Annotated in this window: 53 protein-coding genes, 2 pseudogenes and 2 riboswitches (1 of these 57 cut by a window edge); of the genes and pseudogenes, 31 read left to right on the forward strand and 24 right to left on the reverse strand. The window is 69.6% G+C overall.

The features are described 5' to 3' along the window. A protein-coding gene (locus BLR05_RS03250) for an acetolactate synthase 3 catalytic subunit (protein WP_092832298.1) crosses the window boundary here: on the reverse strand, positions 1 to 1,304 show its 5' portion. Its footprint begins 502 nt before the window's first position; the window shows 1,304 of its 1,806 coding nt (coding positions 1–1,304); it begins with the start codon at positions 1,302 to 1,304; its stop codon lies beyond the left edge, outside the window. Positions 1,305 to 1,373: 69 nt separating this feature from the next. Here BLR05_RS03250 and BLR05_RS26450 point away from each other — a divergent pair, with 69 nt between their 5' ends. From BLR05_RS26450 to BLR05_RS03280, 7 genes are all read left to right on the forward strand, one after another. Continuing rightward, positions 1,374 to 1,520, forward strand: a complete 147-nt coding sequence (locus BLR05_RS26450; protein WP_167361183.1) for a hypothetical protein — start codon at positions 1,374 to 1,376, stop codon at positions 1,518 to 1,520. A 76-nt stretch (positions 1,521 to 1,596) separates the two neighbouring features. Then, positions 1,597 to 2,166, forward strand: a complete 570-nt coding sequence (locus tag BLR05_RS03255; RefSeq protein WP_092832299.1) for an RNA polymerase sigma factor — start codon at positions 1,597 to 1,599, stop codon at positions 2,164 to 2,166. Further along, complete coding sequence (locus BLR05_RS03260; protein ID WP_092832300.1) at positions 2,163 to 2,627, forward strand: DUF3619 family protein; 465 nt, start codon at positions 2,163 to 2,165, stop codon at positions 2,625 to 2,627. Before BLR05_RS03255 ends, BLR05_RS03260 begins: the two co-directional genes overlap by 4 nt. A gap of 12 nt (positions 2,628 to 2,639) precedes the next feature. After that, positions 2,640 to 3,512 (forward strand): DUF3106 domain-containing protein, encoded by an 873-nt coding sequence (locus BLR05_RS03265; protein WP_092832302.1) that lies wholly within the window; start codon positions 2,640 to 2,642, stop codon positions 3,510 to 3,512. Between the two features lie 7 nt (positions 3,513 to 3,519). Continuing rightward, positions 3,520 to 4,068, forward strand: coding sequence for an RDD family protein (locus BLR05_RS03270; RefSeq protein WP_167361184.1), 549 nt, complete (start codon positions 3,520 to 3,522; stop codon positions 4,066 to 4,068). Between the two features lie 99 nt (positions 4,069 to 4,167). Further along, a complete protein-coding gene (locus tag BLR05_RS03275) occupies positions 4,168 to 4,560 on the forward strand; it encodes a diacylglycerol kinase (RefSeq protein WP_092832305.1) in 393 nt (130 codons plus the stop codon). After that, on the forward strand, positions 4,557 to 5,150 hold the full coding sequence (locus BLR05_RS03280; RefSeq protein WP_092832306.1) for an LOG family protein: 594 nt from the start codon (positions 4,557 to 4,559) through the stop codon (positions 5,148 to 5,150). Before BLR05_RS03275 ends, BLR05_RS03280 begins: the two co-directional genes overlap by 4 nt. Positions 5,151 to 5,199: 49 nt before the next feature. Here the strand turns inward: BLR05_RS03280 and BLR05_RS03285 are convergent, their stop codons facing one another. Then, positions 5,200 to 5,538 (reverse strand): P-II family nitrogen regulator, encoded by a 339-nt coding sequence (locus BLR05_RS03285; protein ID WP_092832308.1) that lies wholly within the window; start codon positions 5,536 to 5,538, stop codon positions 5,200 to 5,202. A gap of 86 nt (positions 5,539 to 5,624) precedes the next feature. Beyond that, positions 5,625 to 7,277, reverse strand: a complete 1,653-nt coding sequence (locus BLR05_RS03290) for an NAD+ synthase (protein ID WP_092832309.1) — start codon at positions 7,275 to 7,277, stop codon at positions 5,625 to 5,627. Positions 7,278 to 7,571: 294 nt separating this feature from the next. Here BLR05_RS03290 and BLR05_RS03295 point away from each other — a divergent pair, with 294 nt between their 5' ends. Beyond that, positions 7,572 to 8,801 (forward strand): GNAT family N-acetyltransferase, encoded by a 1,230-nt coding sequence (locus BLR05_RS03295; protein ID WP_192883905.1) that lies wholly within the window; start codon positions 7,572 to 7,574, stop codon positions 8,799 to 8,801. A gap of 118 nt (positions 8,802 to 8,919) precedes the next feature. Here BLR05_RS03295 and BLR05_RS03300 read toward each other — a convergent pair whose 3' ends face one another. The 3 genes from BLR05_RS03300 to BLR05_RS03310 all read right to left on the reverse strand — a co-directional run bounded on the left by BLR05_RS03300 (position 8,920) and on the right by BLR05_RS03310 (position 11,120). Further along, positions 8,920 to 9,429 carry a chemotaxis protein CheW gene (locus BLR05_RS03300; RefSeq protein WP_092832311.1) on the reverse strand — a complete coding sequence of 170 codons (510 nt, stop codon included), beginning with the start codon at positions 9,427 to 9,429 and terminating at the stop codon, positions 8,920 to 8,922. Between the two features lie 232 nt (positions 9,430 to 9,661). Continuing rightward, positions 9,662 to 10,303 carry a 3-oxoacid CoA-transferase subunit B gene (locus BLR05_RS03305; RefSeq protein WP_092832313.1) on the reverse strand — a complete coding sequence of 214 codons (642 nt, stop codon included), beginning with the start codon at positions 10,301 to 10,303 and terminating at the stop codon, positions 9,662 to 9,664. Between the two features lies 1 nt (position 10,304). Further along, the gene (locus BLR05_RS03310) at positions 10,305 to 11,120 is read right to left on the reverse strand and encodes a CoA transferase subunit A (RefSeq protein ID WP_092832314.1); all 816 of its coding nucleotides are present in this window, start codon (positions 11,118 to 11,120) and stop codon (positions 10,305 to 10,307) included. A 79-nt stretch (positions 11,121 to 11,199) separates the two neighbouring features. On the opposite strand from BLR05_RS03310, the gene BLR05_RS03315 reads away from it, so the two are divergent. Further along, entirely contained in the window at positions 11,200 to 11,745 is a 546-nt protein-coding gene (locus BLR05_RS03315; RefSeq protein ID WP_092832316.1) for a PAS and helix-turn-helix domain-containing protein, read from the forward strand. A gap of 117 nt (positions 11,746 to 11,862) precedes the next feature. Continuing rightward, on the forward strand, positions 11,863 to 12,720 hold the full coding sequence (locus tag BLR05_RS03320) for a hypothetical protein (RefSeq protein ID WP_225979299.1): 858 nt from the start codon (positions 11,863 to 11,865) through the stop codon (positions 12,718 to 12,720). 36 nt (positions 12,721 to 12,756) lie between these two features. Here the strand turns inward: BLR05_RS03320 and BLR05_RS03325 are convergent, their stop codons facing one another. From BLR05_RS03325 to BLR05_RS27585, 4 genes are all read right to left on the reverse strand, one after another. Then, positions 12,757 to 14,037, reverse strand: a complete 1,281-nt coding sequence (locus tag BLR05_RS03325) for an NAD(P)/FAD-dependent oxidoreductase (protein ID WP_092832318.1) — start codon at positions 14,035 to 14,037, stop codon at positions 12,757 to 12,759. A gap of 155 nt (positions 14,038 to 14,192) precedes the next feature. Next, positions 14,193 to 16,424, reverse strand: coding sequence for a catalase/peroxidase HPI (gene katG / locus BLR05_RS03330; protein ID WP_092832319.1), 2,232 nt, complete (start codon positions 16,422 to 16,424; stop codon positions 14,193 to 14,195). Between the two features lie 142 nt (positions 16,425 to 16,566). Then, on the reverse strand, positions 16,567 to 17,019 hold the full coding sequence (locus tag BLR05_RS03335) for a lactonase family protein (protein ID WP_092832320.1): 453 nt from the start codon (positions 17,017 to 17,019) through the stop codon (positions 16,567 to 16,569). Next, positions 16,932 to 17,120, reverse strand: a complete 189-nt coding sequence (locus tag BLR05_RS27585; protein ID WP_167361185.1) for a hypothetical protein — start codon at positions 17,118 to 17,120, stop codon at positions 16,932 to 16,934. Before BLR05_RS27585 ends, BLR05_RS03335 begins: the two co-directional genes overlap by 88 nt. Positions 17,121 to 17,226: 106 nt before the next feature. Between BLR05_RS27585 and BLR05_RS03340 the strand changes: the two genes are divergently transcribed. Both BLR05_RS03340 and BLR05_RS03345 read left to right on the forward strand, forming a co-directional pair. Beyond that, positions 17,227 to 18,360 carry an alpha-hydroxy acid oxidase gene (locus BLR05_RS03340; protein WP_092832322.1) on the forward strand — a complete coding sequence of 378 codons (1,134 nt, stop codon included), beginning with the start codon at positions 17,227 to 17,229 and terminating at the stop codon, positions 18,358 to 18,360. 154 nt (positions 18,361 to 18,514) lie between these two features. Then, positions 18,515 to 18,733, forward strand: coding sequence for a tripartite tricarboxylate transporter substrate-binding protein (locus BLR05_RS03345; protein ID WP_092832323.1), 219 nt, complete (start codon positions 18,515 to 18,517; stop codon positions 18,731 to 18,733). 3 nt (positions 18,734 to 18,736) lie between these two features. On the opposite strand, the gene BLR05_RS03350 is transcribed toward BLR05_RS03345, so the two are convergent. From BLR05_RS03350 to BLR05_RS03385, 8 genes and pseudogenes are all read right to left on the reverse strand, one after another. Then, positions 18,737 to 19,657, reverse strand: a complete 921-nt coding sequence (locus tag BLR05_RS03350; protein WP_092832325.1) for an SMP-30/gluconolactonase/LRE family protein — start codon at positions 19,655 to 19,657, stop codon at positions 18,737 to 18,739. A 65-nt stretch (positions 19,658 to 19,722) separates the two neighbouring features. Beyond that, positions 19,723 to 20,625 carry an amidohydrolase family protein gene (locus BLR05_RS03355; RefSeq protein WP_092832326.1) on the reverse strand — a complete coding sequence of 301 codons (903 nt, stop codon included), beginning with the start codon at positions 20,623 to 20,625 and terminating at the stop codon, positions 19,723 to 19,725. Between the two features lie 185 nt (positions 20,626 to 20,810). Continuing rightward, on the reverse strand, positions 20,811 to 21,767 hold the full coding sequence (locus BLR05_RS03360) for a tripartite tricarboxylate transporter substrate binding protein (protein ID WP_092832328.1): 957 nt from the start codon (positions 21,765 to 21,767) through the stop codon (positions 20,811 to 20,813). 37 nt (positions 21,768 to 21,804) lie between these two features. Next, positions 21,805 to 22,824, reverse strand: coding sequence for a tripartite tricarboxylate transporter substrate binding protein (locus BLR05_RS03365; RefSeq protein WP_225979297.1), 1,020 nt, complete (start codon positions 22,822 to 22,824; stop codon positions 21,805 to 21,807). Between the two features lie 102 nt (positions 22,825 to 22,926). Further along, on the reverse strand, positions 22,927 to 23,859 hold the full coding sequence (locus tag BLR05_RS03370) for an NAD(P)-dependent oxidoreductase (protein ID WP_092832329.1): 933 nt from the start codon (positions 23,857 to 23,859) through the stop codon (positions 22,927 to 22,929). Further along, positions 23,856 to 24,542 carry an RraA family protein gene (locus BLR05_RS03375; protein ID WP_092832331.1) on the reverse strand — a complete coding sequence of 229 codons (687 nt, stop codon included), beginning with the start codon at positions 24,540 to 24,542 and terminating at the stop codon, positions 23,856 to 23,858. The genes BLR05_RS03370 and BLR05_RS03375 overlap by 4 nt, the downstream gene beginning before the upstream one ends. Positions 24,543 to 24,586: 44 nt before the next feature. Further along, positions 24,587 to 25,638: pseudogene (locus tag BLR05_RS03380) on the reverse strand (tripartite tricarboxylate transporter substrate-binding protein). Positions 25,639 to 25,679: 41 nt separating this feature from the next. Then, positions 25,680 to 26,687, reverse strand: coding sequence for a Bug family tripartite tricarboxylate transporter substrate binding protein (locus tag BLR05_RS03385; RefSeq protein ID WP_092832332.1), 1,008 nt, complete (start codon positions 26,685 to 26,687; stop codon positions 25,680 to 25,682). Positions 26,688 to 26,885: 198 nt separating this feature from the next. On the opposite strand from BLR05_RS03385, the gene BLR05_RS03390 reads away from it, so the two are divergent. Beyond that, positions 26,886 to 27,719 (forward strand): IclR family transcriptional regulator, encoded by an 834-nt coding sequence (locus BLR05_RS03390; protein WP_092832334.1) that lies wholly within the window; start codon positions 26,886 to 26,888, stop codon positions 27,717 to 27,719. Positions 27,720 to 27,769: 50 nt separating this feature from the next. Beyond that, positions 27,770 to 28,342 (forward strand): peroxidase-related enzyme, encoded by a 573-nt coding sequence (locus BLR05_RS03395; RefSeq protein WP_092832336.1) that lies wholly within the window; start codon positions 27,770 to 27,772, stop codon positions 28,340 to 28,342. 17 nt (positions 28,343 to 28,359) lie between these two features. Here the strand turns inward: BLR05_RS03395 and BLR05_RS03400 are convergent, their stop codons facing one another. Further along, positions 28,360 to 29,022: a TetR/AcrR family transcriptional regulator gene (locus tag BLR05_RS03400; protein ID WP_092832338.1), complete on the reverse strand. Its 663-nt coding sequence runs from the start codon at positions 29,020 to 29,022 to the stop codon at positions 28,360 to 28,362. A gap of 137 nt (positions 29,023 to 29,159) precedes the next feature. On the opposite strand from BLR05_RS03400, the gene BLR05_RS03405 reads away from it, so the two are divergent. Continuing rightward, entirely contained in the window at positions 29,160 to 30,062 is a 903-nt protein-coding gene (locus BLR05_RS03405; RefSeq protein WP_092832339.1) for a metal-dependent hydrolase, read from the forward strand. Positions 30,063 to 30,067: 5 nt separating this feature from the next. On the opposite strand, the gene BLR05_RS03410 is transcribed toward BLR05_RS03405, so the two are convergent. From BLR05_RS03410 to BLR05_RS03425, 4 genes are all read right to left on the reverse strand, one after another. After that, complete coding sequence (locus tag BLR05_RS03410) at positions 30,068 to 30,664, reverse strand: ankyrin repeat domain-containing protein (protein ID WP_092832341.1); 597 nt, start codon at positions 30,662 to 30,664, stop codon at positions 30,068 to 30,070. Between the two features lie 69 nt (positions 30,665 to 30,733). Further along, positions 30,734 to 32,227, reverse strand: coding sequence for a catalase KatB (gene katB, locus BLR05_RS03415; RefSeq protein ID WP_167361190.1), 1,494 nt, complete (start codon positions 32,225 to 32,227; stop codon positions 30,734 to 30,736). A 277-nt stretch (positions 32,228 to 32,504) separates the two neighbouring features. Next, positions 32,505 to 33,425, reverse strand: coding sequence for a DMT family transporter (locus BLR05_RS03420; protein ID WP_092832345.1), 921 nt, complete (start codon positions 33,423 to 33,425; stop codon positions 32,505 to 32,507). Continuing rightward, a complete protein-coding gene (locus BLR05_RS03425; protein ID WP_013594558.1) occupies positions 33,425 to 34,207 on the reverse strand; it encodes an SDR family oxidoreductase in 783 nt (260 codons plus the stop codon). Before BLR05_RS03425 ends, BLR05_RS03420 begins: the two co-directional genes overlap by 1 nt. Before the next feature lie 145 nt (positions 34,208 to 34,352). On the opposite strand from BLR05_RS03425, the gene BLR05_RS03430 reads away from it, so the two are divergent. From BLR05_RS03430 to BLR05_RS03450, 5 genes are all read left to right on the forward strand, one after another. Beyond that, complete coding sequence (locus tag BLR05_RS03430; protein WP_092832346.1) at positions 34,353 to 36,059, forward strand: electron transfer flavoprotein-ubiquinone oxidoreductase; 1,707 nt, start codon at positions 34,353 to 34,355, stop codon at positions 36,057 to 36,059. A gap of 161 nt (positions 36,060 to 36,220) precedes the next feature. Next, a complete protein-coding gene (locus BLR05_RS03435; RefSeq protein WP_092832348.1) occupies positions 36,221 to 36,835 on the forward strand; it encodes a lipocalin family protein in 615 nt (204 codons plus the stop codon). Positions 36,836 to 37,048: 213 nt separating this feature from the next. Beyond that, a complete protein-coding gene (locus tag BLR05_RS03440) occupies positions 37,049 to 38,032 on the forward strand; it encodes an ABC transporter substrate-binding protein (protein WP_092832349.1) in 984 nt (327 codons plus the stop codon). 89 nt (positions 38,033 to 38,121) lie between these two features. Further along, entirely contained in the window at positions 38,122 to 39,012 is an 891-nt protein-coding gene (locus BLR05_RS03445; RefSeq protein WP_092832350.1) for an ABC transporter permease, read from the forward strand. Between the two features lie 11 nt (positions 39,013 to 39,023). After that, positions 39,024 to 39,818, forward strand: coding sequence for an ABC transporter ATP-binding protein (locus BLR05_RS03450; RefSeq protein WP_092832351.1), 795 nt, complete (start codon positions 39,024 to 39,026; stop codon positions 39,816 to 39,818). Positions 39,819 to 39,872: 54 nt separating this feature from the next. Here the strand turns inward: BLR05_RS03450 and BLR05_RS03455 are convergent, their stop codons facing one another. Further along, on the reverse strand, positions 39,873 to 40,331 hold the full coding sequence (locus BLR05_RS03455; protein WP_092832352.1) for an Lrp/AsnC family transcriptional regulator: 459 nt from the start codon (positions 40,329 to 40,331) through the stop codon (positions 39,873 to 39,875). A 295-nt stretch (positions 40,332 to 40,626) separates the two neighbouring features. Then, positions 40,627 to 40,728, forward strand: a riboswitch (glycine riboswitch). 15 nt (positions 40,729 to 40,743) lie between these two features. Continuing rightward, positions 40,744 to 40,876: riboswitch (glycine riboswitch) on the forward strand. 65 nt (positions 40,877 to 40,941) lie between these two features. Here BLR05_RS03455 and gcvT point away from each other — a divergent pair. The 11 genes and pseudogenes from gcvT to BLR05_RS03510 all read left to right on the forward strand — a co-directional run bounded on the left by gcvT (position 40,942) and on the right by BLR05_RS03510 (position 55,549). Then, positions 40,942 to 42,072 carry a glycine cleavage system aminomethyltransferase GcvT gene (gene gcvT / locus BLR05_RS03460; protein ID WP_092832353.1) on the forward strand — a complete coding sequence of 377 codons (1,131 nt, stop codon included), beginning with the start codon at positions 40,942 to 40,944 and terminating at the stop codon, positions 42,070 to 42,072. A gap of 140 nt (positions 42,073 to 42,212) precedes the next feature. Beyond that, positions 42,213 to 42,587, forward strand: coding sequence for a glycine cleavage system protein GcvH (gcvH, locus tag BLR05_RS03465; RefSeq protein ID WP_092832355.1), 375 nt, complete (start codon positions 42,213 to 42,215; stop codon positions 42,585 to 42,587). A 111-nt stretch (positions 42,588 to 42,698) separates the two neighbouring features. Next, positions 42,699 to 45,590: an aminomethyl-transferring glycine dehydrogenase gene (gene gcvP, locus BLR05_RS03470; RefSeq protein ID WP_092832357.1), complete on the forward strand. Its 2,892-nt coding sequence runs from the start codon at positions 42,699 to 42,701 to the stop codon at positions 45,588 to 45,590. A 48-nt stretch (positions 45,591 to 45,638) separates the two neighbouring features. Next, positions 45,639 to 46,100, forward strand: a complete 462-nt coding sequence (locus BLR05_RS03475) for an FKBP-type peptidyl-prolyl cis-trans isomerase (RefSeq protein ID WP_377777612.1) — start codon at positions 45,639 to 45,641, stop codon at positions 46,098 to 46,100. Positions 46,101 to 46,113: 13 nt separating this feature from the next. Continuing rightward, complete coding sequence (locus tag BLR05_RS03480) at positions 46,114 to 47,139, forward strand: MerR family transcriptional regulator (RefSeq protein WP_092832484.1); 1,026 nt, start codon at positions 46,114 to 46,116, stop codon at positions 47,137 to 47,139. Positions 47,140 to 47,173: 34 nt separating this feature from the next. Then, a complete protein-coding gene (locus BLR05_RS03485; RefSeq protein WP_092832359.1) occupies positions 47,174 to 48,493 on the forward strand; it encodes an MFS transporter in 1,320 nt (439 codons plus the stop codon). 151 nt (positions 48,494 to 48,644) lie between these two features. Beyond that, a pseudogene (locus BLR05_RS03490) lies at positions 48,645 to 50,910 on the forward strand (PAS domain-containing hybrid sensor histidine kinase/response regulator). Then, entirely contained in the window at positions 50,907 to 51,632 is a 726-nt protein-coding gene (locus tag BLR05_RS03495) for an RluA family pseudouridine synthase (protein WP_092832361.1), read from the forward strand. Before BLR05_RS03490 ends, BLR05_RS03495 begins: the two are co-directional and overlap by 4 nt. A 5-nt stretch (positions 51,633 to 51,637) precedes the next feature. Beyond that, positions 51,638 to 52,474 carry an SDR family NAD(P)-dependent oxidoreductase gene (locus tag BLR05_RS03500; RefSeq protein ID WP_092832363.1) on the forward strand — a complete coding sequence of 279 codons (837 nt, stop codon included), beginning with the start codon at positions 51,638 to 51,640 and terminating at the stop codon, positions 52,472 to 52,474. Positions 52,475 to 52,550: 76 nt separating this feature from the next. Next, the gene (locus BLR05_RS03505) at positions 52,551 to 53,549 is read left to right on the forward strand and encodes a Bug family tripartite tricarboxylate transporter substrate binding protein (protein ID WP_092832365.1); all 999 of its coding nucleotides are present in this window, start codon (positions 52,551 to 52,553) and stop codon (positions 53,547 to 53,549) included. Between the two features lie 125 nt (positions 53,550 to 53,674). Further along, positions 53,675 to 55,549: a potassium transporter Kup gene (locus BLR05_RS03510; protein ID WP_092832367.1), complete on the forward strand. Its 1,875-nt coding sequence runs from the start codon at positions 53,675 to 53,677 to the stop codon at positions 55,547 to 55,549. Positions 55,550 to 55,611: the final 62 nt, after the last annotated feature.

Here is a 55,611-nt window from a genome sequence, read left to right on the forward strand (position 1 = left end):
TACTGGGCGGCCCACATCTGGTGCTGACCCACGTCGGACGTGACATAGGTGTCCGCATCCCTGGTCATGTTCCAGAGCGTCTCGACCACGAACTGCGGCTTGATGACCTCCTGGTTGCCCCGGTCGTACTTCAGGCAGTCGCGGCGGCGCCACCCCTCGATGGTGTCCCACCAGGACGCCAGGGCCGCGGCATCGGGCCGGACGGTGGACTCGCGCACCATGGAGATCAGTTCGGTCAGCACGTCCTTGACGTCGCCCACGATGGGCACATCCACCTTGACGCGCTTGGAGATGCTCGACGGGTCGATATCCACGTGGATGATCTTGCGGTCGTTCTGGGCGAAATGCTTCGGGTTGCCGATCACCCGGTCGTCGAAGCGCGCACCCACCGCCAGCAGGACGTCGCAGTTCTGCATGGCGTTGTTGGCCTCGATGGTGCCGTGCATGCCCAGCATGCCCAGGAACTTGGGCGAGCTCGCGGGATAGGCGCCCAGCCCCATGAGCGTGTTGGTGACCGGATAGCCCAGCATGTCCACCAGCGTGCGCAGCTCCTGCGTGGCGTTGCCGAGCAGCACGCCGCCGCCGGTGTAGATATAGGGGCGCCTGGCGGAGAGCAGAAGTTGCAGCGCCTTGCGGATCTGCCCGCCATGACCGCGGCGGACCGGGTTGTAGGAGCGCATTTCCACGCTCTGCGGATAGCCGTGGTAGGGCACCTTCCGGAAGGAGACGTCCTTCGGGATGTCCACCACCACGGGGCCGGGGCGGCCGGTGCGGGCGATGTGGAAGGCCTTCTTCAGGGTCTCCGCGAGGTCGCGCGTGTCCTTGACCAGGAAGTTGTGCTTGACGATGGGGCGCGTGATGCCCACGGTGTCGCACTCCTGGAAGGCATCCAGGCCGATCGCCGGCGTGGGCACCTGGCCGGAGATGATGACCATGGGAATCGAATCCATGTAGGCCGTCGCGATGCCGGTCACCGCGTTCGTGAGGCCCGGCCCGGAGGTCACCAGCGCCACGCCCACGTCGCCGGTGGCGCGCGCATAGCCGTCCGCCGCATGCACCGCGGCCTGCTCGTGCCGCACCAGCACGTGCTGGATGGTGTCCTGCTTGTAGAGGGCGTCGTAGATGTAGAGCACCGCACCGCCCGGGTAGCCCCACATGTACTGCACGCCTTCGGCCTGCAATGCCTTGATGAGGATTTCGGCTCCCATGAGATCCTGGGGAGCAGCGGAGGTGCCGGATGCGTGGGTTCCGCCCGCCTGCGCGGCGGTGGATGCCGAAGAGAGCTCGGCCCTGGAGATTTCCATGATCAACCTTTGTGAATTTCTCTGACGAAAAACCTAGGGTGCTCCTTGCAAGGTTCTTGTGGAACCAGCGTGGAACTTGAGGCCTCGGACATGGGCGAAATGATGGATGCGCCGGACCGGGACCCGTTTGCCTTTTTGAATTGCAGGGCCGATTATGGCACTGTCGCCCTGCCCGGCGGCGCGCCCGGCCCAAAAAACATCAAGCCGGTGCGATAATGCGCGCCAAACACCCGCCGTTGCGCTGTGCGCCGTGCGGCCTCCCTTTCCTGCCCTTCATGGGCCCCGACCTCTCTTGGCGACCGAACAGGAACTGTCCGACTTTCTCAAAAGCGTGGAAAAGCGAGCCTTCAAGCGCTCGATCTACCATGTGCGCAATGAGGAAGCGGCATTGGACATCGTCCAGGACAGCATGCTCAAGCTGGCCGAGCACTACGGGGACAAGCCGCCGGCAGAGCTGCCGATGCTGTTCCAGCGCATCCTGTCCAACTGCACGCTGGACTGGTTCCGGCGCCAGAAGACCCGCAATGCGCTCTTTTCGAACATGAGCGATTTCGAGGGACCGGGCGAGGACGGCGACGATTTCGATCTTCTGGAAGCCTATTCGGGCCCCGAGGACCGGCAGACGTCGCAGAGCGCGGAAGATCTGGCGCGCCGCGCCCAGGTCTTCCGGGATATCGAATCGGAGATCCAGGAGTTGCCCCCTCGTCAACGGGAGGCGTTCTTGATGCGTTACTGGGAAGAGATGGATGTAGCGGAAACAGCCGCGGCCATGGGCTGCTCGGAAGGCAGCGTCAAGACCCATTGTTTCCGCGCCATCCAGACCCTCAGCAAGGCACTGAAGGCACGAGGAATCGAACTATGAACTCCACTTCCCAATCCCTTTCCGTCCAGGAAGCAGGCGCGGAGCGTTTTGCCCGCCGCGTCACCGCGCGCCTGTCCGAGGGCACGGCGGACATGCCCTACGACATCTCGGAGCGCCTGCGGGCAGCCCGCGTGCAGGCCGTTTCCCGCCGCAAGCGGGTGGCGTCGGTTCCCGCGCTCCAGACGACCGGAGCTGCGGCCGTGTTCGGCAACAGGGGCAGCGCCATCCTGGGCGGAGGCGGAGAAGGCCGTACCTGGTGGCGGGCACTGGTGTCCGCGATCCCCCTGACGGCCCTCGCCGTCGGCCTCGTGGTCATCAACGTGTCGCAGGAAGAAAAAGGCATGAACGAGGTAGCGGAAGTGGATGCGGCCCTGCTCACCGACGACCTTCCGCCCTCCGCCTATGCCGATCCGGGCTTCCTGCAGTACCTCAAGACCACCGCACAGACTCCGAAACGCTGACTCCCTTCCTGCATGCCCACAGCCTCGCTCGCCGCCTCACGACTGATGCCAGCCACCGTGCTGGCTTTCGCATTGCTGGGCGCCCTGTCCGTGCTCGGCTGGCAGGCATGGAAGCAGGCGGGCATGGCGCCGAGCGCACCGGTGCCGGCCGAGGCCCTGGCCAGCAAGCACACCGCACGCGGCCCTGAGGCACGGTTGACCGCCCCCGACCCCGACGGGGCGGGCACGGGCCCATCGTGGAGCGAGCTCACTGCCGCGCAGAAGCACGCCCTGGGTCCACTGGGCGACCGCTGGGCCACCATGAGCGAGGCCCAGAAGCGGCACTGGCTGACGCTGGCCGCCTCGTTCCCGCACCTGTCCGCGCACGAGCAGCAGAAGCTGCAGGCCCGCATCACCGACTGGGCCAGCCTCAGCGGCCAGCAGCGCAGCCAGGCGCGGCTGAACTACGCCCTGACGAACAAGCTGTCCGTTGATGACAAGCGCGCGCAGTGGGAAGCCTATCTGGCGCTGAGCGAGGAAGAGCGCAGGCAGCTGGCCGCCCACGCCGCGCCCCGCCCCACGGGAGCCGCGACCGCGATACGGCCGATTTCCCCGCGCAAGCTGGCCCGGGTGCCGGCCGCGACATCCGCGGTCAACCGCGCCAACGCCCCCAAGATACCCTCGCCGCCGGCCTCCCACCCCATGCAGGCGCTGCCCGTGATCGTGGCTCCCGCCGCGGTGCTTCCTGCCTCCGCCGCGGTGGTCGAGACGCAACCCGTGGCGGTGCCCAATGCAGTGCCCGGCCCGCTGCCGCCGCTTTCCACGGCTACAGAGGCCTCACCTCCCGCGGCAGCGCCCTCCTCCCAGGAAACCAAGGACAGCGAGTCGCAGTATGCGCCGCAATAATCCGGGAATGCACTCCACGACATCCCCCGGCCTCGAAGCCCCCCTTCCCGAAACGCCGGCCCACGGCAATGCCGCTCTGTCCGCCCCGCTGCGGGCCCCTTCGCTGCGCAGGCGCATGGCCTGCTGGGTGTACGAGGGCATCCTGATGTTCGGGGTCGTCTTCATCTCGGGCTACCTCTTCGATTCGCTGAGCCAGTCACGCCACGCGCTGGACCTCCGCGCGCTGCGGATGGCCTTCCTGTTCGTGGTCTTCGGCATCTATTTCACCTGGTTCTGGGCCAGGGGCCAGACGCTGGCCATGAAGACCTGGCACATCCGGCTGCGGGACCGCCACGGGGCCCCGGTGACGCAGGCACGTGCGCTCTGGCGCTACGTGCTGAGCTGGCTCTGGTTCCTGCCGCCGCTCGCCATCGTCGCCCCGCTGGGGCTGGGTGCGGGCGAGATCACCGTCCTCACCCTGGGTTGGGTGGCTGTCTGGGCCCTCCTGAGCCGCTTCCATCCGCAGCGCCAGTTCTGGCACGATGCCTGGGCCGGCACCCGGCTGGTGCAGGCCTGACGGTGGAAACCTGGCCGGCGCCGCCTGCCGGCCCCTGATCCGGTGGCCCGGCGCCGTTGAGGCCTGCGGCGATACTGTCCGGCACCTTCTTCTTTCCGTATGAACGCACCGATCTTCGACAATCCCCACAAGGCCCGGCGTGGGCTCGGCCGCATCTGGCACGCGGGGATCCACTCGTGCCACGGCCTGCAGGCCGGCTGGTCCGAAAAGGCCTTCCGGCTCGAGGCCATCCTGGCGTGCATCCTGCTTCCGCTGGCCTTCTGGGTCGCGCGCAGCTGGGTGGAGGCGGCGCTGCTGTGCGGCAGCGCGGTGCTCGTGCTGATCACGGAACTGCTGAATTCCGCGGTCGAGGCCGCGATCGACCGCATCGGGCCGGAATGGCATGCGCTGTCCAAGCGCGCCAAGGACATGGGCAGCGCCGCGGTGCTGCTGGGCCTGATCTTCTGTGCCGCGGTATGGACCGCGGCCCTGTTCCAGAGGTTCCACGGATGAAAGATCCCGCTTTTTCCCTGTGTGTGTATCTCGGTTCGCGCCCCGGCGGGAACCTGGCCTTCACCGACGCAGCCATCGCCGTGGGCGAGTGGATCGGCCGCCACGGCGGCCAGCTGGTGTACGGCGGCGGCCGCAGCGGGCTCATGGGCACGGTGGCCGAGGCCACGCGCCGCGCCGGCGGCCGCGTAGTGGGCATCATCCCGCAGGCGCTGGTGGACAAGGAACTGGCCAACCAGGCCTGCGACGAGCTGCACATCGTGCAGACCATGCACGAGCGCAAGGCCATGATGGCCGAGCGCTGCGACGCCTTCGTCGCCCTGCCCGGGGGCATCGGCACGTTCGAGGAGCTTTTCGAGGTCTGGACGTGGCGCCAGCTCGGCTACCACGACAAGCCGCTGGGCCTGCTGGACGTGGACGGCTACTATGGCGGGCTGCTCGAATTCCTCCGGCACAGCGTGCGCAGCGGCCTGATGAGCGACTGGCAGATGGGATTGCTGTCGGTGGACTCCGATCCGGATGCCCTGCTGCGCGCGCTGGTGGAGGCTGCCGGCACCAGCCAGGACTCCGTGCCGCTGCGCACGGTGATCTGACGGCGGCGGGCGGGACGCCGGGCGCGCCCCGGCACCAGAAACTCCCGCCTCAGACGGCAGCGTCGTCCAGGTCACCCGTGCGGATGCGCACCACCCTTTCGACCTCGGTCACGAAGATCTTGCCGTCGCCGATCTTTCCGGTGCGTGCCGCGCCGACGATCGCATCCACGCAGCGGTCCACGTCCTCGGTCTTGACCACGACTTCCACCTTCACCTTGGGCAGGAAGTCCACCACGTACTCGGCGCCGCGGTAGAGCTCGGTGTGCCCCTTCTGGCGGCCGAAACCCTTGACCTCCGTCACGGTCAGGCCGGTGACGCCGCATTCGGCCAGCGCCTCGCGGACCTCTTCGAGCTTGAAGGGTTTGATGACGGCAGTAATCATTTTCATGGCGGGAACTCCTCGAAACGTGATGCCGGCGGACGCTGCGGGGCCCGTGGGCCGTCGCTGCGCCGCGGACGGATGCTCACGGGCCGTCAGGCCCGGAAACGGTTGGTGATCGGGTAGCGCCAGTCCTTGCCGAAGCTGCGGCGGGTGAGGCGGATGCCGACGGGGGACTGCCGGCGCTTGTATTCGTTGACCTGGATGAGCCGGGTGACGCGCTCGACGTCCGCGCGCGCATAGCCCGCGGCGATGATGGACTCGATGGGCTCGTCGTTTTCCATGTAGCGCCCGACGATGGCGTCCAGCACGTCGTAGGGCGGCAGGCTGTCCTGGTCTTTCTGGTCCGGCCGCAGTTCCGCGCTCGGCGGGCGGGTGATGATGCGCTCGGGGATGGGCGAGGCGCCGGTGCCGAAGGGATCGTGCGCATTGCGCCAGCGGGCCAGGCCGAAGACGGCCGTCTTGGCCACGTCCTTGATGACCGCGAAGCCCCCGGCCATGTCGCCGTAGAGCGTGCAATAGCCGGTGGCCATTTCGCTCTTGTTGCCGGTGGTGAGCACGACCGAGCCGAACTTGTTGGACAACGCCATCAGCAGCGTGCCGCGGATGCGCGCCTGCAGGTTTTCCTCGGTAGTGTCCTCCGCACGCCCGGCGAACTCGGATGCGAGCGCGGCCTTGAAGGCCTCGAACTGCGGGGCGATGGCGATCTCGTCGTAGCGCACGCCGAGCCGCTCGGCCATGTCGCGCGCGTCGATCCAGCTGATGTCGGCCGTGTAGGGCGAGGGCATCATGACCGCGCGCACCTTGTCGGCGCCGAGGGCGTCCACCGCGATGGCGAGCACCAGCGCCGAATCGATGCCGCCGGACAGGCCCAGCAGCGCCCCCGGAAATCCGTTCTTGCCCACATAGTCGCGCACGCCCAGCACCAGCGCGCTCCAGAGGTCGGCCTCGGGCGCGGGAATGGGCGCCACGTCGGGCTCGAAACGGAGCACGCCTGCTCCGGAGTGCGCCACCACCCGTACCAGCGCCTCGGCGAAGCCCGGTGCACGGACGCCGACGAAGCCGGTGGCATCCAGCGCGAACGACCGGCCCTCGAAGACCACCTCGTCCTGTCCGCCCACCAGGTGGGCATAGACCAGGGGCAGCCCGGTTTCCGCGACGCGTTCGCGCATGATCTGTTCGCGCTCGGCGCTCTTGCCCAGGTGGAAGGGCGAAGCGTTCAGCGTCGCGAGCAGCTGCGCACCCGCCTGCGCCACGCGGGCCGCGGGCGCGGGGAACCACGCGTCCTCGCAGATCAGCAGCCCGACGCGCACGCCCTGCACGTCGAACACGCAGGATTGCGTGCCCGGATCGAAATACCGCTGCTCGTCGAACACGGCGTAGTTGGGCAGTTCCTGCTTGGCGTAGGTCTGCTCGATGCGGCCGCCGCGCAGCACGCTGGCCGCGTTATGGCACCGCTCGACATCGCCGGCAGCGCTGCGCCACGGATGGCCGACTACGACCGCGAGCTCGCCGCATGCGGCCGTGGCCTGGGCGATGTCCTGCAGTGCCCGGTGGCAGGCATCGAGGAACGCGGGACGCAGGAAGAGATCCTCGGCGGCATAGCCGCAAAGGGCCAGCTCGGGGGTCAGCAGCAAGGCAGCGCCCTGGGCATGGGCCTCTTGCGCGGCGGAAATGATCCTGCGGGCATTGCCTTCCACATCGCCGACGATGAAGTTGAATTGCGCGATGCTGATGACGAATGGCATGGAAAGGCTGCGGAAAAGGACTCGGAGGATTATGTCATCCGTGTCCGCCGCGCACGGCGCGTCACGTTATCCCCGCGTACGCTGGACAACTCTGTGGATAAGCCGTGGCTTGGGCTGTAGGGCGCGGGTAAACCCTTGTGGCGATTACAGATTTATTGCAGTGCCGCATTTTTGGGCAGTGGATGGACATCTCCACGGCAGGCGGGGGAGATCGCTTTTGCGCCATCATGGACAGGGTTGCCGTCCCACCGCGGCGGCCCCCGCCATTCCCTGCTCCCACCTTCGGACCGCCCCGTGAGTGACCCTGACGATCTTCCGCCATCCTCTGGCGACTACACCCTGCAATGCCATGGCTCACCCGACGGCGTGAATGCCCGGGAATGGGACGCCCTGCTGGACGCCCAGGACGCGCCGACGCCGTTCATGCGGCATGCCTACCTGGCCGCGCTGCATGACAGCGGCAGCGCGGTGCCGGAATCCGGCTGGTCTCCGGTGTTCTGCACCCTGCATCGGTCGGGCATGCTGGCGGGCGCCTGCGTGCTCTACGCCAAACCCCATTCCTACGGCGAATATGTGTTCGACCATGCCTGGGCCCACGCGTATGCCCGGCATGGCGTGGAGTACTACCCCAAGGCGGTGGTCGCGGTGCCCTTCACCCCGGTGCCCGGTGCACGGCTGCTGGCGGTGGACGATGCCGCGCGCGAGGTGCTCGTCCGGGCACTGGTTCAGTGGTGCGAGGAAGCGGGCATGTCGTCGCTGCACCTGCTGTTCGCCGCGCCGCAGGACGTGGAGGCTGCCCGCGAGGCAGGGCTGATGTTACGGCAGACGGTGCAGTTCCACTGGCGCAATGCCGATCCGGCCACGGGTGCGGCGTTCGCCACGTTCGACGCATTCCTCGCAACGCTCTCGCAGGACAAGCGCAAGAAGATCCGCCAGGAGCGCCGCCGCGTGGCGGACGCCGGCGTGACCTTCCGGTGGGCACGCGGCAGCGGCATCGGCCCGCAGGACTGGGATTTCTTCTACCGCTGTTACGAGCGCACCTACTGGGAGCACGGCAATCCGCCGTATCTCACGCGCGATTTCTTCCACCGGATGGAGCGCGACATGCCCGAGGCCTGGCTGCTCTTCGTGGCGGAGCGCGCCGGCGAGCCGATCGCCTGCAGCCTCGTGGCGCTCGGCGAGGACGCGGGCCCGCACGGCCGCCCGGTGGCCTATGGTCGCTACTGGGGGGCGCTGGAGCGCGTGGACTGCCTGCATTTCGAGGCCTGTTACTACCAGCCGCTGGCCTGGTGCATCGCGCATGGCGCCGGCCGCTTCGAGGGAGGGGCGCAGGGCGAGCACAAGATGGCCCGGGCGCTGATGCCGGTAGCGACTTCCAGCGCGCACTGGCTGGCGCATCCCGGGTTCGCGGCGGCGGTCGAGGATTTCCTGCACCGCGAAGGCCGGGGCGTGGAGGGCTACCTGCAGGAACTGGAAGCGCACAGTCCCTTCAAGCCCGCTGCCCGGCCGCGGGACATGGGCTGAGGTCCCGGTCTCCGTGCCGGGCAACCGCATTCCGGCGGCGACCGCCCACCCGCCCACATGGCCGAAGGAGTGGGCCGATCATGGACGGCGCCCGCGTGCGGGGCCCGGGATCAGGGTTTCAGTTGGTCGCGACGGAGCGCACGAGGCCCATCTCGGAACTGCTCAGCAGCGATTCGATGTCCATGACGATCAGCATGCGCTCGCCCAGCGTGGCAATGCCGGTGACGAAGGCGGAGTCCACCTGGCCCTGGAACTGCGGAGCGGGCCGGATCGCTTCGGCGGACAGTTCCACCACGTCCGCCACCGCATCCACCACCGCGCCGAGGACCGTCCCGCCGACGTTCAGGATGATGACGACCGTGAAGTCGGTGTACTCGGCCTGGGCGCAGTGGAGCTTCAGGCGCAGGTCCACGATGGGGACGATCACGCCGCGCAGGTCGATCACGCCCTTGATGAACTCCGGCGCATGCGCCATGCGCGTGGGCTGCTCGTAGGAGCGGATTTCCTGCACGCGCAGGATGTCGATGCCGTATTCCTCCTGGCCCAGGCGGAAGGTCAGGTACTCCGCGGGCGGAGTGGCGGCTTGAGCGCCCGAGCGGTGCTGGGCGGCAGAAGGGGTGGACAGCATGGCGGATCCTTTGGTGAAGCGGGTCAGATGCGCGGCCGGGCAATGCGATCCGGCACGTTTATCACATTGTCGGGGCAGAATAGCAGCCCGCTGGTTACTTGTGGTGACATTTAACCATTTTCCCACTCCGCGGGTTGTCGGAACAGATGCATACCGCAGGCCGTTGCAAAGGACCCACTCCAGCGGAGATGCCCGGGCCGGGCCGCGCCTCCCGGGCGGCCGGCCCTGCCGTTCAGGCGGACAGCAGCTTCACGCCGGTCTTCGCCTGCAACGCCTCGAAGTCCACGCCCGGCGCCCGTTCCACGACCTTCAGGCCTCCGGGCGTCACATCCATCACGGCCAGGTCGGTGATGATGCGGTCCACCACGCCCACGCCCGTCAGGGGCAGCGTGCAGGCCGGCAGGATCTTCAGGTCCTCTGTCCCGTCCTTCTTCTTCGCGACGTGCTCCATCAGCACGATCACGCGCTTGACGCCGGCCACGAGGTCCATGGCGCCGCCCATGCCCTTGACCATCTTGCCGGGGATCATCCAGTTGGCGAGGTCGCCCTTCTCGCTGACCTGCATGGCGCCCAGGATCGAGAGGTTGATCTTGCCGCCGCGGATCATGGCGAACGACTGGTCGCTGCCGAAGATGGACGAGCCGGGAATGGTCGTGACGGTCTGCTTGCCGGCGTTGATGAGGTCGGCGTCCACGGCGTCCTCGGCCGGGAAGGGGCCGATGCCCAGCATGCCGTTCTCGGATTGCAGCCACACTTCCTTGTCGCCGGTGTGGTTGGCCACCAGCGTGGGGATGCCGATGCCGAGGTTCACGTAGAAGCCGTCTTCCAGCTCCTGCGCCGCGCGCGCGGCCATCTGGTCTTGGGTCCAGGGCATGTCAGGCTCCTTCTTTCTTGTTGGCGGGCACGGTGGGCACCACGGGGACGTCGGCCGCGGCGGCGGCCTGGGCGATCACGGCCTGGGCCTCGACCTTGGCGGCGACGACATCGACGGGTGCGGCAGCGCTCACGGTGCGCTTTTCGATGCGCTTCTCGGGATTCGGGTTGTGCACGATGCGGTGCACGTAGATGCCTGGCAGGTGCACGTCGTCGGGCGCGATCTCGCCGGTCTCGACGATCTCCTCCACCTCGACGATGCAGAGCCTGCCCGCCGTGGCCGCCGCCGGATTGAAGTTGCGCGCGGTGAGGCGGAACTGCAGGTTGCCCGACTTGTCGGCCCGGTGCGCCTTGACCAGCGACACGCCGGGCACCAGGGAGCGCTCCATCACGTAGGTCTCGCCGTCGAATTCACGCAGTTCCTTGCCCTCGGCCACGATGGTGCCCACGCCGGTCTTGGTGAAGAAGGCAGGAATGCCCGCGCCGCCGGCACGCAGCTTCTCGGCCAGCGTACCCTGGGGCGTGAACTCCAGTTCCAGCTCGCCCGCGAGGTACTGGCGCTCGAATTCCTTGTTCTCACCCACATAGGACGAAATCATCTTCTTGATCTGCCGCGTCTCCAGCAGCTTGCCCAGGCCGAAGCCGTCCACGCCCGCGTTGTTGGAAATCACGGTGAGGCCCTTCACGCCGCTGTCGCGCAGGGCGTCGATCAGCGCCTCGGGGATGCCGCAGAGCCCGAAACCGCCGACGGCCAGCAACTGGCCGTCGGCCACGACGCCCTTGAGCGCCTCGGCCGCGGAGGGGAAAAGCTTGTTCACTTGGAGACTCCTCAACAACAAGGTGGATGGCCGCTACGATACTACGTATATCGTTACGTAGTTTTCCCTAAATACTTCCATGGATGTCGCCGATTACCGCCTCGCGTTCGACATGGCCCCGGTGGGGCTGGTCATCTCGCGCAACCGCACCATGGTGGACTGCAACCGGCAGGTATGCGAGATGTTCGGTGCCTCGCGCGAGGTGCTGATCGGCCAGTCGTTCCGCATTCTCTATCCCAGCGCCGACGAGTACGAGCGCCTGGGCCGGCGCATGGAGCCCATCCTGAACGCCAAGGGCCACTACGCGGACAACCGCATCATGCGCCGGACCAGCGGCGAGGTGTTCTGGTGCCACGTGTCGGGCCGGGCGCTCAACCGCAAGGCCCCGCACGAATCGGGCATCTGGAGCTTCGAGGACCTGAGTTCGCAGCGTCCGGTGAAGGCCGAACTCACGGGCCGCGAACGCGAGGTGGCCGCGCGGCTGCTGGACGGAATGACCTCCAAGGAGATCGGCCGGGCGCTGGACATCAGCCACCGCACGGTGGAGATCTACCGGGCGCGCCTGATGCGCAAATATGGCGCCTCGACCGCAGCCGATCTGGTACAAAAATTGATGGTCGGCTGAGGACGCTTGCCGGGCAGGACAACACTTGGTTGCATCTGCGCCACCTCGGTGGGGTTCGGAACTGCCGTGGCGGCAGATAACTTTCGCGCCTTCCCCACCCACGGCCCTCCCACCGCCATGACCCCGTCTGCTTCATCCCTCCGGAAGGCCGCAGCCTTCGCCGCGTTCGCCGCATTCGCCGCGGCATCCCTCACTGCCTGCGGTGGTGGAGGTGGTGGCGGCGAGCTGACCCCAGCGCCCTCGCCCTCGCCCTCGCCCTCGCCCTCGCCCTCGCCCTCTCCGTCGCCATCGCCTTCTCCTGGACCGGCACCCGCGCCGTCTGCCGGCAGCTCAGCCGCCTGCTACAACGTGGCGGACTACAACGAAGGCACCGTCCTCGTGGAGGAAGGCATCACCAGGATGCAGGGCCAGGCCGACATCGCCTTCACTCGCACGACCACCACGGGCGCACGCCAGGACTTCGCCGGTGCCCGGCCGGTGATGTTCATACCGCGCTCCAATGCCGCCGCAGGCGACAACCGGGAATTCCGCGATCTGGTGAATGGCAACGAACTGGCCTACGGCGTAGTGTCCGACACGTCCACGCAGGTCCTGACGCAGGTGTACGACCCGCCCGTCTCCACGCCCCTGGACATGCAGCCCGGGCAGACCGTGGAGCGCAACTACACCATCCAGACCACGGTGATCGCGAAGGCGGACAACGGCACGGTGACAACCGAGGACACCGTCCAGGAACGCTTCACCTACACCGGCATGCAGACGGTGCAGACCGCGATGGGAACGTTCAATGTCTGCAAGTTCAACACGGACCAGGTCATCGTCTCCCCCAACGCCGGCACGGTGCAGGCCAACTTCCAGTTGTGGACGGTGTCGGACGGCCCCTATCGCGGCCGCACCATCAAGATTGCCAGCTCTTCGTCGAACGGGCTTCCCTCGACGACCGAGATGACGAAAGTCACCTACACATCGAAGTGATGGCAGGCCGCGGCCCGGGGCCTTGCCCGGGCCGCATCAATGCAGCTTGAGACGGCCGGACACGCGCTGCTGCAGCAGCCGTGCCAGAGCCAGCACCACCGTCTTGCCGGTGCCCAGGATGGCGCGGTGGTGGTTCAGGTGCAGGGAGATGTACATCCACTTGGCGATCAGGCCTTCGACGAAGAAGTTGCGCCCGCCCAGCCCGCCCATGAGGTTGCCCACGCCCTTGTTGTCGCCCAGCGAGACCAGGGAGCCGAAGTCCTTGTACACGAAGGGCTCGGTCACCTCCTGCTCGCGCAGCAGCGCGCCCAGCACCTTCGCCAGGTAGTCGGCCTGCTGGTGGGCGGCCTGTGCGCGGGCGGGCACGGTCTTGCCATCGACCCACGGGCAGGCGGCGCAATCGCCGAAGGCCAGCACGTCGGGCGCCGACGTGCGCAGGCGGTCGTCCACGATGAACTGGTTGAGCCGGTTCACCTCCAGGCCCAGGCGGGCATTGCCCTCCGCGGCCTTGATGCCGGCGGCCCATACCACCATGTCGGCAGGAATCTCTCCGTTGGGGGTGACCAGGGCGCCACGCCGGATCTCGGTCACGCGCGTGCCGGTGAGCACCTGCACCTGCTTGCGGCGCAGCGCCACCTCGGCCTGCGCAGAAATCTTTTCCGGCAGGCCGCCCAGGATGCGGCTGCCGCCTTCCACCAGGGAAATGTCGAGCCGGAAGCGCTGGCTGCTGCCCAGGCTTTCCAGCAGCTCGGCATGCGCTTCCAGCAGTTCGGCGGACAGTTCCACGCCCGTGGCGCCGGCGCCGACGATGGCGATCGACAGCGCCCGGCTGTCGGAGAACGAGGCCCGCGCGCAGGCGCCCAGCCAGTCGGTGTGGAAGCGCTGCGCATCGCGCACGTTCTCCAGCAGGTAGGCATGCTCGATGCCCGGCGTGCCGAAGGCGTTGGATCCGCTGCCGATGGCCAGCACCAGCCGGGTGTAGCTTACCGTGCGGCGCGGCACCAGCACTTCGCCCTCGGCGTTGCGGATTTCGCCCAGCTCGATGGTCTTGCGTGCGGCGTCCATGCCCACCAGGTCGCCGATGGCGAAGCCGAAATGGTTGCGCCGTGCCAGAACGGGGTAGGACAGGCCTTCCTGGTGGGCGTCCAGCGTGCCGGCGGCCACCTCGTGCAGTGTGGGCTTCCAGATATGGAATGGGGAGCGGTCCACCAGCAGCACCCGTTCGCGGCCCTGCCGCGCCCCCAGGCGGCGCCCCAGCCGTGCAGCGAGTTCCAGCCCGCCAGCCCCGCCACCCACGATCACGATGTCCGAATGCATGCCTTAGCCCCCGCTTCCTTGCGATGCGTCAAGTTTAGGGCTTACCCTGATTGCTTTCACGAAAAAGCAAAAAATCCCGCGCTCCCCTGCGGGAGGCGGGCCCCATGCGGCGGGCGCCGGAGTCCGGCCGGACGCGCCGGCCGGCGGCGCACGCATCAGGCGAGGTCGAAACGGTCCAGGTCCATCACCTTGGCCCAGGCGGCCACGAAGTCCTGCACGAACTTCTCCTTCGCGTCGGCGCTGGCGTATACCTCGGCCAGGGAACGCAGCACCGAGTTGGAGCCGAAGACCAGATCGACACGGGTGCCGGTCCACTTCTTCTCGCCGGTCTTGCGGTCGCGGCCCTCGAACAGGTCGCCTGCGGCCTTCCACTCGGTGGACATGTCCAGCAGGTTGGCGAAGAAGTCGTTGGTGAGCGCACCGGGCGTGGCGGTGAACACGCCGTGCGCGCTACCGCCCACGTTGATGTTGACGGCGCGCAGGCCGCCGACCAGCACCGTCATTTCCGGCGCCGTAAGGGTCAGCAGCTGGGCCTTGTCCAGCAGCAGTACCTCGGCGGGCACGCTGTAGCGGGCCTTGGTGTAATTGCGAAAACCATCGGCCGCAGGCTCCAGCACGGAGAACGACTCCACGTCGGTCTGGTCCTGGCGGGCATCGGCGCGGCCTGGCTTGAAGGGCACGGTCACGGCCACGCCGGCGGCCCTGGCGGCCTGCTCCACGCCGGCCGCACCGGCCAGCACGATCAGGTCGGCCAGCGAGATGCGCTTGTCGCCATCCGCACCCTTGTTGAATTCGCGCTGGATGCCTTCGAGCACCTGCAGCACGCGAGCCAGTTGCTCGGGCTGGTTCACGGCCCAGTCCTTCTGGGGGGCCAGGCGGATGCGTGCGCCGTTGGCGCCGCCGCGCTTGTCGGAGCCGCGGAAGGTGGAGGCCGAGGCCCAGGCGGTGCCGACCAGCTCCTGCACCGCGAGGCCGGAGGCCAGCACGCGCTCTTTCAGCGCGGCCACGTCGGCGGCATCGACCAGGTCGTGGGTGACGACCGGGATCGGGTCCTGCCAGACCAGCTCTTCCTTCGGCACTTCGGGGCCCAGGTAGCGGGCGCGCGGGCCCATGTCGCGGTGGGTGAGCTTGAACCAGGCGCGGGCGAAGGCTTCGGCGAAGGCCTGCGGGTTCTCCAGGAAACGGCGCGAGATCTTCTCGTAGGCCGGGTCGGAGCGCAGCGACAGGTCGGTCGTGAGCATGGTCGGCACGCGCTTTTTCGTGGGGTCGTGCGCGTCGGGGATGGTGGCGGGCGCATTTCTGGCCTGCCACTGGTGGGCGCCGGCCGGGCTCTTGGTGAGTTCCCATTCGAACTTGAACAGGTTCTCGAAGAACTCGTTGCCCCACTGGGCGGGCGTGCTGGTCCAGGTGACTTCCAGGCCGCTGGTGATGGCGTCGCCGGCCTTGCCGGAACCGAAGCTGCTGGCCCAGCCCAGGCCCTGGTGCTCCAGGCCCGCGGCCTCGGGTTCAGGGCCGACGTGCTCGGCCGCGCCGGCGCCATGGGTCTTGCCGAAGGTGTGGCCGCCGGCGATCAGCGCGACGGTTTCCTCATCGTCCATGGCCATGCGGGCGAAGGTCTCGCGGATGTCGTGCGCGGCGGCCACCGGGTCGGGGTTGCCTGCGGGACCTTCGGGGTTCACGTAGATCAGGCCCATCTGCACGGCGGCCAGGGGGTTTTCGAGCAGGCGCTCCTTCTCGTGGCCGTGCATGGCGGGCTCGGCCACCAGGGTGCCGTCGCCGGGCTTGCCCTTGCCGTAGCGGTCATCGCCGCCCAGCCAGGTCTTCTCGCTGCCCCAATACACGTCCTGGTCGGGTTCCCAGGTGTCTTCGCGGCCGCCCGCGAAGCCGAAAGTGCGGAAACCCATGGTTTCCAGCGCCACGTTGCCGGTCAGCACCAGCAGGTCGGCCCAGGAGATCTTCTGGCCGTACTTCTGCTTGATGGGCCAGAGCAGGCGGCGGGACTTGTCGATGTTGACGTTGTCGGGCCAGCTGTTGAGGGGGGCGAAGCGCTGCTGGCCGCGGCCCGCGCCGCCACGGCCGTCGCCCGTGCGGTAGGTGCCGGCGGCATGCCAGGCCATGCGCACGAACTGCGGGCCGTAGTGGCCGAAGTCGGCCGGCCACCAGTCCTGCGAATCCGTCATGAGGGCGCGCAGGTCGCGCTTGAGGCCTTCGTAGTCCAGCTTCTTGAACTCTTCGGCATAGTTGAAGGAGCCGCCCAGGGGGTCGGATTTGCTGGAATGCTGGTTGAGCAGGTCCAGGCGCAGTTGGTTGGGCCACCAATCCTTGTTGATCGTGCCACCGTTGGCGGCGGCTGCGTGGAACGGGCACTTGGTTGCGTCTTGCGTCATGGGGACACTCCTTTTTGTGGATGAGCAATGGAGGAGATGCTACGCAAAGTCGAGAACAATAAAAAATCAATTGATCAAATTAATTCAATAGTTTTTCACAACCTATTTCGATGGAACCGGCGTGGCGCACATGGCCCCCGGCTCAGGGGTCGCACGGCAATCCTTCGCAGCCACCGGCCCAGAAAATCTGCCCGGTCCCGACCTCAGCCGCATGGTGCCCCAGTGGCTGCAGGCAGCCGTCCTGCCCGATGCGGAATATGCTGAAGCCGGCGGGACAGTGCCGGATGGCTTCCGGGATGCGCTGCGCGCTGGCCTGCCGGATGGCCGCCACGAGCAGCCGGCCGCCGTGCGCGATGGCGATGCAGTGTGCGTGCAGGCCCTGCAGGGGCTGAAACCGCACTGGCGCGGCCTCGCCCGTGCGCGTGTCCAGCCAGAAGACCACGGTGCTGTTCTCGCCGCCCGCGCAGACGGTGTGCGCTCCGTTGTGCACTACAGCGTGCGAGCGGTTCATGGCGTACGCGCATCCGCCGCCCGGATGCACTTCCAGCGCGCCGGCCAGTTGCGGGCGGTGGATGCGGTCCGGCCGCTGCAGCATGCCACCGTGTGGGCAGGCTGCGCGGCGATGCGTCCGCCCTGGAGGGGAAACACCGCCAGCGCGTTCTGCCGTTCCAGCACTGCGTACAGCCAGGGCGCCACGGGGTGGAAAGCGCAGTTGCGCGGGCCGAAGCCGGCACCGCCCGCGGTGCGACCGTCTGCACGGGCCGCGCAGGGCCCTGCGGGCCGATGCGCAGGTGCCTGAGCGATCCGGGATTTTCCGCGCGCTCGGCGGTGGCGGCGTCGCCGCGGCAGGTCAGCAGCACCTCATCTGAAGGGCGGCGTGGAAGACAACGTGACGCTGCAGGCCCACCATGCCGCCTTCCGGCAATGGATGTTCCGCACCAGCGTGCTGGTGGACGTTTCGCGCCGCAGCCAGGCCACCACGCTGATGGGCGAGTCCTACCGAGCGCCCTTCGGTATCGCGCCCATGGGCCCGTGCGCCCTCTTCGCGTTCGAGGGCGACCTGGTGCTGGCACGCGCCGCCGAGGCGGCGGGCATTCCTTTCGTGCTGAGCGGCGCCTCCCTGACCCGGCTGGAGGACGTGGCGCGTGCGGCTCCCACCTGCGGCCGGTTCCAGGCCTACATCCCGGGCGAGCCTGCATACATCGAAGGTTTGGTGCAGCGGGTCGCGCAGGCGGGCTTCCGGACGCTGGTGGTCACGGTGGACACGGCCACGCTCGCCAACCGCGAGAACAACGTGCGTGTGGGGTTTTCCACGCCGCTGCGGCCCGGGCCGCGCCTGGCATTGGACGGGCTGGTGCGGCCGCGCTGGCTGCTCGGCACGCTCGCCCGCACGCTCGTGAAGCGCGGCATGCCGCATTTCGAGAATGCCGGCGCGGGCCGCGGCGTTCCCATCATCTCGCGCAGCGTGGTGCGCCAGTTCGGCCTGCGCGACCACCTCCGCTGGGAGCACCTCGCCCTCATCCGCAGGCTGTGGAAGGGCCGGCTCGTCGCCAAGGGACTCATTGCTGCGGCGGACGTGGAGCGCGCCGGGCAGGCGGGCGCGGACGGCGTGATCCTGTCCAACCACGGAGGCCGGCAGCTCGACGGCACGGCGCCGCCGCTGCGCATCCTGGCGGAGGCAGCGCGCGTCAAAGGCGGCATGGCCCTGATGCCCGACAGCGGCGTGCGCCGCGGCACCGACGTGCTCAAGGCCCTGGCATTGGGCGCGGACCACGTGTTCGTCGGCCGCCCGATGGCCTACACCGCGGCGACGGGCGGCCAGGCCGGCGTGGCGCATGCCATCGGCCTGCTGCAGGACGAAATCCACCGCGACATGGCGCTGCTGGGCGTGTCCTCGCTGGCCGAGCTGAATCCCGAGCATCTCATCCCCGCATGAACAACCAGGAGACTTCCATGACCACCGCATCACCCTCCGCGCCGCCCTGGCCGCCACGCTCGCCACGCCGCTGGCCGGCTCGCTCGCACTAGTGCAGCCCGCCCGGGCCCGATCACCGCAGGACGCCTACCCTGCCCGCCCCGTCAAGGTGGTCATGCGCCTCGTGCCCGGCGGCAACGCCGACAGCACGGCGCGCATCTTCGCGGAAGCCTGCGGCCAGCGACTGGGCCAGCCTTTCGTGATCGACAACCGCGGGGGCGCGGGCGGCTACAAAGGCGCCGGCCCTGCCGTGCAGGATTTGGCCTTCGTGGACAAGCTCGCCGCCGCCACCGACGCCGTGCTCATCCAGTCGGGGCTGCCGACTGCGTATTGAGGATCAGCGCACGCCCCCGTGCAACGGCAGTCCTTGCGCGTCCATGGCCGCGCGCAGCACGCGGCCATGCGTGGAGTCGGTCACGTACAGCGTGCGTCGCCCTTTCCCGCCGAAAGCGAGATTGGTCGTGGAACTGCCCGGCAGGCCACGCAGCACCTGAACGGGCTCGGCACGGTCGTTGAGCACCCAGATCAGCCCCAGGCCGGGGTTGGCGACCAGCACGCACCCGTCGGCATCCACGGCCAGGCCATCGGGGCCGCTGGGGCCGTAGGAGGTGAAGAACTGGCTCACCTTGGCCACGCTGCCGTCGGGCAGCAGCGGCATGCGCCAGACACAATTGCCGCGCGTGACGGCGAGGTACAGCACGCGGCCGTCGGGCGAGAGCGCCACGCCGTTGGGGCTGGGCACGTTGTGCAGCAGCAGGTCGAGCTGGCCGTTGGGGCGCAGGCGGTAGAGGCGCCCGGACGGGTCGTGCAGGCCGCTCTGCCCCTGGTCGGTAAAATAAAGGTTGCCTTCGGCATCGAAGACCAGGTCGTTCACGCCCTTGAAGCGCTCGCTGTTGCGGCGCTGCAGGTACGGCGCGACCTGGCCGGTGGCGACGTCCAGCCGCATCAGCCCGTTCTTGTAGTCGGTGATGAGCAGCGTGCCGGCATCGAGGAACTTCAGGCCGTTGGGCTCGCCGTCGTATTCGGCCACGAGGCTCCAGGCACCCTGGGGATCGATGCGGAAGATGCGGCCCCAGGGGATGTCGCTCACGTAGAGGTTGCCGGCCTCGTCGAACACCGGGCCTTCGAGGAACGAGTCGGTGACCGTGCCGCCGCGGTTGGCATCGGCCCAGTCGCTGCGCTCGGGGCGGCGCAGGGATGCGGGCATGGCTGTGAAGGTTTCCAGGTCACGGACCTGGGGGGCTTGCAGCAGGAACATGGAACGGTTCGCTTTTCTTGGAAATCGTCGTTGCCGGGGTTGATCGGTCCGACGGCGCGCAGCGTTCAGGCATGCACGCCGAAGCCGTAGAGCAGCGCGGGGTTGTGCACCAGGATGGCATCCATGGCGGCGTCCGAGCCGGTCCAGGCCCGCAGCAGGTCCACCAGCGTCGCATCGTCCACGCTACCGGGAGCTTCGGTGGTGTGCGGCCAGTCGCTGCCCCACACCAGCCGCTGCGGTGCGGCCTGCACGAATGCGCGGCCCAGGGGGAGCGTATCGCCGTGCCCCGGGCCTTGCACCGCGGAGCGCATGTAGGCGCCCGACAGTTTGACCCAGGTATTGCCGGCGTCCAGCAGCCGGCGCAGCACGGTGTACGCCGGGGCCGCGGTGCCTTCTGCCGGATCGATGCGCCCCAGGTGATCGATGACCAGCGGCACGGGCAAGGACTGCAGGAGGGGCTCCATCGCGACGATCTGCTCCGGCTGCGCGAACACCTGGATGTGCCAGCCCACGCAATGGGGATGGCGGGCCACCTGCCGCGCCAGGCCGGCCAGCATGCCGGGCGTGGTCTCGCCCCAGGACTGCGGGGAGACGAAATTGACGCGCAGCCCCCGCACCCGGCGCGCTGCCAGGCGGGCCAGTTCGGCATCGGAAACGCCCTGCCCGACCACGGCCACGCCCCGCGCGCCATCGCCCAACTGGTCCAGTGCGTCGAGCGTGCAGGCGTTGTCGGTGCCGTAGGTGGACGGCGTGACCACCACCGCGCGCGACGTGCCCAGGCGCTGCTGCAGCCGGCGGTACGCGGCCAACGGCGCATCGGGCGGCGTGCGCGGCCAGTGCGGCGACGGCAAGAAACGCAGGTCGAAGATGTGCATGTGGCTGTCGCAGGCCAGCGCGGGCAGCACGCGCGATGGCCGTTTCACCCCCACCGAATGGGGCACGGGTTCAGAGAGGTCATGCAGATTCATCGTGTCTCACTTCAGTCCACATCCCGGTCCATGCCCTGGGCATGGCCTACGTCCTGGGCGCGGCCCAGGCCAGCAGACGCCGCGCAAGGGCCGCCCCGCCGCGCTGGCGTCGTCCCCCTGCCCGCGGCGCACAGCGCCGCGAGAACGGGGGCAAGCCGCGCAGCGGCTCAGGGGGTGTCGCTCGTCTAGTCGAGTTTGATGTGGCCCTTGCGCACCACCTCGCCCCACTTCGCCTCTTCCTTCTTCAGGAAGATGGCGAACTCGGCCGGCGTGGAGCCGATGGGCTGGGCGCCCAGGTCGGTCAGTCGCTGGCGTACCTCGTCTTCCTTGAGCACCTCGGCCAGCGCCTGCTGCAGTTGCGCGGCGACGGGTGCGGGCGTGCCGGCGGGCAGGAACATGCCGTTCCACTCGTAGGCTTCGTAGCCGGGGATAGCGGCCTCGGCCACGGTGGGCACGTCGGGCAGGCGCTTGGAGCGCTCCGGCGCCGACACGGCCAGCGCCCGCAGCTTGCCGCCCGTCACCAGCGGATAGGTAGCCGCCACCGTGCCGAACATGAAGTCCACCTGCCCGCCCATCACGTCGGCGATCGCCGGACCGCCGCTCTTGTAGGGCACATGCACCATATCCAGCCCGAGCCGCTGGCGGAACAGCTCCGCAGCCAGGCGCTGGACCGTGCCGCTGCCGCCCGAGGCGAAATTGATCTTGCCCGGCTGCGCCTTGGCCCGGGCGATCAGATCGCCCACGTTCTTGAGCGGCGAGTCGGCCTTCACGATCAGCACGTTGGGTGCCAGCAGCACCAGCGACAGCGGCTGCAGCGCGCTGGCCGCATACGGCATCCTGGGAAACAGGTGCGGATTGATGGAATACGGCGTGGCGTCGTAGAGCATCGTGTAGCCGTCGGCCGGCGCCTTGGCGACGAAGCTCGCGCCGATGGTCCCGCTCGCGCCGGCCTTGTTGTCCACGATCACGCTGGTGCCCAATTTGGCGCCCATGCGCGTGGCGATCACGCGTGCCACGGCATCGGCTGCGCCGCCCGGGGCATAGGGCACGACGATGGTGACAGGCCGTTCCGGGAAAGCGGCATGGGCCAGGCCCGCAGCGAGGGCGACGGCGGCGACGAAGGGCTTGATGAAACGGTGCATGGCGTCTCCTTGCGGTGGTGTTGTCTGTGAGCTGCGCTCATTCAGCTTTCAGGTCCATATCCCTGGCGATCTGCGTGTAGGTGGCGACTTCGCGTTCGACCAGCGCCGCGAAGGCAGTGCCGCAGGTGGACTCGGCGTCGAGCCCCAGGCCGCGCAGCCTCCCGGCCGCGGAGGCGCTGCCCGCGAACTCGCGCGCCACCTTCTCCAGCTGTTGCGCGATGGGTTCGGGCAGGCCGGCGGGCGCCAGCACGCCGTACCACGCATCGGCAGAGTAGTTGCCGCCGCCTGCTTCGGCGAACGTGGGCACGTCGGGCAGCAGCGACGACCGCCGGGGCGACGCCACGGCCAGGGCCGCCAGCTTGCCGCTGCGGATCTGCGGCAGCACCGAGCCCAGCGTGGCGAACGAGCTGCCCAGCTGGCCGCCCATCAGATCGGTGACCACGGGCGCAGCGCCCTTATAGGGCACGTGGTTCAACTTCAGCCCGTTGGCACGCGCGAACATTTCGGTGGCGAAATGCCCGGAGCTGCCCACGCCCGCGGTGCCCGCCGTGACGCGGCCCGGCTCCTGGCGGGCGCGGGCCATGTAGTCGGCCAGCGTCTTCACGGGCAGCCCCTGCCCCACCACCAGTACCGTGGGGCTGGTCGCCACGGTGCACAGCGGCTTGAAGGATTTCACCGCGTCGAACTTCACCCGCCCGCTGTAGAGTCCCGGGATCATCGTGTGGTTGGTGGCGCCGAACAGCAGCGTGTAGCCGTCCGCCGGTGCGCTGGCCACGGCCTGCGCGGCCAGAATGGTGTTGGCGCCAGGCTTGTTGTCGATGATGAACGGCTGGCCCAGCGCGCGGCTGGCATGGTCGGCGAAGGCGCGCGCCACCACATCGGTGGGCCCGCCGGCCGCGAAGCCCACGACCAGCTTGACGGGTTTGGCGGGATAGGCACCAGCCTGCGCGAGGCAGGCGGCCGAGGCGGCGAAAAGCGTGGCGGCCAGGGCCTTCGGAACGAGAGCGGTGAAGCGAACAGGCGTGGTTCGCCCGTCGCCTGCAGAAATGGAATGCATGCGCATGTCTCCTGTCATGGGCCGGCCGCGTCGCGCGCAGCCTCGTGTGGTGAATGGTCGCTGGCGCAGGGCACGGCCACGCAGCCGTGCCCTGCCTTCCGGTCAGGCCGCCGCGGCAGCGCGCTCCAGCACGGCCAGCAGGTTGCGGGCCGCGCCCACGCCCATGTTCACGTAGGCGTCGCTGGTCACGCCGCCGATGTGCGGGGAGAGGACGAAGTGCTTCTCTCCCTGGAACGGGTGGCCGGCCGCCATCGGCTCCACGGCGAAGCTGTCCAGGCCCGCTGCCATTACCTGGCGGGAACGCACGGCCTCCAGCAGTGCTGCCTCGTCGATCAGGCCGCCGCGCGCGGTGTTCACCACGATCACGCCGCGCTTGCACTGCGCCAGCGTGGTGGCGTTGAGCATGCCGCGGTTCTCCTCGGTCAGCGGGCAGTGCAGCGACACCGCATCCGACTCGCGCCAGATGGTTTCGAGCGGCACGCTCTGCACGTAGTCCGGCAGGTTCTTCGCAAACGGGTCGAAACCGATCACGCGCATGCCGAGCGCATCGGCCATCTTCGCGAAGCGCAGGCCGATGGCGCCCAGGCCCACCAGGCCCACCGTGCGGCCGCCCAGCTCCAGGCTCTTGTGCGTGGCCTTGTCCCAGTGGCCGGCATGCATGCGGGCATCCAGCTCCACCACGGACTTGGCGCAGGCCAGCAGCAGCGCCAGTGCCTGCTCGGCCACCGCGGCGGCGTTGGCGCCCACTGCGGCCACCACCTCGATGCCGCGCGCTTTCGCCGCCACCTTGTCGATGGTGTCGGTGCCGCTGCCATGCTTGGAGATCACCTTGAGCGAAGGTGCCGCGTCCATCACGGCCGGGCCCACCTTGCCGTAGCGCACGATCATGGCCACCGGGTCGTGCTGGCGGCACAGGGCCACGAGGTCGTCCTCGGTGGGCGTCTTGCCCGCATAGGCGATCTCGAACCCCTGGAGCAGATCCAGGGCCTGCTGCGCCAGGTCGGCGCCGGTGATGACGATGGTGCGGGCGCTCACAGCGATTCCCCTTCCTTCAGCACGCCAGCGGCACGCAGCGCCGCGGGCAGCCACTTCGATGCCGTGTCGCCGCGGGCGATGGCCTCGATGCGGGCGGCCTCGTCGGCCACCTTCTTGTCGGCCAGGGCCATCATGGCGGGGGCCTTGGCGCGTTCGATCACGACCACGCCGTCGGCATCGCCCACCACCAGGTCACCCGGGTTCACCACGGTGCCGCCGGCGGAGATGGGATGGTTGATGCGGCCGGGCACGTACTTGGTCGGGCCGGCAGGGTTGAAACCAGCGCTGAACACGGGGAAGTCCAGCTCCAGGATCTCCAGCTTGTCGCGGATGGCGCCATCCACGATCACGCCGGCCAGGCCGATCTTCTTGCAGGCGCTGAGCATCAGCGTGCCCATCAGCGCGGCGGTCTGGTCGCCCTTGCCGTCGATCACCAGCACGTCGCCGGGCCTGGCCAGCGCGATGGCCGCGTGGATCATGAGGTTGTCGCCGGGGCGCACCTCGACGGTGAAGGCCGGGCCCGCCAGCTTCATGTTCTGGTGCACGGGCGAGACGCGGGCGTGCATGGTGCCGCGGCGGCCGGCCACGTCGGCCAGGATGGCTGCCTGGAAGGTCGCGGCCTTGGCGACGACGTCGGCATTCACGCGCTCGATGTCGCGGATGACTTCGGGAAGTTGGCTCATGGTGGAGTTCGCTGGGTTGAGAAAAAGGGAATGGACCGTGCTCGTCACTCGGCCTTGATGCTGCCGTCCTTGATGACCTTGGCCCACTTGGCGAAGTCGGCCTTCTGCAGGTCGCCCAGCTGCTTCGGCGTGCCGCCGACGAGCGCCACGCCGAGCTTGTCGGCCAGGGCCACGATGGGCGGGTCTTTCAAAGCCTTGTTGATTTCCTGGTTCAGGCGCTGGACCGCGGGCGTGCCGGCGGGCGCGAATACGGCCTGCCACTGCTCGACCACGAAGTCCTTCATGCCGACCTCGCCCATGGTGGGCACGGCGGGCAGCGCCTTGAGCCGCTGCGCCGAGGTGACGGACAGCGCGCGCAGCTTGCCGGCCTGCACGTGCGGCAGCGGCTGCACGCCGGCCGTGGCCGTGGCATGGGGCCAGTCGCTGCCCCAGACGACGCGTTCCGGCGCCGCGCGCAGGTAGCCGGTGGCCAGCGCATCCAGGCGCGTCCGTCCTGCAGCAACTCGAGCAGCAGCGCGTGGGCTGGGTGGCGGGCGGCGAGCGCGGGCGGAATGCGGCCGAGATGGTCGAACACCAGTGGCACGGGCAGTTGGCGCAGCACGCCCGCCTGCTCCACCAGCAGGTCCGGTGCCATCAGCAGTTGCAGATGCCAGCCGAGCGGCGCGATGCGCCGCGCCAGCGGCATGAGCGAATCCACCGTGCCGGACACGCCCAGCGACAGGTTGAGCCGCACGCCGCGCACGCCGGCCTCGTGCAGGCACAGCAGTTCGGCATCGCGCTCGTGGCCGCCGATCACCGCCACGCCGCGCGCAGCGGAGCCCAGGGCCGCCAGCCCTTCCAGCATGCAGCGGTTGTCGGTGCCGTAGGTGGACGGCGTGACCAGCACGGCGCGCGCGGTGCCGATGCGCCGCTGCAGCGCGCGCAGGTCATCCACACCCGCGTCCGGGGGCCGCAGGCGGGCGGCGGGCTCGACCGGGAAGCGGCTGTCATAGAGGTGGACGTGGCCATCGCACGCGCCCGCCGGAAGCGCCGTGCGCGGCGCGGCGGTACCGGCAGAAAATCGCAAGGGCGCGGCAGTACGGTCGTCGCGGGCCATGGCGAGCGTCATGCGTCAGCGTCGGGTCAAGGCGGACGGAATCAGTCGAGGCTGGCGCCGGAATCCTTGACGATCTTGGCCCAGCGGGGCACTTCGGCCTTGAGCAGCGCGCTGAACTTCTCCGGCGTGCCGCCCAGCACGTCGCCGCCTTCGGACCTGAGCTTCTCGGCCACGTCCGGCTGGGCCAGTGCCTCGTTGATGGCCTTGTTGAGCGTCTGCACGATGGGTGCGGGCGTACCCGCGGGCGCCAGCACGCCGTACCACGAGGCGGCCTCGAAGTCCTTGTAGCCCGACTCGGCCAGCGTGGGCGTGTCCGGCAGCTGGGCCGAGCGCTTGAGCGACGTGACGGCAATGGCCCGCAGCTTGCCGTTGCGCACCTGGCCGAGCAGCGTGGGCACGGCCGACATGTACAGGTCGATCTGCCCGCCCACCAGGTCCGTCATGGCCTGCGAGGCGCCCTTGTAGGGCACGTGGCGCAGCTGGATGCCGGAGGCCTTCTCGGCCAGCCCGCCGGCCAGGTGGGCCACGGTGCCGTTGCCGGGATAGCCCAGCGTGAGGGCGTCGGGCTTTCCCTTGGCGGCGGCCACCACGTCGGCGAAGGTCTTGTAAGGCGTGTTGGCGGGAGCGGCCATGACGAGGGGCGCGGACGACACCAGCGCCACGGGCACCAGGTCCTTCAGCGGGTCGTAGGGAAGCTTGGCGTAGAGCGACGGGTTGATGGCCAGGTTGCTGGTCTGGCCCATGACCAGGGTATATCCGTCCGGCGCCGCCTTGGCCGCGGCATCCACGCCCAGGTTGCCGCCGGCGCCGGGCCGGTTGTCCACCACGACGTTCCACTTGTGCTGCTCGGTGAGCTTCTGCGCCACGGAACGCGCGATCATGTCCGTGCCGCCGCCCGGAGGGAACGGCACGATGAGGCGGATGGGTTTGCCGGGATAGGCGGCCTGGGCGTGTACGCCGCCAGCGCTCAGGGCGGCAGTGGCGGCCAGGGCCAGCAGCAGGGCGCCGCGGCGCGGCAAGGCAAGGCGGGAAGCCGGAAGGAAAGGCATGTCGGTTGTCTCCGTTGTGTTTGTCGGCCCGGCGCCGTGGCGGTGCAAGCCCGGCGCGATGTGACTTTAGAAAAACGTTTCGCTGTATACAATGCCGTTTCGCACAACGCAACGCGTACTGCCATGAGCAACCCCTCCCGCACCCCATCCCGGCCCATCGCCGCGCAGCCCCCTCCTGCTCCAGCGCCCTCCGCCGCCATGCCGGCACGCCGCAGCCCGGCACGGCGCGCCGCCCCGCCGCCCCCTTCCCTGCCGCAGGCTTCGCCGGCAGCGGCGGACAACGCGCAATCGCCTGCCCCCGCGCGCGACGGCGGTGTCACCGCCGTCGCGCGCGCATTGCAGGTGCTCGCGGCATTCGCCCTGGGCGAATCGCAGCTGTCGCTCGCCGAACTGAGCCGGCGGTGCGCGCTGCACAAGACCACGGTGCTTCGGCTCGCGCGCACGCTGGCGCAGTCCGGCTATCTGGTGCAGCGCGAGGACGGCGACTGGCGGCTCGGGCCCGCCGCGGGCTGGCTGGGGGCGCGCTACCAGGCGGGGTTCGACGTGCAGAACGTGCTGGAGCCGGCGCTGCGTGCGCTCACCCAGTCCAGCGGAGAGAGCGCGGCCTTCTATGTGCGCGAAGGAGAGGTGCGCACCTGCATCGTGCGCGTGGAGGGCCCCCAGGCCCTGCGGCACCATGCCCGCATGGGCGAAGGCCTGCCGCTGGACAGGGGCTCGCCGGGCCGCGTGATCCTGGCCTTCTCCGGTGCCCCAGGCACGGAGTACGAGCGCATCCGCCAGCGCGGATACCACTGGTCCATCGGCGAGCGCGAACAGGGCGTGGCCACCGTCTCCGCGCCGGTGTTCGGAATGCACTGGCGGCTGCTGGGCTCGCTGTGCATCTCGGGGCCCGCATCGCGCCTGCAGGCGGACAAGCTCGAAGCGCTCGCGCAGACCGTGGTCGCGGCGGCCAACCAGCTGTCGTACGCGCTGGCCGGCAGCGCGGCAGCGCCCGGCGCCTCCGGCGTGCGCGTCAGCCACTGGCATCCGTGATACCGTTTTCGCACACCAACCGATTCAAACGACGACAGGAGACGACCACCGTGAACCGCTACCCCCTTCCCGAACTGAACACGCTGCCCGAGGACATCCAGGCCCGTATCCTCGAGGTGCAGGAAAAGGCCGGCTTCATTCCGAACGTGTTCCTGGCCTTCGCGCGCCGGCCCGCCGAATGGCGCGCCTTCTTCGCCTACCACGACGCGCTGATGCTCAAGGAGGAAGGCTCGCTCACCAAGGGCGACCGCGAGATGATCGTCACCACCACCAGCGCGGCCAACCAGTGCCTGTACTGCGTCGTGGCGCACGGCGCGCTGCTGCGCATCTACGAGAAGCAGCCCTTCGTGGCCGACCAGGTGGCCGTGAACCACCGCAAGGCCGACATCACGCCGCGCCAGCGGGCCATGCTCGACTTCGCCATGAAGGTCTGCCAGCAGTCGCAGGCGATCGGCGAGGACGACTTCGCCGCACTGCACGCCCACGGCTTCGACGACGAGGACATCTGGGACATCGCCGCCATCACGGCGTTCTTCTGCCTCTCCAATCGCATGGCCAGCTTCGCGGGCATGCAGCCCAATCCGGAGTTCTACCTGATGGGCCGGGTGCCGCGGCAGCGCTGACGCCCCCGCCCCCGCGGTCAGTCTTCGGCGCGCAGCAGCCCCCAGAGCATGCGCACCAGTTCGTCCTCGAACGCCGGCTGGCCGAGCAGCGGCGAATTCTCCAGCGATGCACTGCGGATCGCGCCCATCACCGCGCGGGTGGCCACGAACATCATGGCCGGCGTGGGCGGCCGCACGGAGGCATTGCCCGCCTCCACCAGCCGGGCGAGCGCCATGGCGTTGCGCTCGGCACCCTCGCGCAGCGCGGCGGTGAAGCGGTCGTGCTGGTCCACGCGCCAGCCCAGGCGCACCATGGCACGCCGCACGCGCGACTGCCCGCCCGTGCCGAACGCCGACACCAGCAGCCCGACCATGTCCTGCAACACGTCGCGCACCGGCCGCTGCCGGGCCAGCGCGTCGTCCAGCATCTGCTGCAGCTCGCGCTGCACCCGTTCGCGCTCGCGCTCCACCATCGCCAGCAGCACGGACTCCCGGGACGGGAAGTACTGGTAGAGCGTGCCGATGGACACCCCCGCCACCTGGGCGATGCGGTTGGTGGTCAGCGCGGAGTCGCCATCGTGTTCCACAATCTGAGCAGTGGCTCCGAAAATGGCTTCGATGGTCTGGCGCGCGCGCTCCTGGGTGGGCTGGCGCCGCATGCCCACGGGGCTTGTGAAGGAGGACGTTCGTTTCGTGGCCATGGGGTGGAAATGTGAGCGCTAGGCGAGTGGCGGAGGCGGTCAAAAACTGAATAATGCTCAGAAATGCGCGACGCCGCAACCGCGACCACAACCCCGGCGCGATCACGGGCCGCGCGATTTTTCCGAAAGGACCGACCATGGACACCTCCGCAGCCCCCGCCCGCCCCGCACTCCAGAGCACCGCGGTGCTGCCGGTGCGCAAGCTCGCCGTGGACCTGGCGCAGGGCTTCCCGCGCCGCTGGCACGGCGGGGACGCCTTCCGCACCCAGTTCTTCAATGCGCTGTCGATGAGCTTCCCGGTGGGCGAGCAGTTCTTCATCGACTCGGTGCGCGCAGCGGCGCAACGGCTCGAAGCCGGCAGGCCGGACCACGATGCCCTGCGGTCCCTGGTGCGCGGCTTCGTCGGCCAGGAGGCCACGCACCGCCACATCCACGGCCTCTACAACGCCGAACTGGAGCGCCAGGGGCTGGACAACCAGTGGCAGCACCGGGCCCGGGCGCGCATCGCCCGCCTGCACGAGCGCACAGGCAATCCGATGCATGCGCTGGCCATCACCTGCGCCTACGAACACTTCACCGCCCTGCTGGCGGACGGCACGCTGCGCTATCCACGCTGGCTGGAAGGCGCCGATCCGCAGATGCAGACCGTCTGGCGCTGGCATGCGGCGGAAGAGACCGAGCACCGCGCCGTGGCCTTCGCGCTCTACGAGGCCCTCGGCGGCCGCCACGACTGGCGGGTGCGCTGGTACCTCTATGTCGGCCTGGTGTTCATGGTGGACTCGGTGCGCCAGACCCTCGTGAACCTGCGCAGCGACGGCAGCCTGTGGCGCCCAAATACGTGGGTGAGTGCGGTGCGCATGTTCTGGGGCCGCGATGGCGTCGCCTGGCGCAGCCTGCCGGCCCTGCTGCGCTACCTGCGCCGGGACTTCCACCCCGACCGGGAGCATGCCGTGCCCGGCGCCGCGGAGCTGGCGCAAGGCTGGCTCGCGGCGAATGCCGACCGGCTGCGCACTGTGGGCGCCGCCGCCCGGGCGGCCTGAGCGGCTCAGCGCGTGGCGGCGAACTCGCCGCGCTGCAGTTCGGCGATGCCGTTGCCCCGGGCGTCCCGCGCGCCGAGGTCGGCCCCCTTCGCGGCCAGGTCCCGCAGCAGTTCGGTGCGCTGGAACAGCGCCGCGTACATCGCGGCCGTCTGGCCCGCGTTGTTGCGCTGGTCCGGCGCGCAGGCCGTCTGCACGAGGCGGCGGGCGATCGCCAGCTCGCCCTTGAAGATGGCGCCCATCAGGGCGGTATTGCCGCGCCGGTCCTGTGCGCAGGGATCCGCGCCGGCCTTCAGCAACTGCTCGACCACCTCGCGGTGGCCATGGTAGGCGGCAAGGATGAGGGCCGTGTACCCCTTCTCGTCGCGCACGTTCAGGTCGTAGCCCGCCGCGACGAACTCGCCCACCATGTCCGTGCGCCCCTGGCGCGCGGCGTCGAAGAGGTACTGCCGCAGTTGCGCCTGCAGCCGGGCGGGATCCTGGGGGGCGGCGGCAGCGGCAGGAGCCGCCGCCCGGGGCGGTGGAGCTTCGGGGGCCGCCAGGGCCGGGGTACCGGCCGCGAGTCCGGCGGCCAGGCACCAGGCCGGAAGGCAGAGGCTGCGCATGGAATCCTCCTTTGCAAGGGGCCGGCCGCCTCCCAATGGAGTGCGGCCGGCTTCGTGGAACGCCGCGTATCAGTCCTGCAGCGCGGCGGCGAGCTGCTTCACGCGCGCCAGGTCCCCCTTGGCCACGCGGGCCACGCCCGTACCGTATTCCGGATCGGCCTTGTAGAGGAACGACAGGATGACGTGCTTGCTCTCCGCATCGGCGCCCGCGAGAGACTCGCCGAAGCTCTGGATCAGGTCCTGCTGCTCCTTCTTGCCATAGCTGCGGTACAGGTCACCGGCCTGCTTGAAGTTCTGCTCCTTCGCGATCTTCGCCTGCTGGGTCGTACCCGTGAGCGGCAGCTGGCTGTAGCGCGCGGTGGGGTCCTGCGGACGCGGCTCCAGACGGCTGGGCTCGTAGTTCACGCCGCTGGTGGTATGGCCGGTGTTCAGGGTGCCGTCCTGGTTGCCGTTGTTCACCGCCACGCGGGGCCGGTTCACGGGCAGGGACAGGCCATTGGTGCCGACGCGGTAGAGCTGCGTGTCGGCATACGAGAACACGCGGCCCTGCAGCAGGCGGTCTTCCGACGGCTCGATGCCCGGCACGATGTTGGCCGGCGCCATCGCCACCTGCTCGGTTTCCTGGAAGAAATTGTCCACGTTCTTGTTCAGGACCATCTGGCCGATCCTGCGCTCGGGAATGCCGGGCCAGATCTTGGTGGCGTCCAGCGGATCGAAGTCGAACTTGCCGAGGTCTTCGGGCTTGAGCACCTGGATGTACAGGTCCCACTTCGGAAAGTCGCCCTGGCGGATGGCACTCACCAGGTCATTCGTCATGTGGCTGTAATCCTTGCCCTGCACCTGCTCGACCTGCTTCGGATCGAGGTTCTTCAGGCCCTGCAGGCTCTTCCAGTGGAACTTGACGTAGTGCACCTGGCCCTGGGTATTCACGAACTTGTAGGCATGCACGCCGTTGCCGTCCATGAAGCGGTAGCCCGCGGGCGTGCCCTCGTTCGAGTAGAGCAGCGTGAGCGTGCGCGTGGCCTCGGGCACGTGGGAGAAGAAGTCGAAGCGGCGCGAGTCGTCGTCGAGGTTGCTGCGCGGATCGGGCTTGAACGCGTGGACCATGTCGGGGAACTTGATCGCGTCGCGGATGAAGAAGGTGGGGAAGTTGTTGCCCACCAGGTCCCAGTTGCCTTCGGACGTGTAGAACTTGGTGGCGAAGCCGCGCGGATCGCGCAGCGTCTCGGGCGAATGGTTGCCGTGCACCACGGACGAGAAGCGCACGAACACAGGTGTGCGCTCGCCAGGGCGGAAGAGCTTGGCGCGGGTCAGCGCGGAGATGTCTTCCGACGCAGTGAACTCGCCCTTGACGCCCGTGCCTCGCGCATGCACCACGCGCTCGGGAATGCGCTCGCGGTCGAAGCGCTGCAGCTTCTGGATGAGCTGCACATCCTGCAGCAGGCTGGGGCCGTTCGGGCCCGCCGTCTGCGAGTTCTGGTTGTCGCCGACCGGCGCCCCGTTGTCGCGCGTGAGGACCGATTGCGCGAAAGCCGCAGGCGCCAGGGCAACATGCAGCACCATGGTTGCGGTGGCTAGGTTCTGGAATTTCATGGGACGACTCCACTCCGTTGGTTGGGAAAAAACGGAGCGAATCATCGGTGGACAGGCAGCTCGGCAGCAAGAGGGCCGAAACTATGGCGCCCATCAAATTTTCCGATGAACGGAATTTGCAACCTTTCCATCGGAAGGCGGATGGCTTTTTATTTCACGTCATTCATAGCTATGTTTTTAATAGCATGAAATGGAATTTGCAATTCCTGCTTGCGCCGCAAGGCAACTGGCCACGCAAGGCGCCCGCTCAGCGGTGCGCATTGATCGATGCGAGGATGCCCAGCGTGAAGAGTCCGCAGGCGGCCCATTGCAGGGGCACGGGCCAGTGGCCTTCGAGCGCGAAGGAGTACACGATGGCGAACAGCGTTTCGCTCACGATCAACTGGCCGCACAGGCTGGCGGCAAGTCGCTGGCTCGCCACGTTCCAGAGGATGGTGGCCAGCCAGCTCGATCCGAAGCCGATGGCCGCGCACACCGCCGCGAAGGTGCCGATGCCGGGCTGGGCCGCGATGGCGGAGAGCGGGCTGCCCGCCGCGAGCCAGAGCAGCACGCCGCCCAGGCCGGTGGCCAGCCCCAGCCAGTTGGCCCAGTCCGTGGCGCCGACCTCCGGGTGCCGCTGGAGCCAGCGCGCATTCAGGATCGCGAAGGCGGTCCAGAACACCAGCGCCACCAGGGCGATGCCGATGCCGCGCCAGAAGGCGGGCGAGGCGGCCGCGCCCTGCCCCGCATCCCCGCCATGCGGCGCCCAGGCCATCAGCACGATGCCCGCGACGGTGAGCAGCAGGCCCGGCGCCAGCGCGCCCCAGCGCAGGCCGTGGGGCTTGCCCAGCACCATGACCCAGACGGGGATCGTGCCGATGATGAGCGCCGGCAGGGGTGCGCCGGCATCGCGGATCGCCAGCACCAGCAGCAGGTAGTAGCCCGTGAAGCCCAGCACGCTCAGCCAGAGCGCGGCGCCGGCCTGCCGCAGGGTGGGCAGGCGCCCCGGCTGGCCGGCCCGGCGGCGCACCATGCCCCAGAGGACCATGCCCGCGGCCACCGCGCCGTAGGCGACGAACCGGCCGGCCGTGAGGTCCACGGACGCGGACCCCGCGGCGAGGCGCGGCGCGATGAACACCAGCCCCCAGAGCGCGCCCGCGGCGAGCCCCGCGAGGATGCCGGCCAGCATCAGGCGCCGAAGCCGTCGTCGGCCGCGATCACCGCCCCGTTCACGAAATGGCTCTGGTCGCTGGCCAGCATGACGATAAGCGCGTCCAGGTCGCGCGGCTCGCCCACGCGCTTGCGCGGCAGCATGTCCACGAGCTTGCGGCCCTGTTCGGTCTGCCAGTGGTGGTGGTTGATCTCCGTGTCGATGTAGCCCGGGCAGATCGCGTTCACGTTGATGCCGAATCGCCCCCATTCGAGGGCCATGGCGCGCGTCATGTGCACGACGGCCGCCTTGCTCATGCTGTAGGCGCCGATCTGCGGCAGCACCTTGAGGCCGGCCATGGAGGCGATGTTGATGATGCGGCCGCCCGTGAAGCTGCCCGGCGCGGCGCCGCGCGAGCGCGCCAGCATGCGCTTGCCGACTTCCTGCGCGACGAAGAAGGCGCCGCGCACGTTGGTGTCGAAGACGAAGTCGAAGTCATCCGGCGTGACGTCCTGGATGCGCTGGGTGGTGGAGACGCCCGAGTTGTTCACGAGGATGTCGATCGAGCCCATCTCGGTCTCCGCATGGGCCACGGCGGCCTTGATGGAGTCGTGGTCGGTCACGTCCAGCTCGACCACGTGGGCGTCGCCGCCCTCCCCCTCGATGCGCGCACGCAGGGCCTTGAGCTTTTCCATGCGCCGGCTGGCCAGCACCACGCCGGCCCCCGCACGCGCCAGGGTGCGGGCGAACTGCTCGCCGAGGCCGCTCGAAGCGCCCGTCACCAGGGCCACGCGGCCCGACAAATCGATGGTGTATGCCATGGAAACAGCCTCCGGAAGAAAGAAAAAAGAACGATCGTTCGATTGTCGTGCCCCGGGTGCATACAATGGGCCACAGCGCCCGCGCGGGGCCCCACGCCCTGGACGCGACATCGTTCGATTATCAAATGCCGAGACGAGACAACCCATGACGAAAGACGAAATCCTTGCCCAGTACGGCCCGCGAGAGGCCATGGAATACGACGTGGTCGTGGTCGGCGGCGGCCCGGCCGGGCTCTCCGCGGCCATCCGGTTCAAGCAGATGGCCGCCACGAACGGGCAGGACGTGTCGGTGGTGGTGCTCGAGAAGGGCTCCGAGCCCGGCGCGCACATCCTCTCGGGCGCCATCATGGACCCGCGCGCGCTCACCGAGCTGATCCCCGACTGGAAGGAGCGCGGCGCTCCCCTGAAGCAGCCGGTGACGGAAGACGCCATGATCTTCCTGGGCGAGAAATCGTCCTGGCGCACCCCCAACTTCCTGCTGCCGGGCTGCTTCCAGAACCACGGCAACTACATCGTCAGCCTGGGCAACGTGGTGCGCTGGCTGGCCGCGCAGGCCGAGGAACTGGGCGTGGAGATTTTCCCGGGCTTCCCGGCCGCCGAAGTGCTCTACAACGAGGACGGATCGGTCAAGGGCGTGGCCACCGGCAACATGGGCGTGGGCAAGGACGGCGAGCCCACGGGCGACTTCCAGCTGGGCATGGAACTGCATGCCAGGTACACCCTGTTCGCCGAAGGCGCGCGCGGGCACCTGGGCAAGCAGGTCATCGCCCGCTACAAGCTCGACGAGGGCCGCGACCCGCAGACCTACGGCATCGGCGTGAAGGAACTGTGGGAAATCGACCCCAAGTTGCACCAGCCCGGCTTCGTGATGCACACCGCCGGCTGGCCGATGGATGCCGACACCTACGGCGGCGCCTTCCTCTACCACGCCGAGGACAACAAGGTCACGCTGGGCTTCATCACGGGCCTGGACTATTCCAACCCGTACCTGAGCCCGTTCGAGGAATTCCAGCGCTGGAAGACCCACCCCAACATCCGCTACTACCTGGAGGGCGACGAGGCCAAGGGCATCAAGCCGGCCAAGCGCATCGGCTACGGAGCGCGCGCCATTACGGCGGGCGGGCTGCTGTCGCTGCCCAGGTTCGTCTTCCCGGGCGGCGCGCTGGTGGGCTGCGACGCGGGCTTTCTGAACGTGAGCCGCATCAAGGGCAGCCATGCCGCCATCAAGACCGGCATGCTGGCCGCCGAGGCCGCCTACGACGCGATCCGCGCCGGCCGCCAGCACGACGAACTCACCGCCTACCCGCAGGCCTTCGAGAACAGCTGGCTGCACGAAGAGCTCAACAAGGCGCGCAACTTCAAGGCCTGGTTCAAGAAGGGCCTGGTCACGGCCACGCTGATGAACGGCATCGAGCAGTTCGTGCTCAAGGGCAACATCCCCTGGACGCTGCACCGCGACAAGCCCGACCACGCCTACCTGAAGCCCGCGGCCGAGTGCAAGCCCATCGCCTATCCCAAGCCCGACGGCAAGCTCACCTTCGACCGGCTCTCCAGCGTGTTCATCAGCAACACCAACCATGCGGAGAACCAGCCGGCCCACCTCACGCTCAAGGACCCGGGCGTGCCGGTGAACATCAACCTGGCGAAGTACGCCGGCCCCGAGGCCCGCTACTGCCCCGCGGCGGTGTACGAGTTCGTGCCCGACGAGACGCAGGGCGGCAATGCGCAGCGGTTGCAGATCAACGCGCAGAACTGCGTGCATTGCAAGACCTGCGACATCAAGGACCCGACGCAGAACATCGTGTGGGTCACGCCCGAAGGCGGCGGCGGACCGAACTACTCGGGCATGTGACCGGCATGTGACGCGCATGTGAGGCACGGGGGCGCGGCGGGGTGCAGCCGCCGCTCCGACCCGCCCGTTGGCCTCCGGCCTACAGGGGACGCCGGTTCCGCGGGCCAGACTCGCAGAGGTCCGCATTCCCTCCCGGGTCCCGCCAGGAGCCACGAACCGCCATGCCCCGTCCCGACCTCCAGCTCTACACCACTCAACGCCGCCGCCCGCTCGTGCCGCTGGCGGCAGCTGCCACCGTGGCCGCGGCCGCCGGAGCGGCCGCCCTCTACCTGCGCTCGGCCCTCCGCCCCCCGCCGGGCGTGCAGCCGGTGCAGAACTTCAACGTGGACCGCTATGCCGGCCACTGGTACGAGGTGGCCCGCATCGACCAGCGCTTCGAGCGCGGCCTGATCCGTACCAGCGCCCACTACAGCCGCAGGGGCGACGGCAGCCTGCGCGTCCTGAACCGCGGCTACGACCCTGACCGCGGCCGCTGGCGCGAGGCCGAGGGCCGGGCCGTGTTCCTGGGCGACCCGTCCACGGCCGCCCTGAAGGTGTCGTTCTTCGGCCCGTTCTATGCCGGCTATTTCGTGGCCGCACTGGACGAGGACTACCGCTGGGCGATGGTGGTGGGCCCGCGCCTGGATGCGCTCTGGATTCTCTCGCGCACGCCCACGCTGCCCATGGCGGTGCGCGAGCGCCTGCTGGCCCAGGCACGCGCACTGGGCGTGGACATGCGCCGCATCCTGTGGGTGCCGCAGGCCGACGCGGCCGCCCCCGAGCCCGCGACGCGCTGAACCAGCCACCCGCCACAGCCCTGCACCTCCGCGGTGCAGCCGGTACACTCGGCATTCCAGGCCGCGTTGTCCGTTTCTGTGCGGGCCTGGATCCGTTGTCGCCAGAAACGCGCCCGCCTGCCGGCGGGCATTCCGCAGCCGCCACCCGCCACGCAGCGCCCGATGGAATCGGGCGTTCCCGCATCCAGGGCCTGGCGGCGAGAAAGTTCGAGCATGAAGCAGCATCCGTTCGGCGCCCTGGCGCTGGCCGTGGCCGCCGCCGTCGCGGCCGCCTCTCCCGCCGCGATGGCCCAGCAGGCCCCCGCCCCCAAATCCGTGGCCGTGACGGCCATCGTGGAGCACCCGGCGCTCGACGCCATCCGCGACGGCGTGAAGGCGAGCCTGCAGGCCGCCGGCTACGAGGAAGGCAAGACGCTCAAGTGGCAGTACCAGAGCGCCCAGGGCAACACCGGCACGGCCGCGCAGATCGCACGCAAGTTCGTGGGCGACCAGCCCGACGCCATCGTCGCCATCGCCACGCCCTCGGCCCAGGCCGTGGTGGCCGCCACCAGGACGGTGCCGGTGGTCTTCTCGGCCGTGACCGATCCGGTCGCCGCCAAGCTGGTGAAGAACTGGGAACCCAGCAAGACCAATGTGACGGGCGTGTCCGACCTGCTGGCGCTGGACAAGCAGATGGAGCTGGTCAGGCAGGTGGTGCCGAACGCCAAGCGCGTCGGCGTGGTCTACAACCCCGGCGAGGCCAACTCCGCCGTGGTGGTCAAGGAACTGAAGGCCCTGCTGCCCAGGATGGGCATGACGCTGGTCGAGGCTGCCGCGCCCCGCTCGGTCGATGTGGGCAGCGCCGCGCGCAGCCTGATCGGCAAGGCCGACGTGATCTACACCAGCACCGACAACAACGTGGTGTCGGCCTACGAATCGCTCGTGAAGGTCGGCCAGGAGGCCAAGCTGCCCCTGGTGGCCGCCGATGCCGACAGCGTCAAGCGCGGCGCGATCGCCTCCTTCGGCATCAACTACCGCGATCTGGGCGAGCAGACCGGCCGCATGGTGGTGCGCGTGCTCAAGGGCGAGAAGCCGGGCGACATCCAACCCGAGATCAGCACGAAGCTGGAACTCACGGTGAACCCCGGCGCTGCCGAGAAGCAGGGCGTGAAGCTCTCCGACGCATTCGTGAAGTCCGCTGCCCACATCGTGAAGTAAGGTGCGGCTCCCGGCCCCCGTGCCGGGAACGTCGCCCCGACCGCAGGAGCTTCGGCTCCTGATTCGTTTTTCCGGAAGCCTCACCCGCCATGTCCTTCTTCTCCCTGCTCGGCGCCGTCGAGATCGGGCTGATCTTCAGCCTGGTCGCGCTGGGCGTCTTCATCTCGTTCCGGCTGCTGCGCTTTCCCGACCTGACGGTGGACGGCAGCTTCCCGCTGGGCGGCGCGGTCTGCGCCGTGCTCATCTCCACGGGCACCAACCCCTACGTGGCGACGCTCGCGGCCACCGCGGCCGGTGCGGTGGCGGGCCTCATCACCGGCTGGCTGAACGTCAAGCTCAAGATCATGGACCTGCTGGCCAGCATCCTGATGATGATCGCGCTCTATTCGATCAACCTGCGCATCATGGGCGGCCCCAACGTGCCGCTGATCAACGATCCCACGCTGTTCACGCTGCTGCAGCCCGAGGGGCTGGCCGACTACATCGCCCGCCCCGCCCTGCTGCTGGTGATCGTGATCGCCGCCAAGCTGGCCATGGACTGGTTCTTCGCCACCGAACGGGGCCTGGCCATCCGCGCCACCGGCTCCAACGCGCGCATGGCCCGCGCCCAGGGCGTGAACACCGGCGCCATGGTGCTGCTGGGCATGGCCGTGTCGAACGCGCTGGTGGCCCTGGCGGGCGCGCTCTTCGCGCAGACGCAGGGCGGCTCGGACATCTCCATGGGCATCGGCACCATCGTGATCGGCCTGGCCGCCGTGATCGTGGGCGAGAGCATCCTTCCCTCGCGCCGGCTGGTCTGGGCCACGCTCGCCGTCGTCATCGGTGCCATCGTCTATCGCTTCTTCATCGCGCTGGCGCTCAACAGCGACTTCATCGGACTGAAGGCGCAGGACCTGAACCTGGTCACGGCCGTGCTGGTGACCGTGGCGCTCGTCATTCCTCAGATCAAGCGCAAGCTGGCTTCGAAGCAGCTTCGATAAGGAACCGCACCATGCTGAGCACACAAGACCTGCACATCACCTTCAACCCCGGCACGCCCATCGAGACGCGTGCTTTGCGCGGCATGTCTCTGGACATTCCGGCCGGGCAGTTCGTCACCGTGATCGGCTCCAACGGGGCCGGCAAATCGACTTTCCTGAACGCGATCTCCGGCGATCTGTCGGTGGACACGGGCCGCATCGCCATCGACGGCGAGGACGTGACCCGCCAGCCCGTCTGGTCGCGCGCCAGGCGCGTGGCGCGCGTCTTCCAGGACCCGATGGCCGGCACCTGCGAAGACCTGACCATCGAGGAGAACATGGCGCTCGCGCAGCAGCGCGGCACGCTGCGCGGCCTGCGCGGCGCGGTGAAGGCGCAGCAGCGCGATACCTTCCGCGAGCGCCTCGCCACGCTGGGCCTGGGGCTGGAGAACCGCCTCACCGACCGCATCGGCCTGCTCTCGGGCGGCCAGCGCCAGGCCGTGAGCCTGCTGATGGCGGCGCTGCAGCCCTCGCGCATCCTGCTGCTGGACGAGCACACTGCCGCGCTCGACCCGCGCACGGCCGACTTCGTGCTGCAGCTCACGGCCCGCATCGTGGCGGAGAACCAGCTCACCACCATGATGGTGACGCACAGCATGCGCCAGGCGCTGGACGTGGGCCAGCGCACCGTCATGCTGCACCAGGGCCAGGTGGTGCTGGATGTGGCGGGCGACGAGCGCAGCCGCCTGGGCGTGCCGGACCTGCTGCAGATGTTCGAGAAGGTGCGCGGCGAGCAACTGGCGGACGACGCGCTGCTGCTGGGCTGACGGCGCCCTGCACCTGCCCCGGCGTTGCCGCGGTGCCCGCCCTGGCGCTGCCGCTCAGTCCGCGCGCAGGGGCAGGTCCGCTTTTTTGAGCGTGCGCAGCACGAAGCTCGAGCGGCTGTGGCGGATGCCCTTGATCTTGTAGAGCTTCTCGCGCAGCAGGCGCTCGTAGTCGCGCGTGTCCTTCACCACCACGCGCAGCAGGTAGTCGTAGTCGCCCGACACCAGGTGCGCCTCGACCACCTCGGGAATGCTCGCGAGCGTTTCGCCGAACTTCTCCAGCGTGTTGTCGGAATGGCTGTCGAGCGTGACCTGCACGAGCACGGTATCGGCCAGGTCGAGCGCCTGGGCGTTGAGGCGCACGGTGTAGCCCTCGATCACGCCGGCCTCTTCCATCTTGCGGATGCGGCCCCAGCACGGCGATGGGCTCAGGCCCACGGCCTGCCCGATTTCCTGCAGGCTCGCGCGGGCGTCGTCCTGCAGCACGGCCAAAATTTTTCGGTCGATGCGATCCATGGATGTATTTTGCTGAAAAGTCCGTTTCAGCAGAAGATTTTTCTGCGAAATATAGGATTCGTCAGAAATTCGGAAAATCCATCGGCCACTCCACCGGCACAATCTTTTCCACAGGGCGCCTCCACCGGGGCGCCAAGCGAATGGCAAGCCCCCGGCCGGTTACCGCTGGCCCGGGGCGCTTGGCACCCCGTCACACCGCACTCCGCCACGCCACGCGGCGCCGCAGACAGGCAGGTGGCGCCAGAACCCGGGCGCGGACGAACTTCACCGCCGATCCCCAACACAGCCGTTAGAATCCGCCGGGTCAGGAGAGAGCGCCGCGCCCGCAACGGGTGGCCGGCGCCGCCGAAGGCGCAGGGAATTCCGAACGCTCAGGCAAAAGGACTGGCAAGGCGCCCGCAGGGATGCGGGCGTTCCCCCGGCTGGAGAGAGGCCTGCCTTAGCTAGGCAGACCCACCGAAGGAGCAAGCCCCGCAACGCGCCGCCCCCATGGCAGCGCGCACGGCGTGGTGAATCTCTCAGGTAAAGCGGACAGCGGGCACAGGCGTGGCGCCACCGATGGCGGCACGCGCGTCGTCCGTCCCCGCTCGCCCGAAAGGCCGCTCTGCCCATGTCCGCCGAATCCGCCTCCCTGCACACCACGCCTCTGCACGCGCTGCACCTCGAACTCGGGGCCCGCATGGTGCCCTTCGCCGGCTACTCCATGCCCGTGCAGTACCCCGCCGGCCTGATGGCCGAACACCTGCACACGCGGCAGGCCGCCGGCCTGTTCGACGTCTCGCACATGGGCCAGTTGCGCCTCGCAGGCCCCGACGCCGCCGCGGCCTTCGAGACCCTCATCCCCGTGGACGTGATCGGCCTCGGCTTGAACAAGCAGCGCTACGGCCTGCTGCTGAACGACGAGGGCGGCATCATCGACGACCTGATGTTCGTGAACCGCGGCGACGACCTGTTCGTGATCGTGAACGGCGCCTGCAAGGCCGGCGACATCGCCCACATCCAGGAGCGCATCGGCCAGCGCTGCGAGGTCATCCCCCTGCCCGACCAGGCCCTGCTCGCCCTGCAGGGCCCGCAGGCCGCCGCGGCCCTCGCGCGCCTCGCCCCCGGCACCGCGTCGCTGGTGTTCATGACCGGCGGACGCTTCGAGATCGCCGGCTGCGACTGCTACGTCACCCGCAGCGGCTATACCGGCGAGGACGGCTTCGAGATCTCCGTGCCTGCCGCACAGGCCGAGGCGCTGGCGCGCGCGCTGCTCGCGCAGCCCGAAGTGAAGCCGATCGGCCTGGGCGCGCGCAATTCGCTGCGGCTGGAGGCGGGCCTGTGCCTCTACGGCAACGACATCGACACCACCACCACGCCGCCCGAAGCCGGGTTGAACTGGGCCATCCAGAAGGTGCGGCGCACCGGCGGCGCCCGCGCAGGCGGCTTCCCGGGCGCGGAGAAGGTGCTCGCGCAGATCGACGACCCCTCGCTGCTCACCCGCCGCAGGGTGGGACTGGTGGCGCGCGAGCGTGTGCCCGTGCGCGAGCACACCGCCCTGCAGAGCACCGACGGCACAGCCATCGGCGAGGTGACCAGCGGCCTGCTCGGCCCGAGCGTGAACCAGCCTGTCGCCATGGGGTATGTGGCGCCGGAATTCGCAGCCACCGGCACCATGGTGCATGCGATCGTGCGCGGCAAGGCCGTGCCGATGGAGGTCAGCCCGATGCCGTTCCTGCCGCCCCGCTACCACCGCGGCTGATCCCGGGAGGCACGGCGGCGCGCCGGCCGTGCCATCCACCGCGGCTACAGTCGCAGTCGCGGGAACCCGGCCGGGACCGCGCATCCTCTTTTTCCGTTTTTCGACCGCCTTTTTTCGCGGACTTTCTTTCAGGAGCCCCCATGACCGTCAAATATTCCCGCGACCACGAGTGGATCAACGCCGCCGATACCGGCGCCGCCATCGTCGGCATCACCGTCCATGCGCAGGATGCGCTCGGCGACGTGGTCTTCGTCGATCTGCCCGAAGTGGGCAAGACCCTGGCCCAGGGCGAAGTGGCCGGCGTGGTCGAGTCCGTCAAGGCCGCCGCCGACGTGTACATGCCGGTGTCCGGCGAGATCGTGGAAGTGAACGAAGCCTTGCGCGCCGACCCGTCGCTTGCCAACAGCGCGCCGCTGGGCGACGGCTGGTTCTTCAAGGTGCGCCTGTCGGACGACTCGCAGCTCGACGCATTGATGGACGAGACGACTTACACCGAGTTCGCCAAGAATGCCTGATCCGGCCCTGGCGGCGGGCGGCCCCGGGCCGGCCTGCCGCGGTGCGCCTGTGCAGGACGCGCCCCTTCCGTTTTCCTTTTCCCCTTTTTTTCGCTGACCGGGACCCCTCCCATGCCCACGTCCACCCTCCCGCCGCTTTCCGCGCTCGAAAACGCCGCCGAATTCCAGCCCCGCCACATCGGCATCGATGCGGCGGACGAAGCGCGCATGCTCTCGGTCATCGGGGAGGCGTCGCGCGCGGCGCTGGTGGGCGGCATCGTGCCGGCCTCCATTGCCCGTACCGAGCCGATGCAGCTGCCGCCCGCCGCGACCGAGGCGGCGGCGCTCGCGGAACTCAAGGCCATCGCCTCGAAGAACCGCGTGCTGCGCAGCTTCATCGGCCAGGGCTACTACGGCACGCACACGCCGGGCGTGATCCTGCGCAACATCCTGGAAACCCCCGCCTGGTACACCGCCTACACGCCCTACCAGGCCGAGATCTCGCAGGGCCGCATGGAGGCGCTGGTCAATTTCCAGACGATGGTGTGCGACCTCACGGGCATGCCCATCGCCAACGCCTCGATGCTGGACGAAGCCACGGCCGCGGCCGAGGCCATGACGCTCGCCAGGCGCTCCGTCAAGTCGAAGAGCCAGACGCTCGTCGTCTCGGGCGACACGCATCCGCAGACCATCGAGGTGATCCGCACGCGCGCCGAGCCGCTGGGCATCAGCGTGGTGATCGCGGACTCCGAGGCCGAGTGGAATGCCGCGCTCGAAGGCGACTTCTTCGCCGCCGTCATCCAGTACCCCGCGAGCAGCGGCTGGCTCGCCGACTGGAGCGCCGACGTGGAGAAGATCCACGCCAAGCAGGCCGCCGCCATCGTCTGCGCCGACCTGCTGGCGCTCACGCTGCTGGTGCCGCCCGGAGAATGGGGCGCGGACATCGTCGTGGGCAGCACGCAGCGCTTCGGCATGCCGATGGGCGCGGGCGGCCCGCACGCCGCCTTCATGGCCTGCCGCGACGACTTCAAGCGCTCCCTGCCCGGCCGCCTCGTGGGCGTGAGCGTGGACGTGCACGGCCAGCCGGCCTACCGCCTCGCGCTGCAGACGCGCGAGCAGCACATCCGCCGCGAGAAAGCCACCTCCAACATCTGTACGGCGCAGGTGCTGCCGGCGGTGATCGCCAGCATGTACGCCGTGTACCACGGCCCCGACGGCCTCAGGCGCATCGCCCAGCGCGTGGCGAGCTTCACGGCCATCCTGGCCAAGGGCCTCGTGGCGCTCGGCCACACCACGCACCATCACGAGTCGGCGTTCGACACCCTGTGCCTGCACACGGAGGAGCGGACCGGCGCGCTGCTGGCCCGCGCCGTGGGGCGCGGCGCCAACCTGCGCGTGGCCTGGGACGACTACCTCTGCATCTCGCTCGACGAAACCACGACGCGGGCCGACATCGAGCTGCTCTGGTCGGTCTTCGCCGCCGACGGGCAGGCGCTGCCGCGCGTCGAGGATTTCGCGGACGGCGTGAACCCGCTGATCCCCGCCGAACTGCTTCGCACGAGCGCCTTCCTCACGCACCCGGTGTTCAACACGCACCATTCCGAGACCGGCATGCTGCGCTACATCCGCCAGCTCTCGGACAAGGACCTGGCGCTCGACCGCAGCATGATCCCGCTGGGCAGCTGCACCATGAAGCTGAACGCCACGAGCGAGATGATCCCGATCACCTGGCCGGAATTCGCGCAGGTGCACCCGTTCGCGCCCGCCGACCAGCTGGAGGGCTACCGCGAGCTCGACGGGCAACTGCGCGCCTGGCTCTGCCAGGCCACGGGCTATGCCGGCATCAGCCTGCAGCCGAACGCTGGCTCCCAGGGCGAATATGCAGGCCTGCTGGCGATCCGCGCCTACCATGCGGCGCAGGGCCAGGGCCACCGCGACATCTGCCTGATCCCCAGCAGCGCCCACGGCACCAATCCGGCCAGCGCCCAGATGGTGGGCATGCGGGTGGTGGTGACTGCCTGCGACGCGAACGGGAACGTCGACATGCAGGACCTGCGCGCCAAGTGCGAGCAGCACGCCGAGAAGCTCGCCTGCATGATGATTACCTATCCCAGCACGCACGGCGTGTTCGAGACGCAGGTGAAGGAACTCTGCCAGCTCGTGCACCGCCACGGCGGCCGCGTGTACGTGGACGGCGCCAACATGAACGCCATGGTGGGCGTGGCCGCGCCCGGCGCCTTCGGCGGTGACGTGAGCCACCTGAACCTGCACAAGACCTTCTGCATCCCGCATGGCGGCGGCGGCCCCGGCGTGGGCCCCGTCTGCGTGGTGGAAGACCTCGTGCCCTACCTGCCGGGCCATGCCACGGCCGGCGTGGCGGGCGGCACCGGCGCCGTCAGTGCAGCTCCGCTGGGCAACGCGGCGGTGCTGCCGATCAGCTGGATGTACATCCGCATGATGGGCCCGGACGGCCTGCGCGCCGCCACCGAGACGGCCATCCTCTCGGCCAACTACATCAGCGCGCGCCTGAAGGACCACTACCCCACGCTGTACGCGAGCGCCAACGGCCACGTGGCGCACGAGTGCATCCTGGACCTGCGCGGCTTCAAGGAGACCAGCGGCGTGATGGCCGAGGACGTCGCCAAGCGGCTCATCGACTACGGTTTCCACGCGCCCACGCTGTCCTTCCCCGTGCCCAACACCCTCATGGTGGAGCCCACCGAGAGCGAGACGCTGGCCGAGCTGGACCGCTTCGTCGACGCGATGATCGCCATCCGCGGCGAGATCCGCCGCATCGAGCAGGGCGAGTGGCCGCAGGACGACAACCCGCTGAAGAACGCGCCCCACACCGCGCACAGCCTGCTGGGCGGCGAATGGACGCATCCCTACCCGCGCGAGGCGGCGGCCTATCCGGTCGCGGCGCTGCGGCAGGCCAAGTACTGGTCGCCCGTGGGCCGGGTGGACAACGTGTACGGCGACCGCAACCTGTTCTGCAGCTGCGTGCCGGTGTCCGACTTCGCCTGAGAACGCGCGCGGGCTACCATCGCGTCTTTTGACCGGAGACCCCTTACCGTGAAGAAGACCCTGCTGCCCTTCCTCGCCGCCGCCCTGCTGGCCGGCACCGCCTGCGCCCAGAAGCCGACCGCCGCCCCTGCCGCACCCGCGGCACCCGCCGCTTCGGCCGCGGCCGCATCGGCCCCCGTCACCACCGCCAGCGGCCTGGTGTACGAGTCGCTCAAGGAAGGCACGGGCCAATCGCCCAAGGCCACCGACGTCGTGAAAGTGCACTACCGCGGCACGTTCCTGGACGGCAAGGAGTTCGACAGCTCCTACAAGCGCGGCGAGCCCACCGAGTTCCCGCTCAACCGCGTGATCCCCTGCTGGACCGAAGGCGTGCAGCGCATGAAGCCGGGCGGCAAGGCCCGCCTCACCTGCCCGCCCGCCATCGCCTACGGTGCGGCCGGCGCCGGTGGCGTGATCCCGCCCAACGCCACGCTGCGCTTCGAGGTCGAACTGGTCTCCGTGCGCCGCTGAACGGGTGCCGGGCGTGCAGCGGCTTCGGGTGGGCGAACTGGCCCGGCGCACCGGCCTGACGGTGCGCACGCTGCACCATTACGACGAGATCGGGCTGCTGCGGCCCTCCACGCGCTCGGAATCCGGCTACCGCCTCTACAGCGAGGCGGACGTGCAGCGGCTGCATGCCATCCAGACCCTGCGCCACCTCGGCCTGCCGCTGGGCGACATCGCCGGCCTGCTGCAGGGCGGCGGACCGGACCCGGAGTCCATCATCGGACAGCAGATCCAGGCGCTGGACCGGCAGATCGCCCAGGCGACCGAGCTGCGCGGCCGGCTGTCCCTGCTGCGCAACGGCCTGGTGGCCGGCCCCGCGCCCGGCATGCGGGACTGGCTGGAAACGCTGGGCCTGATGGGCACGTACGGCAAGTATTTCAGCGCCGCCGAACTGCAGCGCATCTTCGGCAACTGGAAGCGCATCGAGGCCGACTGGACCGTGGTGCGCGATCTCGTGCGCGGTGCGATGGACCGCGGGCTGCCGCCCCACGACCCGGAAGTGCAGCGGCTGGCCTACCGCTGGATGGCGCTGATGATGCACTGGATGGACGGCGACCTGGACCTGCTGAATCGCTGGGGCCACATGTTCCGCACCGAGCCGGGCACCCAGGGCCGCAACCATGCCCCCTCGGGCGACATGATCGCCTACATCGAATCCGCCATTCAGTTGCGCATGTCCCTGCTGTCCCGGTACGTCGACCTGCAGGACCTGCGCCGCCTGGGGCACGTTCCCTACACGGACTGGGCGGCGCTCGACGCCGAGGTGCAGGCGCTGATCGCACGGCAGGTGCCGGCGTCCAGTGGCGAGGCCCTGGCAGCATGCCGGCGCTGGAACGCGCTGTTCGACACGCTGACCCGCCAGGACGCCGAACTGCGGCGCAGGCTGCTGGCGGCGTCCGCCAGCGAACCGCTGCTGCGCGCGGGAACCCCCTTGAGCGAAGCGGCGCGCACCTACCTCGAATCCGCGCAGGCATTCACGCAACGCCCCGCAAAATCCGCTTGACCCTCACGCAACGTGAGGCTTCACAGTCGGGGCCATGGCTCCTGAACCGAACTCCTCTTTCTCCGGATCTTCCGGCGTTTCCGCTCCCCCTCCTCCCGGCGCTCCGCTGTCGCGCAACGCCGGCTTCCGGTGGCTCACGGCCAGCTCGGCGCTGTCCCTGCTGGGTGACCAGTTCTCGCTGATCGCGATGCCCTGGCTGGTGCTGCAGGCCACGGACGACACGCGCGTGCTGGGCACCGTCCTGGCCCTCATGAGCGTGCCCCGCGCGCTCTTCATCCTGGTCGGTGGCGCGATCGTGGACCGGCATTCGCCATTGCGGGTGCTGCGCCTGACCCGCTGGCTGAACGCCGTGCTGACCGGACTGCTGGCCGCACTGGTGCTGGCCGGCCACTGCCCGCTCTGGGCCCTCTACGCGCTGTCGCTGGCGCTCGGCATCTCCACCGCCTTCAGCATCCCGGCCGCCACGTCCATCACGCCGCGCGTGGTCGGCCGGGCGCAGCTGCATGCGGCCAACAGCATCGGCATGGGGCTGCGGCAGCTCGGCATGTCCGTCGGCCCGCTGCTCGCAGGCCTGCTGATCGCCGGCTTCGGCGTCGCGGGCGCGCAGGCGGCGGACCGCACGGGGATCGGCTTCGCCTTCGCCCTGGACGCGCTCAGCTTCGTGGTGTCCGCCTGGATGCTCGGCCGGGTGCGGCTGCGCGCGCCAGCGCCTGGAGAGGTTCCGGGCAGCGGCGCGGTGCTGGCCGCCGTGGCCCAGGGCCTGGCCCACGCCTGGCGCGATCGGCCGTTGCGCACCTGCTTCCTGTACTGGGGGCTGCTGTCGATCCTGGTGATGGGGCCGACGCAGATCGCCCTGCCCGTGCTCACCCATGGCCGGCCGCAGCTCGGTGCCGCCGCGTTCGGCATCCTGGTGGGCATGCACGGCGCGGGCACGCTGGCAGGCATGGTGGTGGCGGGCATGCTGCCCCGCCTGCGGCTGGTCAACCTGGGCACGACCCTGCTGGCGGTGGATGCCATGGCGGGCCTGCTGATCGCGCCGCTGGGAAGCATCTCGGCGGTCTGGCAGGGAGCGCTGCTCCTGGGCAGCGTGGGCCTGCTGGGCGGCTTCATGCAGGTGGGGCTGTTCACATGGATCCAGCAGCGCGTGCCTCCGGCGCTGCTCGGGCGCACCATGGGCCTGTTCATGTTCATTTTCATGGGCCTGCAGCCGGTGGCCGCGGCGGCGACGGGCTGGCTGCTGCAGATCGTCCCGCCGGACCGGCTCTTCCTGCTCTGCGGCGGCGCCCTGGTGCTGCTGGCCGCGCTGGCAGCGGTGGCCACGCCGATGCGCCGCATGCAGGACCCGGCGCCCTGAGCGGCCCCGCCGCCCTGCCGGGCCCATGGCCACGCTGCCGCGCGGGCCTGGGGCGCGGCCGGGGGGGGCGTACACTGGCAGGCTCGTCCGCGGCTCCGCCGCCTTCCGCACACCGCCCCGGCGCGAACCGCCCGGGCCGCCCGAGCCCGCCATGAGCCGCCCCGACCTGTCCTTCCTGCTGCCGCCCGACCCGGAGGATGACCGCGGGACCGCGTCCGGCGGCGGGTCCGCGGGCACCGCCGGCGAGCCCGCCGCGCCACCGGACGACAACGGCGGCAGCCGCCGGCAGCCCGGCCGCCCTGAAGGCCCCGTGGCCGCGCTCATCGCGGAACTGCGTGCCTACCAGGCCGAGCTGGAGGTGCAGAACAAGGTGCTGCGCTACAGCCAGGCCGCCGCGGAAAGCGCCTCCGAACGCTTCGAGACGCTGTTCGCCAGCGTGCCGCTGGCGCTCATGGTGCTGGACGAGCACGACATGGTGGTGCAGGCGAATTCGATGGCGCACCGCTGCTTCCAGCCCAGCGAGTCCGACCGCCCCCTGACCTCGCTCATGCCCTTCGTGAGCGCGGCGGATGCCGCCCGCGTGCGCGCCACGTTCGAGCAGGCACGCGACCACGGCCATGGCGAGGCCAGCGAGGTGCTGTTCCCCATCGGCGACGGGGACGCCGGCATCACGGGCGACCTGTACATCGCGCGCATCGAGGCCCCCCAGGCGGACGGCGCACCGGAGCAGTGGCAGTTCCTCTGCGCGGTGGTGGACCAGGGCCCCCTGGTGGCCGAGCGCCGGGCCCTGCAGCAGAGTGCCACGGCCCTGCAGGAGCGCAACGCCCAGCTCTACGCCAGCGAGCGCCGCCTGGAGGCGGTCATCAACTCCGCGCTGGACGCCATCATCTGCGTGGACCAGAACCAGCGCATCACCGTCTTCAATCCCACCGCCGCGGCCCTGTTCCAGTGCGCCACGGCCGACGCGCTGGGCAGTCCGCTCGACCGCTTCCTGCCCGATGCCGTCCAGGCCCTGGCCTTCGCCCAGCTGGCCACCCAGGCCGTGCTCGGCGAGATGGTGGCGCTCACGGCCAGCGGCAAGGAACTCGCGGTGGAGGTGAGCGTGTCGTTCGAGCGGCACGCCGAGGGCGAGACCACCACCGTGTTCGCGCGCGACCTCACCGGACGCAAGAAGGCCGAGGCGCACCGCAACGAGCTGGAGGCGCAGCTGCGGGAATCCCACAAGATGCAGGCCGTGGGCACCATGGCCGGCGGCATCGCGCACGATTTCAACAACATCCTGAGCGCCATCCTCGGCAACGTGGAACTGGCCAAGGCCGACTGCGCCGCGGGCTCCCCGGTGCTGGAGAGCCTGCGGGAGATCGAGAAGGCCGGCCGGCGCGCGCGCGACCTCGTGCGGCAGATCCTCACCTTCAGCCGCAACGAACCGCCCCGGCGCACTGCCGTGCCGGTCGCCGAGGCCATCCACGACACCGAGCGCCTGCTGCGCGTGACCCTGCCGCCGGCCATCGAGCTGCGCCTGCACCTGGACCGCCAGCTGCCCGCCCTGCTGGCCGATGCGACGCAGGTGGAGCAGGCCCTGCTGAACCTGTGCACCAACGCCATCCATGCGATCGGCGATGCGCGCGGCACGGTGTGCGTGGAAGCATCGGCCGTGCAGCCCGACCACCGCCTGTGCGAGCGCCTCGCGCTGCCGCCCGGCGAGTACGTGGCCATCAGCGTGGTGGACAACGGCCCCGGCATCGACGCCGCCACGCAGCTGCGCATCTTCGAGCCGTTCTTCACCACCAAGCCCGTCGGCCAGGGCACCGGCCTGGGCCTGGCCGTGGTGCATGGCGTGATGCGCACCCACGGCGGGGCGGTGGACGTGCAGAGCGCGCTGGGCGAAGGCAGCCGCTTCACGCTGTATTTCCCGGCGGCGGAGGGCGAACCCGCGCCGGACCCTGCCGCCCCCCCCGCCGTCGCCCGCCACGGGCGCCGCGGCCGGTGGATCCGGGACCGCGGCCCCCCAGGCTTCGGCAACGGCCGCGCCCGACGAGCGCCAGCGCCACGTGATGTACGTGGACGACGACCAGGCGCTGGTCTTCCTCGTGCAGCGCCTGCTGCGCCGCCGCGGCTACCGGGTGAGCGGCTTCACCGACCCGCGCGAGGCCGCGGTGGCGCTGGGCGCCGACCCGCAGGCCTACGACCTGGTCGTGACCGACTACAACATGCCCGGCTACTGCGGCGTGGACCTGGTGCGCGAGGCCAAGCGCATCCGCGCCGACCTGCCCGTGGCGCTCGCCTCGGGGCACGTGACGGCGGAGATCGAGCGCGAGGCACTGGCCGAAGGCGCAAGCGCGCTGATCCACAAGCCCAACGACGTGGACGAGCTCTGCGCCACGGTGGACCGCCTGGTCCACGGCCACTCCGCATGAGCGCGAACCTGGCGGCGCAGGCACTAAAGCAGGCGCTGGCCCAAGCCACGGAACCGCCCGCCTGCCTGCATGCGGACGACGACCTCCTGGTGTTGGCCAAGCCCGCCGGCCTGCTCTGCGTGCCCGGCCGCGGCCCGGACAAGCAGGACTGCCTGAGCGCCCGCGCCGCCCTGCACTGGCCCGGCGCCTGCATCGTGCACCGGCTCGACCAGGCCACTTCCGGCCTCGTGGTGATGGCGCGCCACGCGCAGGCCCAGCGCGCCCTCGGCGACGCCTTTGCCGCGCGCCAGGTGCGCAAGTGCTACGTCGCGGTGGTGCATGCGCCGCACCCGGCCGGGGATGGCGAGGCCTGGCGGGAGATCGACCTGCCCATCGCCGCCGACTGGGAGCGCCGGCCGCTGCGCGTCGTGGCCCCCCGGGGCGCCCCGGGCGGCAAAGCCAGCCTGACGCGCTGGCGCCCCGCCGCGCCCGGGGACGGCGCCGGAGCCTGGCCGGCGGCAGACGGCACCCTGCGCGTGCTGCTGGAGCCGGTCACCGGCCGCACGCACCAGCTGCGCGTGCACATGGCGGCGATGGGCCAGCCCATCCTCGGGGATGCGCTCTACGCACCGCCGGCCGTGCAGGCACTCGCGCCCCGGCTGCTGCTGCATGCGCAGCACGTCGCCTTCGCCCATCCGCGCACCGGAACGCCGCTCGCCTTCGACCTGCCGGCGCCGTTCTGAGCACCGTGCCGCAGTACCATCGCGGCACCATGCAGGACACCTCCGCTCCCCCCTCTTCTTCCCCCGGCTTCGCGACCACGCCCGGGCCGCTGCCCCTGGTCGTGCTCACCGGCGGCTCGCGCGGCATGGGCCTGGCCATGGCCCGGCAACTGCTGCAGGGCGGGCATGCGCTCGTCACCATCGCGCGCGGCACGAGCGACGAACTGGCGGACGCCGCGCAGCGCACCGGCATGCCGCTGGCGCAATGGCCGCAGGACCTCGCGGACGGCGCCCAGGCCGCCGCACGGCTGCGCGCCTGGCTCGAAGGCCAGCCGGCCGGCCGCTACGCGAGCGCCACGTTCATCAACAACGCGGGCGTGGTGCCGCGCATCGCCCCGCTGGCCGACAGCGACCCCGCCGATCTCGCCAACGCCCTGCGCATCGGGCTGGAAGCGCCCATGCAGCTCACCGCCGCGTTCCTGGCCGCCACGCGCGGCTGGGGCGTGCCGCGCAAGGTGCTCAACATTTCCTCCGGCCTCGGGCGGCGGGCGATGGCCTCGCAATCGGCCTACTGCGCCGCCAAGGCCGGCATGGACCATTTCACGCGCTGCCTGGCGCTGGACGAGGCGCGGCAGCCCGGCGGCGCCCGCGTGTGCTCGCTCGCGCCCGGGGTGATCGACACGGACATGCAGGTCCACCTGCGCGGCGCCGACCCGGGCGCGTTCCCCGACCTGCAGAACTTCGCCAACCTGAAGGCGAACGGCACGCTCGCATCGCCCGACGAGGCCGCGGCGCGCGTGCTGGCCTGGCTCGCGCGGCCCGACTTCGGCGATGCGCCGGTGGCCGACGTGCGCGAGGCCTGAGCGCCCCCGCGCATGAGAAACTAGGCCGCGCCGCCCGCCCGCGGGACAGGCGTTCCTTTCCCGGAGACAAACACCCATGATCCGCTCGCTGATTTCGTTCACCGCCCTCGCCTTCGCGCTGGGCACCGCCACGGCCCAGACCGCGCCGGCGGCCGCCCCCGCTCCCGCGGGCAACGCCTACCCGGCCAAGCCGGTGCGCCTCATCGTGCCCTTCCCGCCCGGCGGCGGCACGGACATCCTCTCTCGCCTCGTGGCGACCAGGCTGACCGAGACGCTGCACTGGACCGTGGTGCCCGACAACCGCGCCGGCGCGGGCGGAACCATCGGCATCACCGAGGCCGTGAAGGCCGCGCCCACGGGCTACGACCTCGTCATGGGCCAGAAGGACAACCTCGTCGTCGCGCCCTATCTCTACAAGAACCTGCCGTGGGACCCCACGAAGGATCTCGTCGCCATCGCCCACGTGGCCTACACGCCCGTGATCATCGCCACGGGCGCCAACTCGCGCTTCAAGACGCTGGCCGACGTGGTGGCCGCCGCGCGCGGCGAGCCGGGCAAAATCACCTACGGCTCGCCCGGCAACGGCACGACCATCCACCTCGCGGGCGACCTCTTCGAGAAGGCCGCGGGCATCAAACTCAGCCACATCCCCTACAAGGGCTCCAACCCGGCCCTGATGGACGCGCTGGCCGGCAACGTGGACCTGCTGGTGTCCTCCGTGCCGTCCGCCATGGCGCAGATCAAGTCCGGCAAGCTGCGCCCGCTGGCCGTCACCTCGATCAAGCGCAGCTCGTCCCTGCCCGACGTGCCCACCGTGGCCGAATCCGGCTACAAGGGCTTCGACGTGAGCTCGTGGTACGGCATCCTCGCCCCCGCCGGCACGCCTGCCAACGTGGTCGCCACCGTCAACACCGAGGTCAACAGGCTGCTCGCCCAGCCCGACATGCGCGCCGCCATCCAGGCCCAGGGCGCCGAGCCCGAATCCATGACCAGCGCGCAGTTCTCCGCCCTGCTCAAGGCCGACTACGCGAAGTGGAAGGGCATCGTGGAGGCGTCCGGCGCGAAGATCGAGTAAGCCCGCCGGGGTGGCGTGCCGCCGCCACACGGGCTCTGCCATCGCGTATCAAAATGTGTTCTGATGCGGGCCTGCGCGCAGGCACCGCTGCGCTTTCTGGACACATTCCACCTGCAAGGCCCGCCATGGCAGACGCAAAGACGCCGACATCGCTCACGGCACTCACCATCGCCGCGATCGGGGTGGTGTATGGAGACATCGGCACCTCGCCGCTCTACGCCTTCAAGGAGGTGTTCGCTGCCGGGAGGCTGGATATCACGCAGGCGAACGTGATCGGCATCCTCTCGCTCTTCTTCTGGACCCTGACCGTGGTCGTCTCGGTCAAGTACGTGGCCCTGATCATGCGGGCCGACAACCACGGCGAAGGGGGCCTGATGGCGCTGCTGGCCCTGGCGACGCAGTCGGTGCAGGACCAGCCGCGCCTGAAGCGGGCGCTGATGACGCTCGGGGTCTTCGGGGTCGCGCTGTTCTTCGGCGACGGCGTCATCACGCCGGCGATCTCGGTGCTCTCCGCTGTCGAGGGGCTGGAGGTGGTCACCACCCACGCCACGCCCTACATCCTGCCGATCTCGCTCACCGTGCTGCTTGCGCTCTTCCTCGCCCAGCGCTGGGGAACGGCGCGGCTCGGCCGGTTCTTCGGCATCGCCATGCTCGTGTGGTTCGCATGCCTCGGGCTCGCAGGCATTCCCCACATCGCCGCGCGACCCGAGGTGCTGGCCGCCCTCCTGCCCCACCACGCGCTGGCGTTCTGCCTGGACCATTACGGCATCGCCTTCATCACGCTGGGCGCGGTGTTCCTGTGCGTGACCGGTGCGGAGGCGCTCTATGCCGACATGGGGCACTTCGGCGCCCGGCCCATCCGGCTGGCGTGGTTCCTGCTGGTCATGCCCTGCCTCACGCTGAACTACCTCGGCCAGGGCGCGCTGGTGCTGGATACGCCGTCCGCCGCCGCCAACCCGTTCTTTCTCATGATGCCAGGCTGGGCCACGCTGCCGATGGTGGTGCTGGCCACGGCCGCCACCGTCATCGCGTCGCAGGCGCTGATCTCCGGCGCGTTTTCCGCGGCCAAGCAGACCATCCAGCTGGGGTACCTGCCGCGCCTGTCGGTGCGGCACACCTCGGAGAACGAATCCGGGCAGATCTACGTGCCCATGGTGAACTGGACGCTGCTCGCCGGGGTGGCGCTGGCCGTGGTGGCGTTCCGCAGCTCCAACGCCCTGGCCGCGGCCTACGGCATCTCGGTCAGCCTGGTCATGGTCATCACCACGACGTTGACCTTCTTCGTCATCCGCCACGGCTGGAGGCTGCCCCTGCCGGTCTGCATCGCGGCCACCGGCGCATTCCTCTGCGTGGATGTCGCCTTCTTCGCCTCCAACTCGCTGAAGATCGCGGAAGGTGGCTGGTTCCCCCTGCTGATGGCCGCAGCGCTGTACCTGGTCATGTCCACATGGCACGACGGCCGCGGCCTGCTGCGCCAGCGCCAGAACGCCGAGGCGATCGAGCTGCTGCCGTTCCTGGAGTCGATCCTGGCGACCGGAACCACCCGCGTGGACGGCACCGCCGTCTTCCTCACCGCCCATTCCGGCGTGGTACCCGGGGCGATGCTGCACAACCTCAAGCACAACAAGGTACTGCACGCCCACAACCTGTTCGTCCACGTCCAGGCCGGCGACGTGCCCCGCATCCCGCTGCAGGAGCAGCTGGAAGTCCAGCCGCTCACCGAGGGCGCCTGGAGCGTGCGGATCTGCTTCGGCTTCATGGACGAGCCGGACATTCCCCGGGCCCTCCAGCAGGCCGGGGACCTGGAGGGCCTGCTGGACCCCATGCGCACCAGCTACTTCCTGGCGCGCGAGACCGTCGTGCCCACGCTGGGCGCCGCCATGGCCGTCTGGCGGCAGAAGCTCTTCGCACAGATGCACCACAGCGCCAGCTCCGCGGCGGATTTCCTGAAACTGCCGAACAACGCGGTGGTGGAGATGGGGTCGAAGACGGAGATGTAGCCCGGAGACACTGCACGGACAGAAGGCAAGCGCTCGGCCAAGGGAGCGCCCGGAATGCGCCA

Source organism: Paracidovorax cattleyae (genome assembly GCF_900104515.1).
In the GTDB taxonomy this organism is placed as follows: Bacteria; Pseudomonadota; Gammaproteobacteria; order Burkholderiales; family Burkholderiaceae_C; genus Paracidovorax; species Paracidovorax cattleyae.

What these genes read in the sequence shown, in the direction of transcription:
- BLR05_RS03270 (WP_167361184.1), top strand. Translation starts at nt 3,520, where the DNA reads ATGCACTCCACGACATCCCCCGGCCTCGAAGCCCCCCTTCCCGAAACG.
- BLR05_RS03510 (WP_092832367.1), top strand. Translation starts at nt 53,675, where the DNA reads ATGGCAGACGCAAAGACGCCGACATCGCTCACGGCACTCACCATCGCC.
- BLR05_RS03360 (WP_092832328.1), bottom strand. Translation starts at nt 21,767, where the DNA reads ATGCACCGTTTCATCAAGCCCTTCGTCGCCGCCGTCGCCCTCGCTGCG.
- BLR05_RS03405 (WP_092832339.1), top strand. Translation starts at nt 29,160, where the DNA reads ATGGACACCTCCGCAGCCCCCGCCCGCCCCGCACTCCAGAGCACCGCG.
- BLR05_RS03290 (WP_092832309.1), bottom strand. Translation starts at nt 7,277, where the DNA reads ATGCCATTCGTCATCAGCATCGCGCAATTCAACTTCATCGTCGGCGAT.
- gcvH (WP_092832355.1), top strand. Translation starts at nt 42,213, where the DNA reads ATGACCGTCAAATATTCCCGCGACCACGAGTGGATCAACGCCGCCGAT.
- BLR05_RS03350 (WP_092832325.1), bottom strand. Translation starts at nt 19,657, where the DNA reads ATGTTCCTGCTGCAAGCCCCCCAGGTCCGTGACCTGGAAACCTTCACA.
- BLR05_RS03385 (WP_092832332.1), bottom strand. Translation starts at nt 26,687, where the DNA reads ATGCCTTTCCTTCCGGCTTCCCGCCTTGCCTTGCCGCGCCGCGGCGCC.
- BLR05_RS03305 (WP_092832313.1), bottom strand. Translation starts at nt 10,303, where the DNA reads ATGCCCTGGACCCAAGACCAGATGGCCGCGCGCGCGGCGCAGGAGCTG.
- BLR05_RS03450 (WP_092832351.1), top strand. Translation starts at nt 39,024, where the DNA reads ATGCTGAGCACACAAGACCTGCACATCACCTTCAACCCCGGCACGCCC.
- BLR05_RS03325 (WP_092832318.1), bottom strand. Translation starts at nt 14,037, where the DNA reads ATGCATTCGGACATCGTGATCGTGGGTGGCGGGGCTGGCGGGCTGGAA.
- katB (WP_167361190.1), bottom strand. Translation starts at nt 32,227, where the DNA reads ATGGTGCTGCATGTTGCCCTGGCGCCTGCGGCTTTCGCGCAATCGGTC.
- BLR05_RS03355 (WP_092832326.1), bottom strand. Translation starts at nt 20,625, where the DNA reads ATGAATCTGCATGACCTCTCTGAACCCGTGCCCCATTCGGTGGGGGTG.
- BLR05_RS03285 (WP_092832308.1), bottom strand. Translation starts at nt 5,538, where the DNA reads ATGAAAATGATTACTGCCGTCATCAAACCCTTCAAGCTCGAAGAGGTC.
- BLR05_RS03315 (WP_092832316.1), top strand. Translation starts at nt 11,200, where the DNA reads ATGGATGTCGCCGATTACCGCCTCGCGTTCGACATGGCCCCGGTGGGG.
- BLR05_RS03410 (WP_092832341.1), bottom strand. Translation starts at nt 30,664, where the DNA reads ATGCGCAGCCTCTGCCTTCCGGCCTGGTGCCTGGCCGCCGGACTCGCG.
- BLR05_RS03400 (WP_092832338.1), bottom strand. Translation starts at nt 29,022, where the DNA reads ATGGCCACGAAACGAACGTCCTCCTTCACAAGCCCCGTGGGCATGCGG.
- gcvT (WP_092832353.1), top strand. Translation starts at nt 40,942, where the DNA reads ATGTCCGCCGAATCCGCCTCCCTGCACACCACGCCTCTGCACGCGCTG.
- BLR05_RS03445 (WP_092832350.1), top strand. Translation starts at nt 38,122, where the DNA reads ATGTCCTTCTTCTCCCTGCTCGGCGCCGTCGAGATCGGGCTGATCTTC.
- BLR05_RS03435 (WP_092832348.1), top strand. Translation starts at nt 36,221, where the DNA reads ATGCCCCGTCCCGACCTCCAGCTCTACACCACTCAACGCCGCCGCCCG.
- BLR05_RS03335 (WP_092832320.1), bottom strand. Translation starts at nt 17,019, where the DNA reads ATGCTGCAGCGGCCGGACCGCATCCACCGCCCGCAACTGGCCGGCGCG.
- BLR05_RS03280 (WP_092832306.1), top strand. Translation starts at nt 4,557, where the DNA reads ATGAAAGATCCCGCTTTTTCCCTGTGTGTGTATCTCGGTTCGCGCCCC.
- BLR05_RS03495 (WP_092832361.1), top strand. Translation starts at nt 50,907, where the DNA reads ATGAGCGCGAACCTGGCGGCGCAGGCACTAAAGCAGGCGCTGGCCCAA.
- BLR05_RS03345 (WP_092832323.1), top strand. Translation starts at nt 18,515, where the DNA reads ATGCGCCTCGTGCCCGGCGGCAACGCCGACAGCACGGCGCGCATCTTC.
- katG (WP_092832319.1), bottom strand. Translation starts at nt 16,424, where the DNA reads ATGACGCAAGACGCAACCAAGTGCCCGTTCCACGCAGCCGCCGCCAAC.
- BLR05_RS03375 (WP_092832331.1), bottom strand. Translation starts at nt 24,542, where the DNA reads ATGAGCCAACTTCCCGAAGTCATCCGCGACATCGAGCGCGTGAATGCC.
- BLR05_RS03300 (WP_092832311.1), bottom strand. Translation starts at nt 9,429, where the DNA reads ATGCTGTCCACCCCTTCTGCCGCCCAGCACCGCTCGGGCGCTCAAGCC.
- BLR05_RS03320 (WP_225979299.1), top strand. Translation starts at nt 11,863, where the DNA reads ATGACCCCGTCTGCTTCATCCCTCCGGAAGGCCGCAGCCTTCGCCGCG.
- BLR05_RS03265 (WP_092832302.1), top strand. Translation starts at nt 2,640, where the DNA reads ATGCCCACAGCCTCGCTCGCCGCCTCACGACTGATGCCAGCCACCGTG.
- BLR05_RS03275 (WP_092832305.1), top strand. Translation starts at nt 4,168, where the DNA reads ATGAACGCACCGATCTTCGACAATCCCCACAAGGCCCGGCGTGGGCTC.
- BLR05_RS03505 (WP_092832365.1), top strand. Translation starts at nt 52,551, where the DNA reads ATGATCCGCTCGCTGATTTCGTTCACCGCCCTCGCCTTCGCGCTGGGC.
- BLR05_RS03485 (WP_092832359.1), top strand. Translation starts at nt 47,174, where the DNA reads ATGGCTCCTGAACCGAACTCCTCTTTCTCCGGATCTTCCGGCGTTTCC.
- BLR05_RS03430 (WP_092832346.1), top strand. Translation starts at nt 34,353, where the DNA reads ATGACGAAAGACGAAATCCTTGCCCAGTACGGCCCGCGAGAGGCCATG.
- BLR05_RS03260 (WP_092832300.1), top strand. Translation starts at nt 2,163, where the DNA reads ATGAACTCCACTTCCCAATCCCTTTCCGTCCAGGAAGCAGGCGCGGAG.
- BLR05_RS03390 (WP_092832334.1), top strand. Translation starts at nt 26,886, where the DNA reads ATGCCGGCACGCCGCAGCCCGGCACGGCGCGCCGCCCCGCCGCCCCCT.
- BLR05_RS03365 (WP_225979297.1), bottom strand. Translation starts at nt 22,824, where the DNA reads ATGCATTCCATTTCTGCAGGCGACGGGCGAACCACGCCTGTTCGCTTC.
- gcvP (WP_092832357.1), top strand. Translation starts at nt 42,699, where the DNA reads ATGCCCACGTCCACCCTCCCGCCGCTTTCCGCGCTCGAAAACGCCGCC.
- BLR05_RS03425 (WP_013594558.1), bottom strand. Translation starts at nt 34,207, where the DNA reads ATGGCATACACCATCGATTTGTCGGGCCGCGTGGCCCTGGTGACGGGC.
- BLR05_RS03455 (WP_092832352.1), bottom strand. Translation starts at nt 40,331, where the DNA reads ATGGATCGCATCGACCGAAAAATTTTGGCCGTGCTGCAGGACGACGCC.
- BLR05_RS03420 (WP_092832345.1), bottom strand. Translation starts at nt 33,425, where the DNA reads ATGCTGGCCGGCATCCTCGCGGGGCTCGCCGCGGGCGCGCTCTGGGGG.
- BLR05_RS03440 (WP_092832349.1), top strand. Translation starts at nt 37,049, where the DNA reads ATGAAGCAGCATCCGTTCGGCGCCCTGGCGCTGGCCGTGGCCGCCGCC.